This is a genomic window from Pantoea sp. BR_17 (genome assembly GCF_041955125.1).
In the GTDB taxonomy this organism is placed as follows: domain Bacteria; phylum Pseudomonadota; class Gammaproteobacteria; order Enterobacterales; family Enterobacteriaceae; genus Pantoea; species Pantoea stewartii.
The window spans coordinates 1-57,671 of sequence record NZ_JAVAXT010000017.1; the positions used below are offsets into that span (position 1 = coordinate 1).

The 57,671-nt window shown below is 51.8% G+C and carries 52 protein-coding genes, 2 pseudogenes and 1 riboswitch (1 of these 55 running past the window's edge); of the genes and pseudogenes, 26 read left to right on the top strand and 28 right to left on the bottom strand.

Annotated elements, in window-relative coordinates; all coding sequences use genetic code 11:
- Positions 1 to 244: 244 nt before the first annotated feature.
- Entirely contained in the window at positions 245 to 970 is a 726-nt protein-coding gene (locus tag RAC60_RS20685) for a YoaK family protein (protein ID WP_058702502.1), read from the bottom strand.
- A gap of 320 nt (positions 971 to 1,290) precedes the next feature.
- Between RAC60_RS20685 and RAC60_RS20690 the strand changes: the two genes are divergently transcribed.
- Positions 1,291 to 1,623, top strand: coding sequence for a hypothetical protein (locus RAC60_RS20690; RefSeq protein WP_058702500.1), 333 nt, complete (start codon positions 1,291 to 1,293; stop codon positions 1,621 to 1,623).
- Between the two features lie 22 nt (positions 1,624 to 1,645).
- Positions 1,646 to 2,017, top strand: coding sequence for a RidA family protein (locus RAC60_RS20695; RefSeq protein ID WP_054634059.1), 372 nt, complete (start codon positions 1,646 to 1,648; stop codon positions 2,015 to 2,017).
- Positions 2,018 to 4,504: 2,487 nt separating this feature from the next.
- On the opposite strand, the gene RAC60_RS20700 is transcribed toward RAC60_RS20695, so the two are convergent.
- From RAC60_RS20700 to RAC60_RS20710, 3 genes are all read right to left on the bottom strand, one after another.
- Positions 4,505 to 5,476 (bottom strand): ParB family protein, encoded by a 972-nt coding sequence (locus RAC60_RS20700; protein ID WP_058702499.1) that lies wholly within the window; start codon positions 5,474 to 5,476, stop codon positions 4,505 to 4,507.
- A 7-nt stretch (positions 5,477 to 5,483) separates the two neighbouring features.
- Complete coding sequence (locus RAC60_RS20705) at positions 5,484 to 6,683, bottom strand: AAA family ATPase (RefSeq protein ID WP_039339560.1); 1,200 nt, start codon at positions 6,681 to 6,683, stop codon at positions 5,484 to 5,486.
- Between the two features lie 1,842 nt (positions 6,684 to 8,525).
- Positions 8,526 to 9,455, bottom strand: coding sequence for a RepB family plasmid replication initiator protein (locus RAC60_RS20710; protein ID WP_375094243.1), 930 nt, complete (start codon positions 9,453 to 9,455; stop codon positions 8,526 to 8,528).
- A 459-nt stretch (positions 9,456 to 9,914) separates the two neighbouring features.
- Between RAC60_RS20710 and RAC60_RS20715 the strand changes: the two genes are divergently transcribed.
- Positions 9,915 to 11,285 carry an aldehyde dehydrogenase family protein gene (locus tag RAC60_RS20715; RefSeq protein ID WP_058708870.1) on the top strand — a complete coding sequence of 457 codons (1,371 nt, stop codon included), beginning with the start codon at positions 9,915 to 9,917 and terminating at the stop codon, positions 11,283 to 11,285.
- A gap of 125 nt (positions 11,286 to 11,410) precedes the next feature.
- Here RAC60_RS20715 and zigA read toward each other — a convergent pair whose 3' ends face one another.
- On the bottom strand, positions 11,411 to 12,643 hold the full coding sequence (gene zigA, locus RAC60_RS20720) for a zinc metallochaperone GTPase ZigA (protein WP_058702497.1): 1,233 nt from the start codon (positions 12,641 to 12,643) through the stop codon (positions 11,411 to 11,413).
- 220 nt (positions 12,644 to 12,863) lie between these two features.
- Between zigA and RAC60_RS20725 the strand changes: the two genes are divergently transcribed.
- From RAC60_RS20725 to RAC60_RS20740, 4 genes are read left to right on the top strand one after another with little or no spacing between them, the layout of a single operon-like run.
- Positions 12,864 to 14,390 carry an ABC transporter substrate-binding protein gene (locus tag RAC60_RS20725; protein ID WP_375094244.1) on the top strand — a complete coding sequence of 509 codons (1,527 nt, stop codon included), beginning with the start codon at positions 12,864 to 12,866 and terminating at the stop codon, positions 14,388 to 14,390.
- Positions 14,390 to 15,325, top strand: coding sequence for an ABC transporter permease (locus RAC60_RS20730; RefSeq protein ID WP_058708868.1), 936 nt, complete (start codon positions 14,390 to 14,392; stop codon positions 15,323 to 15,325). Before RAC60_RS20725 ends, RAC60_RS20730 begins: the two co-directional genes overlap by 1 nt.
- Positions 15,322 to 16,113 carry an ABC transporter permease gene (locus RAC60_RS20735; protein WP_058702494.1) on the top strand — a complete coding sequence of 264 codons (792 nt, stop codon included), beginning with the start codon at positions 15,322 to 15,324 and terminating at the stop codon, positions 16,111 to 16,113. Before RAC60_RS20730 ends, RAC60_RS20735 begins: the two co-directional genes overlap by 4 nt.
- Entirely contained in the window at positions 16,098 to 17,510 is a 1,413-nt protein-coding gene (locus RAC60_RS20740) for an ABC transporter ATP-binding protein (protein ID WP_058708867.1), read from the top strand. Before RAC60_RS20735 ends, RAC60_RS20740 begins: the two co-directional genes overlap by 16 nt.
- A 12-nt stretch (positions 17,511 to 17,522) precedes the next feature.
- Here RAC60_RS20740 and RAC60_RS20745 read toward each other — a convergent pair whose 3' ends face one another.
- Complete coding sequence (locus RAC60_RS20745; RefSeq protein ID WP_006122031.1) at positions 17,523 to 18,071, bottom strand: helix-turn-helix domain-containing protein; 549 nt, start codon at positions 18,069 to 18,071, stop codon at positions 17,523 to 17,525.
- 96 nt (positions 18,072 to 18,167) lie between these two features.
- On the opposite strand from RAC60_RS20745, the gene RAC60_RS20750 reads away from it, so the two are divergent.
- The 6 genes from RAC60_RS20750 (at position 18,168) to RAC60_RS20775 (ending at position 22,351) form a co-directional block, all read left to right on the top strand.
- The gene (locus RAC60_RS20750; RefSeq protein WP_193750325.1) at positions 18,168 to 18,839 is read left to right on the top strand and encodes an AzlC family ABC transporter permease; all 672 of its coding nucleotides are present in this window, start codon (positions 18,168 to 18,170) and stop codon (positions 18,837 to 18,839) included.
- A complete protein-coding gene (locus RAC60_RS20755; RefSeq protein ID WP_058702491.1) occupies positions 18,836 to 19,156 on the top strand; it encodes an AzlD domain-containing protein in 321 nt (106 codons plus the stop codon). The genes RAC60_RS20750 and RAC60_RS20755 overlap by 4 nt, the downstream gene beginning before the upstream one ends.
- 77 nt (positions 19,157 to 19,233) lie before the next feature.
- Positions 19,234 to 19,353: riboswitch (TPP riboswitch) on the top strand.
- Between the two features lie 138 nt (positions 19,354 to 19,491).
- The gene (locus RAC60_RS20760; RefSeq protein ID WP_058708866.1) at positions 19,492 to 20,436 is read left to right on the top strand and encodes an FAD-dependent oxidoreductase; all 945 of its coding nucleotides are present in this window, start codon (positions 19,492 to 19,494) and stop codon (positions 20,434 to 20,436) included.
- Positions 20,421 to 20,618, top strand: coding sequence for a sulfur carrier protein ThiS (gene thiS, locus RAC60_RS20765; protein WP_006122036.1), 198 nt, complete (start codon positions 20,421 to 20,423; stop codon positions 20,616 to 20,618). The genes RAC60_RS20760 and thiS overlap by 16 nt, the downstream gene beginning before the upstream one ends.
- A 2-nt stretch (positions 20,619 to 20,620) precedes the next feature.
- A complete protein-coding gene (locus tag RAC60_RS20770) occupies positions 20,621 to 21,379 on the top strand; it encodes a thiazole synthase (protein WP_058702488.1) in 759 nt (252 codons plus the stop codon).
- Positions 21,380 to 21,388: 9 nt separating this feature from the next.
- Positions 21,389 to 22,351, top strand: a complete 963-nt coding sequence (locus RAC60_RS20775) for a HesA/MoeB/ThiF family protein (protein WP_058702487.1) — start codon at positions 21,389 to 21,391, stop codon at positions 22,349 to 22,351.
- A gap of 22 nt (positions 22,352 to 22,373) precedes the next feature.
- Here the strand turns inward: RAC60_RS20775 and RAC60_RS20780 are convergent, their stop codons facing one another.
- The 3 genes from RAC60_RS20780 to RAC60_RS20790 are packed head-to-tail and all read right to left on the bottom strand — an operon-like array spanning position 22,374 to position 23,927.
- Positions 22,374 to 22,838: a GNAT family N-acetyltransferase gene (locus RAC60_RS20780; protein ID WP_058702486.1), complete on the bottom strand. Its 465-nt coding sequence runs from the start codon at positions 22,836 to 22,838 to the stop codon at positions 22,374 to 22,376.
- A 59-nt stretch (positions 22,839 to 22,897) separates the two neighbouring features.
- Entirely contained in the window at positions 22,898 to 23,500 is a 603-nt protein-coding gene (locus tag RAC60_RS20785; RefSeq protein ID WP_058702485.1) for a LysE family translocator, read from the bottom strand.
- Between the two features lie 52 nt (positions 23,501 to 23,552).
- Entirely contained in the window at positions 23,553 to 23,927 is a 375-nt protein-coding gene (locus RAC60_RS20790; protein WP_006122041.1) for a VOC family protein, read from the bottom strand.
- Positions 23,928 to 23,992: 65 nt separating this feature from the next.
- On the opposite strand from RAC60_RS20790, the pseudogene RAC60_RS20795 reads away from it, so the two are divergent.
- Positions 23,993 to 24,387: pseudogene (locus RAC60_RS20795) on the top strand (YybH family protein).
- A gap of 17 nt (positions 24,388 to 24,404) precedes the next feature.
- On the opposite strand, the pseudogene RAC60_RS20800 reads toward RAC60_RS20795, so the two are convergent.
- Both RAC60_RS20800 and RAC60_RS20805 read right to left on the bottom strand, forming a co-directional pair.
- Positions 24,405 to 24,823, bottom strand: a pseudogene (locus RAC60_RS20800) (ASCH domain-containing protein).
- A 59-nt stretch (positions 24,824 to 24,882) separates the two neighbouring features.
- Positions 24,883 to 25,434 carry a thioredoxin domain-containing protein gene (locus RAC60_RS20805; RefSeq protein WP_033742311.1) on the bottom strand — a complete coding sequence of 184 codons (552 nt, stop codon included), beginning with the start codon at positions 25,432 to 25,434 and terminating at the stop codon, positions 24,883 to 24,885.
- A 343-nt stretch (positions 25,435 to 25,777) separates the two neighbouring features.
- On the opposite strand from RAC60_RS20805, the gene RAC60_RS20810 reads away from it, so the two are divergent.
- The 3 genes from RAC60_RS20810 (at position 25,778) to RAC60_RS20820 (ending at position 28,031) form a co-directional block, all read left to right on the top strand.
- On the top strand, positions 25,778 to 26,362 hold the full coding sequence (locus RAC60_RS20810; protein WP_058702484.1) for a flavin reductase family protein: 585 nt from the start codon (positions 25,778 to 25,780) through the stop codon (positions 26,360 to 26,362).
- Between the two features lie 12 nt (positions 26,363 to 26,374).
- Complete coding sequence (locus RAC60_RS20815) at positions 26,375 to 27,391, top strand: NAD(P)-dependent alcohol dehydrogenase (protein ID WP_006122045.1); 1,017 nt, start codon at positions 26,375 to 26,377, stop codon at positions 27,389 to 27,391.
- A gap of 112 nt (positions 27,392 to 27,503) precedes the next feature.
- The gene (locus tag RAC60_RS20820; protein ID WP_033742309.1) at positions 27,504 to 28,031 is read left to right on the top strand and encodes a sterol desaturase family protein; all 528 of its coding nucleotides are present in this window, start codon (positions 27,504 to 27,506) and stop codon (positions 28,029 to 28,031) included.
- Here the strand turns inward: RAC60_RS20820 and crtB are convergent.
- From crtB to RAC60_RS20850, 6 genes are all read right to left on the bottom strand, one after another.
- Complete coding sequence (gene crtB / locus RAC60_RS20825; protein WP_039339600.1) at positions 27,970 to 28,899, bottom strand: 15-cis-phytoene synthase CrtB; 930 nt, start codon at positions 28,897 to 28,899, stop codon at positions 27,970 to 27,972. The genes RAC60_RS20820 and crtB overlap by 62 nt on opposite strands.
- A complete protein-coding gene (locus RAC60_RS20830; protein ID WP_375094248.1) occupies positions 28,896 to 30,374 on the bottom strand; it encodes a phytoene desaturase in 1,479 nt (492 codons plus the stop codon). The genes crtB and RAC60_RS20830 overlap by 4 nt, the downstream gene beginning before the upstream one ends.
- Before the next feature lie 11 nt (positions 30,375 to 30,385).
- Positions 30,386 to 31,534, bottom strand: a complete 1,149-nt coding sequence (gene crtY, locus RAC60_RS20835) for a lycopene beta-cyclase CrtY (protein WP_058702483.1) — start codon at positions 31,532 to 31,534, stop codon at positions 30,386 to 30,388.
- A complete protein-coding gene (locus tag RAC60_RS20840; protein ID WP_058702482.1) occupies positions 31,518 to 32,813 on the bottom strand; it encodes a glycosyltransferase in 1,296 nt (431 codons plus the stop codon). Before RAC60_RS20840 ends, crtY begins: the two co-directional genes overlap by 17 nt.
- A 9-nt stretch (positions 32,814 to 32,822) precedes the next feature.
- Complete coding sequence (locus tag RAC60_RS20845; protein ID WP_375094249.1) at positions 32,823 to 33,734, bottom strand: polyprenyl synthetase family protein; 912 nt, start codon at positions 33,732 to 33,734, stop codon at positions 32,823 to 32,825.
- Positions 33,735 to 33,979: 245 nt separating this feature from the next.
- Positions 33,980 to 34,510, bottom strand: coding sequence for a YtfJ family protein (locus RAC60_RS20850; RefSeq protein WP_058702481.1), 531 nt, complete (start codon positions 34,508 to 34,510; stop codon positions 33,980 to 33,982).
- Between the two features lie 168 nt (positions 34,511 to 34,678).
- Here RAC60_RS20850 and RAC60_RS20855 point away from each other — a divergent pair, with 168 nt between their 5' ends.
- Complete coding sequence (locus RAC60_RS20855) at positions 34,679 to 34,921, top strand: hypothetical protein (RefSeq protein ID WP_058702583.1); 243 nt, start codon at positions 34,679 to 34,681, stop codon at positions 34,919 to 34,921.
- Positions 34,922 to 34,956: 35 nt separating this feature from the next.
- Here RAC60_RS20855 and RAC60_RS20860 read toward each other — a convergent pair whose 3' ends face one another.
- Both RAC60_RS20860 and RAC60_RS20865 read right to left on the bottom strand, forming a co-directional pair.
- The gene (locus tag RAC60_RS20860; RefSeq protein WP_058702480.1) at positions 34,957 to 36,684 is read right to left on the bottom strand and encodes a DUF2534 family protein; all 1,728 of its coding nucleotides are present in this window, start codon (positions 36,682 to 36,684) and stop codon (positions 34,957 to 34,959) included.
- A 67-nt stretch (positions 36,685 to 36,751) separates the two neighbouring features.
- Positions 36,752 to 37,177, bottom strand: coding sequence for a DUF2946 domain-containing protein (locus RAC60_RS20865; RefSeq protein WP_058702582.1), 426 nt, complete (start codon positions 37,175 to 37,177; stop codon positions 36,752 to 36,754).
- Positions 37,178 to 37,383: 206 nt separating this feature from the next.
- Between RAC60_RS20865 and RAC60_RS20870 the strand changes: the two genes are divergently transcribed.
- Positions 37,384 to 38,325, top strand: a complete 942-nt coding sequence (locus tag RAC60_RS20870; protein ID WP_058702479.1) for a D-2-hydroxyacid dehydrogenase — start codon at positions 37,384 to 37,386, stop codon at positions 38,323 to 38,325.
- Between the two features lies 1 nt (position 38,326).
- Here RAC60_RS20870 and glsB read toward each other — a convergent pair whose 3' ends face one another.
- Complete coding sequence (gene glsB / locus RAC60_RS20875; RefSeq protein WP_006122057.1) at positions 38,327 to 39,247, bottom strand: glutaminase B; 921 nt, start codon at positions 39,245 to 39,247, stop codon at positions 38,327 to 38,329.
- 22 nt (positions 39,248 to 39,269) lie between these two features.
- Between glsB and RAC60_RS20880 the strand changes: the two genes are divergently transcribed.
- Together RAC60_RS20880 and clcA are read left to right on the top strand one after the other, a co-directional pair.
- On the top strand, positions 39,270 to 39,419 hold the full coding sequence (locus RAC60_RS20880) for a hypothetical protein (RefSeq protein WP_155489655.1): 150 nt from the start codon (positions 39,270 to 39,272) through the stop codon (positions 39,417 to 39,419).
- 83 nt (positions 39,420 to 39,502) lie between these two features.
- Positions 39,503 to 40,897, top strand: a complete 1,395-nt coding sequence (gene clcA, locus RAC60_RS20885) for a H(+)/Cl(-) exchange transporter ClcA (RefSeq protein ID WP_033742298.1) — start codon at positions 39,503 to 39,505, stop codon at positions 40,895 to 40,897.
- Between the two features lie 172 nt (positions 40,898 to 41,069).
- On the opposite strand, the gene RAC60_RS20890 is transcribed toward clcA, so the two are convergent.
- Positions 41,070 to 41,243: a GhoT/OrtT family toxin gene (locus RAC60_RS20890; RefSeq protein WP_006122059.1), complete on the bottom strand. Its 174-nt coding sequence runs from the start codon at positions 41,241 to 41,243 to the stop codon at positions 41,070 to 41,072.
- A 342-nt stretch (positions 41,244 to 41,585) separates the two neighbouring features.
- Here RAC60_RS20890 and RAC60_RS20895 point away from each other — a divergent pair, with 342 nt between their 5' ends.
- Positions 41,586 to 42,122 carry a YbhB/YbcL family Raf kinase inhibitor-like protein gene (locus RAC60_RS20895; RefSeq protein WP_054687876.1) on the top strand — a complete coding sequence of 179 codons (537 nt, stop codon included), beginning with the start codon at positions 41,586 to 41,588 and terminating at the stop codon, positions 42,120 to 42,122.
- A gap of 58 nt (positions 42,123 to 42,180) precedes the next feature.
- Here the strand turns inward: RAC60_RS20895 and proP are convergent, their stop codons facing one another.
- From proP to RAC60_RS20915, 4 genes are all read right to left on the bottom strand, one after another.
- The gene (gene proP / locus RAC60_RS20900) at positions 42,181 to 43,656 is read right to left on the bottom strand and encodes a glycine betaine/L-proline transporter ProP (protein WP_375094251.1); all 1,476 of its coding nucleotides are present in this window, start codon (positions 43,654 to 43,656) and stop codon (positions 42,181 to 42,183) included.
- 332 nt (positions 43,657 to 43,988) lie between these two features.
- A complete protein-coding gene (locus RAC60_RS20905) occupies positions 43,989 to 45,191 on the bottom strand; it encodes an MFS transporter (protein ID WP_039339306.1) in 1,203 nt (400 codons plus the stop codon).
- 218 nt (positions 45,192 to 45,409) lie between these two features.
- Complete coding sequence (locus RAC60_RS20910) at positions 45,410 to 46,234, bottom strand: CDP-diacylglycerol diphosphatase (RefSeq protein ID WP_058702475.1); 825 nt, start codon at positions 46,232 to 46,234, stop codon at positions 45,410 to 45,412.
- 245 nt (positions 46,235 to 46,479) lie between these two features.
- Positions 46,480 to 47,382, bottom strand: coding sequence for a LysR family transcriptional regulator (locus tag RAC60_RS20915; protein WP_006122064.1), 903 nt, complete (start codon positions 47,380 to 47,382; stop codon positions 46,480 to 46,482).
- Between the two features lie 99 nt (positions 47,383 to 47,481).
- On the opposite strand from RAC60_RS20915, the gene RAC60_RS20920 reads away from it, so the two are divergent.
- Positions 47,482 to 48,549, top strand: coding sequence for an SDR family oxidoreductase (locus RAC60_RS20920; protein ID WP_058702474.1), 1,068 nt, complete (start codon positions 47,482 to 47,484; stop codon positions 48,547 to 48,549).
- Between the two features lie 89 nt (positions 48,550 to 48,638).
- Positions 48,639 to 49,292 carry an SDR family oxidoreductase gene (locus tag RAC60_RS20925; protein WP_006122066.1) on the top strand — a complete coding sequence of 218 codons (654 nt, stop codon included), beginning with the start codon at positions 48,639 to 48,641 and terminating at the stop codon, positions 49,290 to 49,292.
- 45 nt (positions 49,293 to 49,337) lie between these two features.
- On the opposite strand, the gene fumA is transcribed toward RAC60_RS20925, so the two are convergent.
- Positions 49,338 to 50,984, bottom strand: coding sequence for a class I fumarate hydratase FumA (gene fumA, locus RAC60_RS20930; protein ID WP_058702473.1), 1,647 nt, complete (start codon positions 50,982 to 50,984; stop codon positions 49,338 to 49,340).
- 157 nt (positions 50,985 to 51,141) lie between these two features.
- Positions 51,142 to 52,653 carry a DASS family sodium-coupled anion symporter gene (locus tag RAC60_RS20935; protein WP_039339314.1) on the bottom strand — a complete coding sequence of 504 codons (1,512 nt, stop codon included), beginning with the start codon at positions 52,651 to 52,653 and terminating at the stop codon, positions 51,142 to 51,144.
- 585 nt (positions 52,654 to 53,238) lie between these two features.
- Between RAC60_RS20935 and RAC60_RS20940 the strand changes: the two genes are divergently transcribed.
- On the top strand, positions 53,239 to 56,016 hold the full coding sequence (locus RAC60_RS20940) for a flavocytochrome c (RefSeq protein WP_375094253.1): 2,778 nt from the start codon (positions 53,239 to 53,241) through the stop codon (positions 56,014 to 56,016).
- 67 nt (positions 56,017 to 56,083) lie between these two features.
- Complete coding sequence (locus tag RAC60_RS20945) at positions 56,084 to 57,139, top strand: FAD:protein FMN transferase (RefSeq protein WP_058702471.1); 1,056 nt, start codon at positions 56,084 to 56,086, stop codon at positions 57,137 to 57,139.
- On the opposite strand, the gene dcuR is transcribed toward RAC60_RS20945, so the two are convergent.
- Positions 57,045 to 57,671 carry the 3' portion of a two-component system response regulator DcuR gene (dcuR, locus tag RAC60_RS20950; RefSeq protein ID WP_006122071.1) on the bottom strand. It continues 93 nt past the right edge of the window, so the window shows 627 of its 720 coding nt (coding positions 94-720); its start codon lies beyond the right edge, outside the window; its stop codon occupies positions 57,045 to 57,047. The genes RAC60_RS20945 and dcuR overlap by 95 nt on opposite strands.

A 57,671-nucleotide genomic window follows, 5' to 3' on the forward strand; every position in this document is an offset into this window, starting at 1 on the left:
AGCGAAGCGGTAGTATTGCGTTATGATCTTGATTTCCTTCAGGGTTATATCTTTTTGAATTAATATACTTGGCAAAATTTCCTTCCCCGAATAAGTTGACAAAATACGACATTAAGTAAATTTATATTTCATGACACGGCAGAATAAGAAGAAAATTTAATGAGGCCTACGTTAGTGCTGAGGGTTAGCTTTCGGGTGATATCAAAGACAGGGCAGCTTAATCGCTGCCCAATGAAATGAGATGTTAAAACTTCCTTGCATTATTTAAGGCGATGAGGATTGCACTTGTTGCAAGGATGATCAGAAAAATACCTAATGCAATCATCGCATTGAATGCATAAGCTTTAAAAATAATTAACCCGACAATACAGCCCGACAAAAATGAAAAAACGGTAGTCAGGTGTGTGTGTAACTGCTTTTGAGCAAAACGTCTGTCGCAGGGCTCGGCACGAGAAACAAAAGATGACACGTACGTTCCGAGTGCAATACCGGCATCTGTAAGCGTCCCTGTGATATGGGTTGATCTGACACGGCCGTTCGAGAGTTGGGTTGACGTCGCATTATGCACTCCCATCAGGAATGCCAGTATCAATAAGACCTCATCATTATAGCTGGGAGAATAGAAAAGTTTTTCGAAAACCGAAGCAAGCGTGAGCGCTATCCCTTCAGCCAGAATGATCAGACAAAAAACCGTTCTGATTTTTCGCCTTTCTCCAGCTATGATAAAAAATCTTGCCGCTGTACATCCAATAACAAACGCCGCGATTAACCCGGCAAGGAATGTCAAACTGTCAAAATCTGACGTAAAAACTTCAGTAGAAATTTGAGAGGTGTTTCCGCTCATATGTGATGGGAAAAAACCAAATGCGCCAAGCGCCATCGCATTCAGTATCCCGGCGGTTGTGGCTAATGCCAGAGCAAGATAACGGTCTTCTGTATGTGAACGCAACTTCTTCTTTTTTATCAGCACCCGATTCCCCTACTGTTTTTACACCATTGATGATTTTACTTTTATACATTTTTATCATAGTAGAGTTTAAAAAACGCAGCGCTAAATACAGACAAATCTGCATGGGTAAACTGTTAATTGTATTGATATTTATGTGCTTTATGGGAATCGTGGTTACATGTAAAAAATTCAAAAGACTTTTCAGATTTTTTTACGCATCAGCAAAAATTTTCTTTGCATCCCTTTTTCTGATGTATTTAACACTGCTGCCAATTTATGGCAGGATACGCCCCCTGAATTAATCCTTCACAAGCCATATGTAAGATTTTCAAGGTCAAGTCATGAAAAGAAGTCACCGTAAATTTATTATTCCTGTGGTTATTATATTTGTTTGTCTGGCCTGGTGGCTCATCCCACATTATGATGCTGAACACGAGGCTTATTATGTTTCAGTGCTTTGCGCGGTGCCCCAGCAAAATGAACAACAGTTATACAAAGCAATGCGCACTGTCATTGAAGGCAGTAATTCTGACTATGCATTGCAAAAAATTCATTTTATTCCCGGACTGGCCAAACGCGTTATCGCTAAGTGGAAAAATCTGACGCCAGAGCAGCAGCGACAGGCCGCCAGCCACGACAGTCAGTGCCGACAGTTGATCACGACCAATAAATGATTACGCAAAAGGACACTTAATCATGCTGCAACGTAAAAATTACGCTGCGCTGGGTCAGATAACAGCGCCATATGTTCACGCCGTCAGCCATAATGGAACACTGTATGTTTCAGGCCTCACGGCACACGGCACCTCAGCAGGCCAGCATGACATAGCTGCTCAGGCGGAGGCGATATTTGATCAGCTTGAAGTTATTACCCACGCTGAGCAAACGTCGTTACAAAATTTGATCAAGGTGACCATTTTTATTACCTCGTTTGTTGATATCGATTCGCTTCGAAAGGTGCTGTTCAAACGCTATGGGAGTGATCTTCCGGCCAGCTCACTGGTTCAGGTCAGCGCCCTCTTTGCACCTGAATTGTTGATTGAAATTGAGGCGGTCATTGCACTTTAAGAACAGTTCGCCTTGCCCGTTTCATACGTTTAATGTCACCAACTGGTAAGAACATGCTTTTCGCACAGCATGTTCTTAATGTATTTCCATCTCCCATCCTTTTCTGACATCCCATCACTTCAGATAAGTGCGTTACACGTTTGCTCTGCACGTTGGCGTGATATTCCTCTTATGGCGCCGGCTTTTATACTTCCCCCCTTGGATATCTGGTTTTCAGGCATGCTCAATGCGAAAGATGCTGGCTGGCTATTAATATTGCAGCGATCGCGCTTGTATTCATACCGATGAAAGCTTTTTGACATGCCATACAGATATGCCACATTGTCGTTGCTATATAAATAACAAACCGAGTGGTTGACGTTTCGCAGCTCACTTTCAGCCTGTCGCATACCTGTCATAACCAGGATTGCGGTTTATCTGCATAAGGATTACTCATTCAGAAAAACTGGCTGAGCCTGCCAAAAGGAACCTGATTAGTTAATTTGAATTACGCGTGGGCCTGCGTAAAAGGGATTCATTCAGAAACCCATGACATGTGAATTTCAGCCTGAAATCGCCAAAGAGAAGCACTGATTACAGTGAATGTTTGAGTATTCACTGTAATCAGTTCGCGTGAGCAGATGACTGCGTTATTGGCACGCTTATTTTAGGAACAGATAAAAAGGACGGATAACAGCGATGCGGCGGCGATGTTAAGATCGAGGCAAGTGTCAGCTTTAAACCGCTTGATAATAAGGTCATTGAGCTGGCCTAAAAGACAATGCGCGCTGAACATGATTCACGGACAGCAATACGGGTACCGCAGGCTTACAATATGCGGCAGGCCGCTAAAATGTCACGGTCATCTTAGCTGAACGCGCATTCTAAAGTGCCGTGATTAACGTAGTTTAACCTTTACCCGACTTGGCTTTGCAACGTTCCAGATTATATTAATTCTGAATTTCTTCAATAACGATGCGAGTCAGTTTCAGCGTGATGAGTTGTAAAATATTGACTCAGGCGCGTAACCGCATTCACAGCTTAGCTTTTAGCGTCCGCCCGGAAAGGTTGATGACCAAATTTCAGCCTGAAATCGCCAAACTCATTTTGCTCACTGATTACAGTGAACATGTAGCAGGCGTCCACTGTAATCAGTAATCAACTGCATTTTTACACACAGCCCCTTCAGGCTAAGCGAGAGATCTCATGTCAGTGCCATACTCATCCCAGGCTGCGCATCGCGCCATCAGTAAACGACATATTCCTGACTAACAGCGGTATCAATGCGTGGCAAGTAATTCACTGTAATCTGTAGTGTGAAGCATCGGCAAGCGTTAAAGCCTGAGCAACATGCTCATGGCACCAGAATACTGATTACAGTGAATTCAATATTAAAACCTGAGCTCTCATCGCTTTGTCCTTTTGAACATGATTAGTCGGAGCAGATGTAATGAGCCTTTCTTCGTTTTCAAAAAGTGAGATTCAAGCCAATGAATGTGTCACCTGTATTCAGGTGCCTGAAACGTTTTGCGGCCGATTCAACAGCAATGATACTGACGCAACCCGCAGACTTGAGCGGTTTTTATTGATACACCCCGAATTTGCATCATAAGTCACAGCGCCTTACAGAAAAAGGGGTGATATCATTTGTCTCACCTTTCCTCACTCACTGGCGCCAGTCCTACAGTGTGCGGTCGACTACAGGCTTCACTTTTAAAGGAAGAAGGGATGAGGGCGTTAATCAGTGTGTGAGAGAGATGCGGGCAAAGTCTTGATGGTGCCATGCATTGACAACTTTGGCTTACTCATTACCAAACACTTTCCCGTTAGTACATCATCATTCAGAGTGATTTATCCATCACAGCCTTAGTTATCCACTTTTTCTGTGGATAACTAAGGGATATTTTTTGTATATCGTCATTATTGATAATTTTATTGTTTATTAGATTTTCTCGCGGCAAATAAGTTTAGTCAGGATATGGTGTCAGCTCATATCAATGAGGTTTACATTGCTGGCAGATTTAGAAAAATTTCAGGGTGAAATCGCCAAAACAAAAGCTATATAATACAAGTAGATATAAGAGAAAATCGCAAATTCATCGCCGTCATGGTGTAACATTAAAGCATTCCATCATTCCTTCAAACTTTCCTTTTAGTACGAACAGTCGAGAGAAAGCTTGTAGAGCTGATAAATGCGGAAGCGGTTGAACAAATATCACCCATAAGATGGGTTTGAGACCTGATTTATAAGCGTCAGGCTTTCATTACAGTCTTACAGATCGTGCACAATTTCGACCAGCACAGCCAAGACCCGAAACAGAATTTCGGGCGAAATTTTACGGCACTGAGATAAAAAAGAACTTATTTTTCAATATATTAATATCGACAAGGAAGATTATTAGATGGCGATTTCAGCCTGAAATTGCGAGTGTAAATAGCAGCATAAACAAGGCAGGAAGGGAGGAAAGAAACCAGGCAAAGGCTATTTGCCTGGTCAGGGTTAGACGCTCATCGTGTCATGAATTTTTTCAGGGTTTCTGATATCACTTTATCCAGCTCATCCTGCAGCTCTTTAGACTGGCGATTAAATTCATAACTGAACATCCTTCCTCGCGTTTTTTTACGCGCAAAACGATCTTTATCTGCGAAAGACCACAACGCAATGGCAGTGGTTTTGTCTTTTTCGGGCTCTTTAATCAACGTCTGGCTGCCCTGACGGATTAAGCGAAGAATATTATTCTTTAGCTCATCTTCAGCTAAATTTTCACGCGCTCTGACCACATCGATTTCAGCAGAAATCGCATTAATCAATGCGTCAACTGATTGCCCTGTTTCACTGAGCTTATCTGAAGCCTGGAGCAGAGCTTTATAATCAGGATAAGTCAGTTCAGATTGATTGGGGAAAAGCGAAATCAGATCGGCAGGCACACTCGCCGCCTGCAATGCACGGGTCACTTTAGCCTGAGACAGACCCTGATTTTCAGCAATTTCCTTTTGTGAAAGTCCGCCTTCTTTAAGCGCAAGCAAACGCATGCCGACTTCACGTAAATTATGTTCGCGCGCCGTCTGTATATCCTGTGCAAGCTTGCGTGCCTCATCGGGCGTGATTGCAGCATCGGTAACCAACACATCAAGACCGGTTTTACAGTGCAACGCTGCGGCCCGTCGCCTTGAACCATCCAGTATCTCGATACGTTCGTCATGCATGATGCCAATGGCAGGAAAAAACTGCTGGAGTTTGATGGTACGAATAATGTCGCGTAATGAATCGGGTGTGAGACCAGACTGGTCGCGACCATTGGTTTCCATATTTACGAAGGTTTTAGCAGCCACTTCGCTGGCAGGTATATGATTAAACCTGAATACGGCGCGTTTCCCCGTCGAAAGCACAAAGGTTTGTGAGGGGAGTTCAGAGGATTTTTCGGTAGTTAACGGCGTCTGGCTGAAGGTTCGACCAATCGTTATTCTTTTTGCACTCATAAAAACCTCAGTTCAGGCGAATAAATTCGATGCGGTCAAAAACCGCTTTTGCAAAATCTTCAGCGGCAGAACGCGCATTTTTTAACGCTTCGCTGCTGCCCACATAGGTGGATGGATTGGCAGATATAACGGTGTCAAATGACTCTCCACAGCGTTCAAAACCATCCAGTCGCGGAAGCGTTGCATCTAACATATCGCCGCCAAAAATTTCTTTAGCAAGACTGTGACACAGCTTATGGTCAGCTTTATTCGATAGTTTCGACATAAAGCCGATATTTCCCTGAAGGCGACACTCTGCCCCCGATTCTTCAATGATGCCAATCAACTCAGGTAAACGCGTCAGATATTTGAGAGTGGAATGAAAATCCACCTGTGCAGGCGGCACCGGCGTCATCAGAAGATCAGAAGCAGCAATCGCGTTCTTTAAAAAGGCATCCAGATGGGGACCACTGTCGATGAAGATAAAGTCGTAATCTTTTTTGAGTTTTGAGACAACATTGTCATAAAGCACTGAATGAACATTCTGTCCAGGAAGATGCGTGGCACAGAGCTCATCCCAGCTAGATGCAATAAACGCATCATCGATGGAGGCGGGCAGCACATCCACGCCTGGTATGATGGACGATACGATAAACTCATTCACCAGCTCGTCACGACTTACGTTCTGTAGCATGGCCTGCGCGGCCGTAGCCTCAACTAAACCGACTGAGCGTTCATGATTTAAAAACATGGTTGCTGAGGATTGTGGGTCAAGATCGATAACCAGAATGCGCAGGTCTTCATAGAGCAGGTGAGGGTGAGCGCGAAGCGCATGCGCGAGAGAAACTGTCGAAACGGTTTTAGATACGCCGCCTTTTAAATTTCCGACAAACAAAGTAAAGGCTTCAGGATGGCGATCACGGTATTTCGGTACGCCGCGATGGTGATAAATATCAATGATATTCTGTATGGACATGGCGTATTTGACCGAACTTCCCGCAGCGCGCTTATCAAACTGGTAGCCACTTTCTTCCATCTCATTGACAGCATAATCCACACTGGCGCGGGTTAATTTTGGCAGTTTAGCCAGCGCAGCCTTCGCATAAATCTGGTAATAACTGTTTTCCTGTAACTCAAGCTTTTGCGCCTGAATTTGTTCAGTAAGGCTCAATAGCATCCGTTCAGAACGCTGAGCAACTTTCATGACCTGACTGTCATCGTTAGCCATACTTACTCCAGATATGTAGGATTTACGACTTTATACCTAAATCCTGCACATCGGGCAAGAATTTATCTTATAAACGCTATCCTGTGTTTAATGCTGAACTTATGATTTATGTGACGCTATACACATAATTTACTGTAATAAGCATCTGCGATGCGTTCAGGAGTGGACTATACAGGAGGATGAACTTAATCCGTCTTGCCCATACAACTGGACAAAGATACCGTGAGGCTATCTTCGCTCGGTTTCTAAAATAAAAGTAGAACGTCAGTACGTACAACGAGAAGCGAACATTCACTGTAATCAGTAAAGCCCGCCGATCACATGAGCGCAAAACTGCGTAGCAGAGGGTCAGCAGCTACCGCGCTTGTGGCGTCACTGCTGGCAGATGTATTTAACTGGCATCTGACCAGCAGGTGCCTTTTAACCTGCATTCGTTCACTGTAATCAGTAAAAGATTCACTGTATTCAGTAGAGGATGAGCACCGATCGTGTGGCCAGAATCAGGATGACAGACAGCTAAAACAGCACAGCAGGTGATTCAGCATCAATATCTGTTACTCAGACTCAGCGGGGGCGTTCTGGACCCATCCTGTGTTCACTGAAGCAAGCTGTGTCTCAATGCTAACTCTCTAAAAATCTGACAGAGCGAACATATACATCCGCAATGTTCACTATAATCAGTATCCCTTCCAGTTGCCTGCAGATGAAAAGCCTGACCACAGAGATGCCGCTATTTGCCACACGACTTGCTTCTGTCGCAACAGATGTGGAAAGGCATCGACTAAAACATTCACTGTAATCAGTAAGCGATGCCGGGCCAGCTTCAAGGCCGGGCCTGGCGATAAAGACGTAGCGATACAGACCGTGACGAGCCTTTAGCGAAAAATAAACAGGGAAGGGGAATGACGTAAACATTCACTGTAATCAGTAGCAGAAAACCCATACCAGCGTGGCAGTCTTTGTTGTCGGGTAGAGAAGTCCGGAAGAGGCTTCATCAGCCCGGTCCCCTGAATATTCACTGTAATCAGTAACACTTGCAGCCTTCAGAAGGAGAAAATGCTCATGGCATCAGGCTGGAAAGGCTATAAGAATGATACGCTTTCCAATAACATTCACTGTAATCAGTAAACGCCCTGATCTGAATCAGCCGCTGCCTGACATTGTGGTCCATCCATGACACGTCGATAGCGTTCACTGTAATCAGTAAACGTAGCTGCCACCGTCAGTAATCTGGATCTAACTTCGTAACGTTCACTGTAATCAGCAGGAACCTCGTGACGAACAGAGGACAGATTCACTGGAATCAGTAAATGCATTTTGTCGGCTTAACCCGTCATAACATTCACTGTAATCAGCGTTCCACTAACCCTGTCACTTTTTTAGTGTGATTGTTCATTAATGCCAACGTGTTCAACCCTGCGTTGTCTAACCCAAAAAAAATACAAATAAAATCAATTAATTAATAACAATATTCACTATAATCAGTTATATCATTCTCCACAAACGTTCACTGTAATCAGTGAAAGGCAGGGCGCGAATAAACGCAGCCAGTATTCACTGTAATCAGCAAGGCGAGGCAAAAAAGGATAAGCAGAAAATTAATAAAATAATAGTAAGCGCACGCTTACTTATAAGTCATTGAAATATTATTAAAATAAAATCAGATGGCAGACGTTCCAACAGCATAACTTCAGCGGCGTTACTGACTATAGTGAATGCCGCTGATTACAGTGAATGATTGTAGGTAAGGAGTGAAAGAAGTATATGAACTGGCGTGCAGTGTCACTTTTTAGTTAAAAGTGACACTGCAACGCAAAACTTACTGATTACAGTAAATGCGCGCTATTCTTCAAATTCAATGTCTTCAAGGGTATCAATACCTTCAAGATTGCCGATACCATCCAGTTTAGGCGTCCTGCTGTGGATAATGAAAAACATAGAGCGTCCGCGTTTGACTTCAGAATAGTCGAGATAGCCAATCTCTTTAAGCTGCTCCATTGCGCGTCGCACAACGTGGTTCTGCGTCGTAATTTTAGATCCTAAATTCAGGCGCATACGCAGGCGTGCCAGTGATATAGGCGCAGGGTTGGTGGGAAGGCTCTCAAGGAACGTATAGAGCGCCTGAGCCGATTCTTTACGTTTCAGACGGGAGATGGCGCGTAGCTGAAGTAAAACCTTGTGATCGAAGTTATAGAGCTCAAAAAGCTTGGGATCAGCTTGTATGCGAACAATATCTTTTTCACGATCATAGTAGGCAGACTGAACAAGGTGCGTGTGATAGGCCTTACCGTTTCCTTCAAAGGACAGCGTATTGGTCGCAATTCGCCGTAGGGATGCATCAAGCCGCTTACGTAAGGCAGCAGAAGAGTTTGCTGAAGGTATTCCACACATTTTAACGAAATCGATAAAGGGCAGCGTGACCGTATCGCCCTGAGTAGGATAACGCGAAAAAGACTGGATGATGCCTGCCCATGTCTTGAAATCATTATCCATATCCAGCCTGGCACCGGTGATGGTAATCTTTTCATACCCTTCCGCTTTCACCAGCGAGAGGTTTTTAAGTTCTTTCGTCGCATCCGTGGACGCCATCGCGCCTGAAATCCCGCGCGCGGTGGATTTAAGCGTTGGTACAAACAGTCCCAGTCGCATCAAGGCAACAGGCTGAACAGTGTTATTCTTATTGGGATGAAGCTGAATAACTTCACCGCTGTTTTTAGTCACAGACAGAAAAGGCTCTAGTAACGCTTTGTTTTCACTATCTTTATCTGCCATGGGATAAGATCTTCATTCTGTGGATGAAAAGGATCGTTTTCTGATTACAGTGAACATTAGCACTGATTATAGTGAACTTTCTACAGTGTGTAGTGAATAAAGTACTGATTACAGTGAATAGTTTGCTGATTACAGTGAACACCAACCCCCTCTCAGCCCTTGTGTGGCGCGGCCTGCAGCGATCGGGGATCTCTTTGGATCTATTATGGATCTCTCTATGATCGTTATATAGGAACTATTCACTGTATAAGTGGATAACTCAGCGATAACAGATCATAGTGATGTTTCTCTGAATAGCGTTTTTTTTAAAAAAGATAAGGTAACTGCCACCCGTCCCGGACAAACGCACTCACTTGTACCTTCATTTTTCAGAAACAAGTTCATCACTATTATTCATTTTTCATCAGCATTACGACGGCGTATGGTGACAGAATTTCGTCATTAATAAGGATCACGATCATGACTGACTTTGCCATTTCCCGTAATCCCACAACGGGTGAAATTCTTGCAAAATATCCAATGCAAACCGCTTCTGAACTGGAGCAGACGTTAGACTCAAGTGCCAAGGCCAGTAAAGCGTGGCGGCAAAGCAGCATGGACATGCGTGTCAACGTACTTCGTCAACTGAGCGAACAACTTCGCCAGCGTGAGCCAGAACTGACGCGAATGATAACCCTGGAAATGGGTAAACCTGTTGCACAGGCAAGAGCAGAGATCCTGAAATGTGCCAGTTTGTGTGACTGGTACGCTGAATTTGGCCCTGCCATGCTGCAAGACCAACCCTCACAGATTCCCGATGCGTGGCAGTCATTCCGGCCAATCGGGACTATTCTGGCGGTAATGCCCTGGAATTTCCCCTTCTGGCAGGTTCTGCGCGGTGCTGTAGGGATGCTGCTGGCGGGTAACACTTATCTGCTGAAACACGCCCCTAATGTCATGGGAAGCGCAATGCTGATGGCAGAGCTGTTCGATGCTACAGATCTGCCTGAAGGCGGTTTTAACCTGATAAACGTTGATAACGAAGGCGTTTCAACCGCAATCCGGGATGATCGCATCGCAGCGGTTGCAGTAACAGGCAGCGTCCGGGCGGGTGCCGCTATAGCTGCCCAGGCGGGTGCGGCGCTGAAAAAAACCGTGCTGGAGTTAGGTGGTTCAGATCCTTTCATCGTGCTGGCCGATGCTGATCTTGATGAAGCCGTTAAATCCGCAGTCACAGGCCGTTTCCAGAACACCGGGCAGGTTTGTATGGCAGCGAAACGCTTTATCGTTGAAGCGCCGATTGCGGAAGCGTTTGAAATGCGTTTTGTTGAAGCCGTTAAGGCGCTTAAAATCGGCGATCCGCTGGATGAACAAACGTACATTGGCCCAATGGCCCGTTACGATCTCCGCGATGAACTGGATGACCAGGTCAAAGCGAGTCTGCGTGAAGGTGCACGTCTGGTGTTAGGTGGCGAAAAAATAGCAGGGCAGGGCAATTATTATGCACCGACGATCCTGTCTGATGTAACAAGTGACATGACAGCCTTCAGGCAAGAGCTTTTTGGGCCTGTCGCCGCTATCGCAGTCGCCCGTGATGCGGATCATGCGCTGGAAATCGCTAATAACAGCGAATTCGGACTTAGTGCAACGGTATGGACGAACAACACCGATCGTGCTGAGCAGATGACGGCAAACCTCGAAGTGGGTGCTGTATTTATCAATGGCAATGGTGCATCCGATCCACGCGTGACTATCGGTGGCGTGAAGAAGAGTGGCTATGGTCGTGAGTTATCGCACTTTGGCGTCCATGAGTTCTGTAATATTCAGACAGTCTGGAAAAACCGGCGCTAACCACTATTTTATTATCCCCTGAGTCTACCGGCGCAGCAGTGCGCCGGCTTACTGTCTTTTCCCATCGGATAACAACATTGATTTCTGCCTGACACAAAACAGGATCCTTTGCAGAAAAAGATCCGTTACGATTCTGCGTCATCGAACCAGCCGGGCAGGGGATCGGAAAGCGTCACCCAGTATCCCGGCCCCGCCGCCATTTCCTGAGGGGTTAACAATGCGTGATCAAGCGCAGCACGCACTGCCGTTTCATCCATATCGATGCCGATAAAAACCAGTTCCTGTCGTGCATCGCCCGTCCCGTCTATCCAGTTGTCGGCAATAAACGCGAGGGATTCACTGTCCTGTGGCCATTTATCACGCGGGATACTGGCCCACCAGCTGCCTGCATAGCCATGCCGGGCTATCGCACCCGCCTGAGACCACGACGCTGCATATTCAGGACGGCTGGCCAGCCAGAAATAACCTTTCGAACGGATCACCCCCTCAAGCTGATGATTAACCGCATGCCAGAATCGTTCAGGATGAAACGGACGCCTTGCGCGATAGACAAAGCTACGAATACCGTACTCTTCTGTTTCTGGCTGATGCTCGCCGCGAAGTTCTTTTAGCCAGCCTGGTGCCTGAGCGGCCTGGTCAAAGTCAAACAGGCCGGTATCCAGTACCTGATCGAGCGGAACATTACCAAAATGGCTGGTGATAATGCGCGCCCGTGGATTCAACCTGTGCAGCATCGCTTTGAGCGTGCGTTGATCCTCATGGCTGATAAGATCGGTTTTGTTCACGATCAAAACATCGCAAAATTCAATCTGATCGATCAGCAAATCCACAACCGAGCGCTCATCCTCTTCGCCCAGTGATTCGCCACGCGCCTGTAAGGAGTCCAGGGAACGGTAGTCACGAAGAAAGTTATAACCATCCACAACAGTGATCATGGTATCCAGCCTTGCCACCGTCGACAGGCTTTCACCTTCTTCATCGGCAAAGGTAAACGTCTCGGCAACGGGCAGCGGTTCAGAAATGCCGGTTGATTCAATGACCAGATGGTCGAAACGGCCTTTCGACGCCAGCCGTTTCACCTCCAGCAAAAGATCCTCACGTAGCGTGCAGCAGATGCAGCCGTTACTCATTTCCACCAGCTTTTCATCCGTACGAGACAATGCCGCACCGCCATTACGTACTAAAGCCGCATCGATGTTGACTTCCGACATGTCATTGACAATCACGGCGATGCGCCTGCCTTCACGGTTATTGAGGATATGGTTGAGAAGGGTGGTTTTGCCTGCCCCGAGAAAGCCGGACAGCACGCAAACGGGCAAACGTTTGTCTGTGGGCGATGAAAGAGAGTGGCCTGACATGAAGTGATCCTTAAATGGCGAATACATTATGTTATAACATAACAAATTAGCGGCCATTTTCAATATGCTTTGTTGGATTCAGGGTTTCCATTTCTTTGCTGTTAAGACTGAAAGCGAGCAGGCTGATGCGACTAGCTGAGCGTTAAACGGGTTCATATTTTAATTGTTATGTTATAACATAATTATTTCTGGGAAACATTATGTGGTAAACAGACATATCATGACACAATTCAAATACTGGTTTTTCGGTACGCTTACTGGCCTGCTTTTTGCGTCATTAAGTGCTTACGCCGATCGCAATCCGACCGTTCGCATCGCCGCGCCTTTCGAGATTAAAGGTCCCGATCCCGCCCTTTCAGGCGACATTCTGCTTCGTATGGATGTGGTGGAAACGCTGGTGGAAACGGATGAGAAAGGTAAGGCGGTACCCGCGTTAGCCGAAAGCTGGGACATTTCGCCCGATGGGCTGCAATGGCATTTTACGCTGCGGAGCAACGCCCATTTTCATGATGGATCACCTGTTACTGCTGAGAGCGTCGTAAAATCGCTGAATACCGCCCGCAGCAAGCCGGGTTTACTCGACAAAGCACCCATTACGTCGGTCAGCGGAGAAGATCGGCGGGTGACGGTCACGCTGAGCGAGCCTTTCACGCCGCTGCTGGCGGTGCTGGCTGAAAGCCGTTCGCAAATCCTCGCGCTGAATTCCTGGGACGATACCAATACCATTTCACGCGTCATCGGCAGTGGCCCTTTCCAGCTCGTCAGTTTCCAGCCCCCTCAGTCACTGAGTGTAAAACGGTTTGAAGGATACTGGGGAGAGAAACCCAGCATTGAACGTGCCCGTTATTTGTCCGCAGGTCGGGCTGAAACGCGCGCATTACTTGCAGAAAGTGGTGATGCGGATTACGTCTTTAATCTGGACGCCGCCAGCCGTCAGCGCTTGTCACACAAAAGTTCACTACAGGTGCTTACCGTTTCCGTACCCCGTACGGTGATGCTGAAGCTGAACGTCGCTCATCCGTTCCTGAAGGAGCAAACCACGCGCGAAGCGCTCAGCCTGGCGATCAATCGGAATGCGCTGGCTGCGGCCATATTACGCTATCCCGGTGCGGCAACACAGATGTTCCCGCCCTCTATGGCCGGATGGCACAACGCATCTTTACAGCCTCTGGATTATGCTCCTCAGCGTGCCGCCGCCTTACTGGCACAGTCCGGATGGATATCCGGCCGGGACGGCATGTTAACCCGCGCTGGCCAGCGCTTTACCCTCACGCTGCTGACATATCCCGATCGCCCCGAGCTGCCCTTAATCGCCATGGTCATTCAGCAACAACTGCGAGAGGTCGGGATCGAGGTCATCATCAATTCAACCAATTCCAGTGAGATACCCGCGCGTCATCATGATGGCAGCCTGCAAATGGCGCTCTATGCCCGTAATTTCGCCCTGACGCCGGATCCTGGCGGCACGCTACTTCAGGATTACGGTTCGCAGGGAGGTGACTGGGGCGCAATGAACTGGCACGACAACACTTTTGATAAGGCGCTCAGCACGCTTTCACGTAGCAACGATCCCGATCAACGACAGCAGGCAAGAGCGGTCATCACCGCCGCATTACAGCGTGATTTACCGGTTATTCCGGTTGCCTGGTACCAGCAGTCAGCAGCAGTAAACGCGAAGCTTGCCGCCGTAAAACTGGATCCCTTTGAACGCCATTTTGGCCTGCGTGAGATGAAATGGGCGGAATAATGTTTAAACAACTCGTCTGGCGCCTGGGTCAGGCTGCCTTTGTGATTTTTGCCGTCGGTATTTTAACGTTCGTTTTAGTACAGGCGTTACCGGGCGATATGGCCTGGCGCATTGCGTCGGGACGATATGGTTATGACCGGGTCGACCTGGCGGCGGTTATCCGCGTGCAGCAACAGCTGACGGACTTTTCCGCTCAGGGAAATGCACTATGGCACTGGATGTGGGATCTGCTGCGCTTCGATTTCGGGCGATCTCTCGTCTCAGGGGAACCGGTCAGCAGTGAGCTGGGCTGGCAGTTAACACAAACCCTTGCTCTGGCCGGGGTAGCACTGCTGATGATGTTGATTCTCGTTATTCCCGCGGGGGTCTGGGCAGGATGTCGGCCGGGCAGTGTTGTTGATCGGCTCATTAACGTGCTGGCACCCACGTTTAAATCGATTCCACATTTTGCCCTGGGTTTACTTCTGATTATGTTGTTTTCGCTGCGCCTGAACTGGCTACCCAGTGCGGGGCATGGGGAAGGGCAACATTTCATCCTCCCGGCGCTGACGCTGGCATTAACGCTGAGCGCGGTAGGGGCGCGTGTTGTCCGCGAGGCAACCTGTCAGGCTGTGAAAGCAGGCTGGTATCGCTGGGGAGCGCAAAAGGGCCTTTCCGCGCCGCACCTGTTCTGGCGACATGGTTTGCGCAATCTCAGTGTCCCTGTCGTCACCTGGATCGGCATGCAATTCGTCTGGTTAGTGGAAGGTGTGGTGGTGATCGAAACTCTTTTTGCCTGGCCAGGTGTCGGACACGCGCTGGTACATGCGATTTTTGCCCGGGATGTTCCGGTGATTCAGGCCAGTGCGGTGGTACTGGGATTGACCTTTGTCACCTTAAATATGCTTGTCGATGCTGTGTGTTATGTCCTGGATCCCCGAGGTAAACGCGTATGACGTACCGCCAAAAAACGGGGTTGGTGATAATTTTAACCTTGCTGGCCTTTGCGTGGCTGATGCCGTTGTTGAATCAGAACGATCCCCTGCAGCAGGATTTGTTGCAGATGTTAACGCCGCCCTCGGGTAACGCGTGGCTGGGTTATGACCATTTAGGGCGCTCGATGCTGGCGCGCCTGAGTGCGGCGCTGCGATTGTCGCTGGGGCTGGCGGCCCTGTGTGTGATTACAGCAATGCTCATGGGGCTGCTGGCGGGAATAGCCAGCGCCTGGTACGGCGGATGGGTCGATCGACTTTTCGGTATGCTGGCCGACATGTGTCTGGCGCTGCCGGGCCTGCTGTTAGTCCTGCTGCTCGCCGCAATCGCACCTGACGCACCACTCATGTTATGGCTGGGACTTTCACTGGTACTGTGGGTGGAGTTTTTCCGTGTGACGCGCGCCACGCTGCGGCCTGTGGTCATGTCGCCAGCCGTTCAGTCATCTTCACTGCTTGGCTTCTCCATTGTTTATCTGTTTCGCCGACATCTTTGGCCGGCCCTGTCTCCGTTATTACTGACATTGACCGTCTATGCATTCAGCAATGCCATTATGGCCGTATCGGCGCTGGGATTTATCAGTGTTGGCGTTCGTCCACCCACACCTGAGCTGGGCCTGATGATGACGGAGCTGTTCCCCTATGCCTGGGAAGCGCCCTGGCTATTACTACAGCCTGTGGTTGTGCTGTTTATCCTGCTGGTGGGGCTGAATTTGTTGGTCAACAAGGAGCGCAAATGGCAAGCATCGTAATCAAACAGGTCGCCGTCTTCGCGGATACCTGCATTGTTGAGCCTATAAGTCTGATCATCCATTCCGGCAGGCCCGTCACCTTCATTGGTGAGACAGGATCGGGAAAAAGTTTGTTTGCGCAGGCGATTTTCGGCGCCTTACCCGACGGACTGCGCGCTGAAGGAACGGTAGTCATTGACGGGCAGCAATATAATCTGCAAACCGATCTGACAGCACTCCGTGCGCTGTGGGGACACCGTATTACCGCTTTACCTCAGGAGCCCTTGCTGGCGCTTGATCCGACGATGCGTGTGAAAGGCCAGACAGAAGAGGGTTATCGGTACATACGGGGGTTCACGCGTCAGGGCGCGCAGCAGGCGGCAGGTTTGGCGCTGGACTCGCTGGGGCTGGCCCACGCGGCAGAGCGTTTCCCCTGGCAGCTTTCCGGTGGAATGGCCCAACGGGTGTGCTTTGCCGCTGCGCGGGCGGGTGGTGCCACTCTGCTTATCGCGGATGAACCGACGAAAGGACTGGATGTGGCGCGACGGGACGAAATTGGTGACATGCTCAACCTGGCTGTAGCCCGCGGCGAAGCCTTGCTGACCATCACCCATGATATCGCGCTGGCCAGACAGTTAGGCGGTGACATTGTCGTGATGCATAAGGGAAAGGTGATTGAGCAGGGGGATGCCACGCAAGTCCTGAATGCGCCGCAGAAGGCTTATACGAAACAGTTGCTGGCCGCTGAACCCCATGCCTGGCCACCGGCCACGTTGTTGCCCTGTGATGACACCCTCGTATTACGGGCCGAAGGGCTTACTCTGAAACGCGCCGGGAAAACGTTGTTCCGCAATGTAAATTTATGCTTTCGCGCCGGTGAAATCGTTGGGCTTTATGGTGAGAGCGGCAGTGGCAAAAGCAGCCTGGGAGATACGCTGTCGGGCTTGATTAAGCCCGATAAGGGAACGATAACCCGACCGGGTAGGTTTCATCCGTTGCGTTATCAAAAACTATACCAGGATCCTTCTGCGGTTTTTCCACCGGATATCACTATGGCCCAGATCATCGACGATCTGCTGCAGCGCCACACAATCCCGGTGAGGCGACGTGATGAGCGGATGCGGCAATTGGGGCTCGGACAGGCGTTGTTACACCGTCCGGCTTCAGGATTGTCAGGCGGTGAGCTTCAGCGGTTTTCGCTGCTTCGGGCGATGTTGCTGAATCCCGTGTTCCTGTTTGCCGATGAACCCACGTCGCGTCTCGATCCTGTGGTTCAGCAACAGACGCTGGCCTTACTGACTGACCTGGCCATGCAGCAACGCTGCGCCATTCTGCTGGTCAGTCATGATCTCACGCTACTTGAAAGGAGTGCACATCGGGTCATTTCCCTTGATGCGATTAGCCTGCCTGATGACTGAGGCAGAGCACCCTCAGATGTGCTCCATGACCAGCACGGCCAGCGTATCCGGCTCCAGCGCTCGAAAAATATGTTCAGTGTCGCCGGGATAGCTGATGTAGTCGCCCGGTGCCAGTTCGACGGGCGAGTCTGTGGGCCCGACCAGCGCGCGTCCCTGAGTCAAGATGAGATGCTCAATGGTATTCGGCGAATGCGGTTGCGAGCGGCGCTCGCTGCCGGGCTGGATGTGCAGCAGATAGATATCCCGTCGCGCGCCGGGCGGACAGGTTGCCAGCAGGACGGCTTTATAATCCGCCTGCTCGGCGGCAACGGCAGGGCCTTCACCGCGACGAATAACCTGCAGGCGGTTCGCTTCCGGCTCCATCAGGCGGGCAAACGGAATATTCAGGGCAACGCAAAGTGACCACAACGTCTCAATGCCAGGATTACCGTTCCCCGCCTCAAGTTGAGAAAGGGTCGACTTTGCTATGCCAGCCCGACGCGCGACTTCTGCGAGAGTCAGTCCTGCCCGCTGGCGCTCTCTGACTAAACTGCTGGCGATAATATCAATGGGTGTACTCATCCTGCATCCTGTTCGTTATGGCGAACGTATCGTTCATCTTGTAATACTGCTGCGGTCCGTTCATTATAATGGGTATATCGTTCGTTATGGGAGCTAATCGTGGTGCTGGATAAAAAAGAGACTCTGGACAAGGGCGTGATAAAAGCCATTTTCCTTGTCTGTCTTGCCGATGGCATTGTAGGCCTGTCATATGGTTCGCTCGCTCTTGCAGAGGGTTTTCCGTTTTGGGTGCCGCTGGCGTTATCGACGCTGGTGCTGGCGGGGGCGTCTGAATTCCTGTTTATCGGTATCGTGGCGGGCGGTGGCAGTCCTCTCACGGCGGCAGCGGCGGGGCTGTTGGTCAATGCGCGTCATCTTCCTTTTGGTATCACTGTCAAGGATTTGGTCGGTCAGGGCAGACGGGGTCTGCTAGGATGCCACATCATGAATGATGAAAGTGTCGTGTTTGGCATTTCCCAGCCTACGCTGGCGCAACGTCGCCAGGCATTCTGGATATGCGGCATCAGTATTGGCGTAATCTGGCCTGTGACCGTAATGGCTGGCGCGGCGATAGGGCAGTTTATTCCGAATGTGTCTACTATCGGCCTGGATGCGGTCTTTCCCGCGATCCTTATTGCGCTAATCTTTCCTGCCTTACGCAAAGCGCGCACCCGCATTCCTGCTATGACTGGTGCGTTTTTGTCGCTGGTGGTCACGCCTTTCGTACCTGCCGGTATGCCCGTATTGTTTTCCTTGCTGGGCCTCTTTACATGGAGATCGCGCAAATGAATCACGCCATGATTATTGCAGGTATTGCGTTGCTGGCTGCTGGCACCTACGCCATCCGTTTCGCGGGTGTTAAACTCGGCAATCGTCTGCCCGTCAGTGAACGAACCCAAAACATGTTATCCGATGCTGCCACTGTACTGCTGCTTGCGGTTGCGGCAACCACCACGCTGTTTGAAGGCCAGCATTTTGCAGGGATGGCCAGAGTGATGGGCGTCGGGTTTGCCCTGTTCCTTGCCTGGCGTAGAGCTCCGCTGATTTTCATTATTCTGGGCGCGGCCTGCATGACGGCGTTGTTGCGCTACATGGGTGTACCCTGAATGCGCAATTTATCTTGCCGGACCCGGCGATAAATTGCGTGTCAGCCTTGACGAACAGCGTCGCTTAAAATACAACTAGAACCCGTCAGGGGAGTCTCGCCAGAGAGACTGAGAGGCTAATAGCGCCATGCGCGGCTTAGCGACCCTTAGAACCTGACCCAGTTGATACTGGCGTAGGAAGACGGGCATCTGCGCATCGCGTAGATGCTTGCCGCAGAGCCTGTTTCTGTCAGGCTTGTGCTTTTTCCCTTCTTGTATCGCGGGTCTCTGAGAGCTAACAGAGAGGCCAATGTGACTATCCTTATTCCGTTTTTACCCCATCAGGATGGCGGACAATGAGCCGCTGGTCAGTGCTGGGCAGCGGTGTATCCGGACTCTGTATCGCGACGTTACTGGCCGAACACGGCGAGAAGGTTGAAGTCATTACACAACCGAATTGTCAGGCGGCGTCCTACTGGGCTGGCGGCATGCTGGCACCCTGGTGTGAGGCAGAAAGTGCGCCTCAGCAGGTCGTTGAATGGGGACAGCACGCTGCAGCGTGGTGGGCGGCCCGCATAAGTGGCGTTGAACAGCAGGGCACACTCGTGCTCGCGCCACCGCGTGACAGCGCTGAACTTACCCGGTTTGCCAGCATGACCACAGCGCATCAGTGGGTTGCGCCAGGTGACATCGAACCCGCGCTGGAAAACCGCTTCGCCCGGGGATTATTTTTCCCGGCTGAAGCGCATCTCGATCCGCGTCAGGCAATGCAACAGTTACGTGCACGTCTGGTCAGCGCGGGCGTCATTATTCACGCTGGCAAGCCCAGCGGACGCATTATTGATTGCCGCGGTATTCATGCGCGTGAGGCACAGCCAGCCTTGCGTGCGGTGCGGGGCGAAATGCTAATCCTGCAAACGGATGAGATCACGTTTTCCCGGCCTTTACGCCTGCTGCATCCCCGTTTTCCTTGCTATCTGGTTCCCCGGGCGCAGGGGCACTTTATGCTCGGGGCCACCATGGTTGAGAGTCAGGATACCAGCCCCATCAGCGCGCGCGCCATGATGGAGCTGCTGAGCGCTGCTTACAGCATTCATCCTGCGCTTGCCGAAGCGCGCATTATCGAAAGCGGGACGGGGTTACGTCCTGCTTATCACGACAACCTGCCCGACGTGCGTTATGAAAACGGTGTCTTTTCCATTAACGGCATGTATCGCCATGGCTTTTTGCTGGCACCGGTTATGGCCGAAAAGCTCATGCATCAACTTGCAACAGAGAGACTACTATGCGAATCGAACTAAATGGTCGTGCTATCGAGACGAAAGCCGGGACGCTTGCGGAGTTGTTAGAAGAGCAGGGCATTGACGCTGGCTGTGTGGCCAGTGCCCTCGATGGAACCTTTGTTCCCAGAGAGCGCTATGCTTCACAGTTGCTTGAGGCCAACTGCCGTCTGGAAGTGCTGTCGCCGATGCAGGGAGGTTGATCATGTTTTACGACTACACGGGCGACTCCCGTTTTTTACTGGGCACGGCCGGTTATCCCTCACCGGATATTCTTCAGCAGGCTGTTGTGGCCTCCGGTGCGGATATCATCACGGTCAGTCTGCGTCGGGAAGGAAATCAGGGTGGGGCCTTTCGAGATTTACTGAAAACGCTGAATAAGCGCGTGTTACCCAATACGGCGGGTTGCCACACCGTCAGGGAAGCCGTCACGACGGCGCATATGGCGCGCGAACTGTTTGCCACGCCATGGATCAAACTGGAAGTGATCGGGCATGCGGATACCCTGCAACCGGATCCTTTCGCCCTGGTCGAGGCCGCCCGTATTTTATGTGCCGAAGGTTTTCATGTTTTTCCTTACACCACAGAAGATCTGATTGTGGGCGAAAAACTGCTGGAAGCGGGCTGTCAGGTGCTGATGCCCTGGGGCGCGCCCATTGGCTCGGGGCAGGGGCTACGCAATATTGACGGTTTACGCACCATGCGTGCCTGGTTTAAAGACGTTCCGCTGATTATTGACGCGGGGATCGGTGCTCCCAGCCAGGCGGCGCAGGCGATGGAGCTGGGCTTTGATGCCGTGTTGCTGAATACCGCCGTCGCGAAATCCCACGATCCGGTACGCATGGCGGGAGCGTTTGCCAGTGCCATTCAGTCAGGACATCAGGCGCGGTTGGCCGGCATGATGGAACGTCGGGATATGGCGGTCGCCTCCACACCCGTTTTTGGTCTGGCGCAGTTCAGTTAAGGAGCGAAAATGTCGCGATATCAACGACAGACTATGTTGCCTGAAGTCGGGGATGAGGGGCAGCAGGCGCTGGCTGCAGCCCGCGTTCTGGTCGTGGGCGCAGGTGGACTCGCGTCAACCCTGTTGCCCCTGCTCGCAGGGGCCGGCGTGGGCTATATCCGGCTGTATGATCATGATGTCGTGACGCTGCATAATTTGCATCGCCAGACATTGTTTACCGTTGCCGACATTGGCGAGCCCAAGGTCTTCTGCGCGCAGCGTGCGCTGGCGCAACGCAATCCTGACATAGTCATTGAGCCGCATGCTGATGCTCTGCGTGCCAGCATTATCGATACGGCAATGACAGGAATTGATTTGGTCATTGACGCCGCAGACAATTTTGCTGTGACCTATCTGCTCTCCGACAACTGCTATGCCCGACGAATTCCCCTGGTGAGTGCCTCTGTGCTGGGAAGACAGGGCTATGTTGGCGGATTTAGCGGCGGAGCGCCCAGCTATCGCGCGCTGTTTCCCCGTTTACCCAAAGCATCAGGCAACTGCAACACCGCGGGGGTTTTAGGCCCGGCGGTTGCCACCTTAGGCGCCATGCAGGCTCAGATGGCGCTCAGCATACTGCTAACGCTGTCGCCGTCACCGTTAGGGTGCATGATCAACTGTGATTTTGTGTCATGGCAACTGCGTCAGTTCCGCTTTGACGCGGCACCGGAACCGGAAAAACCCGGGATTCCGTTTATTGATCCTGCCTTGTTGACGCCAGATGACTGCGTGGTGGAGTTACGTGGGATGGATGAAGCCCCCGTGAGCGTCAGCACGAATGCTGAGAGGCTACTGCCACAGGATATTGCCCGCTGGCAGCCGCCTGCGGATAAGCGCATTGTTCTGGTCTGCGCCAGCGGCATGCGTGCCGCTCAGGCCGCGCAGGCACTGGAGGCGCGTGGCTGTGAGCGGCTGGCCATCATCGCCGACCGCTAAATCTGACGGAAAAGCAGGCTTATCAGGCCCGGTCTGAACGACGGGCCTGATAGATATCGGGTCGGGTAATCGTCCAGGCGTAATCGGGCCGGTTGACGGGCTCATAACCGAACTTTTTATATAGCCATGGCGCGGTTGAGGTGAACAGTAGCATCCTGCGAAGTTTATCCACGATGGGATGGGACTGACAGCAGGTAATCAGCCAACCTCCCAGACCTGCGCCCTGATACTCTTCCAGCACGTAGACATCACATAAATAGGCAAAGGTGGCGTAATCAGTAACAAAGCGTGCAAATCCGAGCTGCTGTTGATGATGAAAAAGGCCAAAATTTAAGCTGTTCTCTATCGACAGAGCCACCGTTTCCACATCAATACCGGCTGCCCATGTTGAGCGGGTAAGATAGCGATGAATCGCCTCAATATCCATCCTTGCGCGATCTGTCGTGATCAGATAATCGTCTTTACACCATTGCTGAACGGCCACCATCTGTTTCCCCCTGCCTTCCGATATGAATGAAAGTTATGATGACCGCGTTGAACGCACGATCAGGATACCAGGTTGTGTACGGCAATCACTATCAGCAAAAGGCCCCCTGCCATGTTTACATAGCGTTTCAGAACAACGGGATTCACACTTTGCGCTGAAAAAACCAGTAGCTGGCTGATAAGCGTGAGCCAGAGACACATCACCACAATGTGCACGGTGGCCAGGCTCAGGAAGGCAGCCAGATCGGTTCTGTCGCCTGTAAACTGGGAAACCACCGTCAGGTAGAACAGGATAGCTTTAGGGTTAATGACGTTGGCCAGCCAGGCGCCTTTTATCGTCACCGCGCTGTCCATGGCGTTCAGCGTAAAGGTTTTTGTCTTTATCCCGGTAATAAACAGCAGTCCGCCAAGCCACAGTAAATAAACGCCCCCCACGATTTTCAACCAGGTGAACACTGTGGATGACGCCACCAGCGCCGTTGACAGTCCCAGTCCAATCAGTAGCGCGTGCGTGTAAATACCCAGCGCAGTGCCGAACAGTGTTTTAAACAAGCCTCTGTAGCCTGATGTAAGTGCACTGTTCATCGCCAGAGTGAAACTCGCCCCAGGTGACAGCGCAATCGGCAACAGTGCAGGCAGAAAGCCAGCGAGATTAATATCCAACGGCTCTCCGTTTACAAGGCTTTTTCGCTGCGTGTACAGAACCGATCATACACTATGACGGATTGTAGAAAGCACACAGCTTGTTACCGGTGGGATCTCTGAGATAAGCGACACAACGACCATCGGTTTCTCTGATATGCGGTGGGGATTCAGCCGAGGTTCCGCCGTTTTCGAGACCCTGCTGATGCCAGCGGAAGACGGCGTCAGATGAGGGCATCGCAAAGCCAATGGTTCCGCCATTGGCAAAGGTGGCCGGTTGACCATTAATGGGCTTAGTGACAATAAAACGCTGGTTATTTTTCGAATAAAAAGGGCGGCCTATGGCATCAATTCCCTGCTCTTCACACGCTATTACGGCAAAAATGGCGTCATAGAATTTTTTAGCCTGTTCAATATCGTCTGTACCAACAACCATATGACTAAACATGATTAACTCCTTTTAACATCGGTAAGCATATACTTAACATACCCGCAATGCGTGCGGAAGAGCTGATGAATGAGCTACCTGTTTTACAGGTTGTCAGACGATGCGACAGGGCGATGACTTCCCGTGATTACGATGCATTGATGCAGCACTATGTAGAGGATGCCAGCCTGATGATAAAGCCGGGAATGACAGTAACGGGCAAGGCCGCCATGCGTCGTGCTTTTAAGGCCATTGTTCAGGATAAGCGGATGGTTGAGCTGGGCCGAATGGCGGTCACTGAGAGGGGAAAACGGCGCTGGTGATCATGGAAACCGTGCTGCGTTATCCCTGTCAGCAGGAAAACCATGTTGAAATGACCCGGCGCGCCACCTATGTGTTTCGCCGGGACAGTGATGGTCAATGGCGCTGCACCGTTGATTCGGCCTGCTGCCCCGGAATGAAACCGCCCGTTCGGATGTAATACGAACGGGCGGTTAGTCAGATGACTTCCACCAGCTGGAAGGTTTCAAAGATCAGCTCCATTTCGGGACTGAATCCGCCGTTGCGCTGGAAGAAGCGTTGATGTTCATGCTGCCAGTACTCAAGACTCAGGTCGCCTTCTCCTTCCATCATGGCCAGGCCATTTCCGGCGTGACGCGATCAAAGCGCGTCAGAAAAAGCCCGGTCGTTCTGACGACGCACAGCGGTTTTTTCTCGCCATCTAAAATAATGTTGTAACCGCCAGGCAGCGGCCTGACGTCGTCATCGTACCAGCCCTGCAGTGAGCTGCAGGTGGCAATTTTCTTCCCGGTCAGGACCAGGGTCGCCAGTTCATTCGCCAGCTCAGGTGAATCGCCAAATGACCACGACAGTGCGCCAGGATATTTAGCCTTTATTTGTTCCACATTCATTGTCATGGGAATATTACGTCCGTTTATGGGTTATCCACTCAGTTTGTGTGCATCGCAGGGGAATATCAGGCCAGAAGGCGTTCTGCCCACTGTTCAACCGAATCGCCGCTGCCGATATCGGGCTGTACCAGACCATTAATCATGAAGGTTGGCGAAACATGAATCCCGTTCTGACGGGCATACTTACAGTGCCATTTCACCAGATTTTGTAAGTCAGGGCGATCGAAAGCCGCATAAGCATCAATGCCGCTGTAATCCCTGAGCCGTGCCAGGAGTTGGTTAGGCGTGGTGTCCATGTTAGGACCACGGCAGTGGTCAGTGAACTCAAACGCTTCGCGGTGATCGGCCACCGCCTGGAGGACGGCTTTAGCCGCCGCTTTACCTTGTACTGAGGCGGCAAGAATATAGCGCACAATAACCCCGGAATACATATGCCAGGGCTGGGACTGAAGATGGACTTTAAGCGTCATCTTATCTTCTCCGACCAGGCTCAGGAGCGCATCCAGCTTATTGAAAGCCCGAACGGAGAAAGGGCAGGTGGGCTCGATAAAAACTTCAAAAAGATGAGGCCCATGACCCCAGGTCAGTGGTTCTGCCCGTAGTGTTTCAGTGTTCATAGCGGCTCCTGTTGTAAAGCATGAAAGTTGGCTTCAATGACTGTGACAAACTTAGCCAGGTTCTGCCAGTGCAGACCTTATTTTTAACCGATAAGGATTAATCTCATTTCTCTCACATCAAACCAAACCAAACTAGAATTAGCTATCCGGCGGTTTCGCTTTAAAGGCCAGCACTATCAGATTTCATCAATGTTAAATCATGATATTAAACATTATTTTTAACGTTAAGGCACAAAGCGGCAAACTGAAGCGAAATAAAAGCCGCTAAGGTAACGCGCTTTATTCCCTGATATTGGGGTTCAGTCGCGTCATTTATGCCTGGTTCAGGTCTGAGGAACACTGCATGTCGCATTTTCGTCCGGTAGCGCTGGAACACGCAAGCCGTCTGCTTAATCACGGTCCCACGGTGTTAATTACCAGTCGCGACAGTCAGTCAAAGCGCCGCAACATCATGGCCGCAGCCTGGTCGGTACCCGTTGAGTTCACACCAGCAAGAATGGCTATCGTTGTGGATAAATCCACATTGTCACGTGAGATCATTGAAGCCAGCGGGGCATTTGGCATTTGTGTACCGGCGGCGGGTTTTGTGGATATGGCTTATGCGGTGGGCAGCACGTCCGGGCGCGATCAGGACAAGTTTGCCGACTTCGCTATTCAGGCACACGAAAGTCCGCACTATGGCGTGCCGTTGCTGGAAGAGAGCTGTGTCGCGTGGATGGAGTGCCGTCTGCTGCCTGAAACGGAAGCGCAACAGGCCTATGACACGCTGTTTGGTGAGGTGATCACTGCGGCGGCTGACAGCCGGGTATTTTATGACGGCCGCTGGCATTTCGAGGCCGTGGATCCCGCGCTCCATACATTACATCATCTTGGCGGTGGTCAGTTCGTGACCGTTGCGAATACGCTGACTGCCAAATCAACGCGTTAAAAGAGGTACAGAATGACAATTAAGAGTTACGCAGCCATGCAGGCGGGACAAGCGCTGGAGCGTTACGACTATGATCCCGGCCCGTTGGACGCTGAAGATGTTGAAGTCGAGGTTGAGTATTGTGGTGTCTGTCACTCCGACCTGTCGATGATCGATAACGAGTGGGGAATTTCGGCTTATCCCGTGGTTGCTGGTCATGAGGTCATCGGACGCGTAGCCGCACTGGGCGACAGTGCAAAAAATAAAGGGCTGAAAGTTGGTCAGCGTGTGGGCATTGGCTGGACGGCCAAAAGCTGCCAGCACTGCGATCCCTGCATCAGTGGCGATCACGTTAACTGTGCACAGGGTACGACGACGACCATCGGCAACCACGGCGGTTTCGCTGAGAAGCTGCGTGCTAACTGGCAATGGGTCATTCCGCTGCCGGAAAAACTGGATCCTGCCACGGCAGGCCCACTGCTCTGCGGCGGTATCACGGTATTTAAGCCTCTGCTGATGCACAACATCACGGCGATGAGCCGGGTTGGTGTGATCGGGATTGGTGGACTGGGTCATATCGCCATTAAAATCCTGCATGCCATGGGGGCGGAAGTAACGGCGTTCAGTTCATCTGAAAGCAAAAAGCAGGCTATCCTCGACATGGGGGCAGACCATGTGGTGAACAGTCGCGATCCCGAGGCGCTGAAAGCGCTGGCCGGTCAGTTCGATCTGATTATCAGCACTGTCGCGGTCGATCTCGACTGGCAGCCGTACTTTGCGGCACTGGCTCCTCGCGGCAAGTTCCATACGGTCGGCGCGGTGCTGAAACCTTTCGATGTCCCGGCTTTTAGTCTGATTCTGGGTGACCGTGCCGTTACTGGCTCGTCAACAGGCTCTCCGGCTCAGTTACGTTCACTGCTGAAGCTGGCTGGTCGTGCAGATATCGCCCCGACGGTAGAGTACTTCCCAATGTCCAAAATTAACGATGCGCTGGCGCACGTACGCGCGGGTAAAGCCAATTACCGCGTGGTTCTGAAGGCGGATTTCTGATGCCAGGCGCGCCTTTCTGGCGCGCCTTTTCTCTTTCCCGTAAGTAGACGGGCTAATCTCTGTTAAAATTAACTCCTCACGCTTGATGCCGGACGTCTGTACTGGAGAGATTATGTTGTGGATTTGGAATGCCCTGATCGTGTTTATCACCGTGGTCGGCATGGAAGTGGTTGCTGCACTGGCACATAAATACATCATGCACGGCTGGGGTTGGGGCTGGCATCTTTCACATCATGAACCGCGTAAAGGCGCATTTGAAGTTAACGATCTCTATGCCGTGGTATTCGCCATTGTGTCGATTGCCCTGATTTACTTCGGCAGTACAGGAATCTGGCCGCTCCAGTGGATTGGTGCAGGCATGACCGCTTATGGTTTACTGTATTTTATGGTCCACGACGGACTGGTACACCAGCGCTGGCCGTTCCGCTACATACCGCGCAAAGGCTACCTGAAACGGTTATACATGGCCCACCGTATGCATCATGCTGTAAGGGGAAAAGAGGGCTGCGTGTCCTTTGGTTTTCTGTACGCGCCACCGTTATCTAAACTTCAGGCGACGCTGAGAGAAAGGCATGCGGCTAGATCGGGCGCTGCCAGAGATGAGCAGGACGGGGTGGATACGTCTTCATCCGGGAAGTAACTGCCTGACCGGATGCCGTCAGCAAAAGCGTTAATTTTTCGGCGGTGGACGTGGACTGGCGATGATCCCAGGCCTGCTTACCGGCCTGTTCAACTTTCACGCCAATTTTACGGTACACCTGCTTCGCTGTCGCGATGGCCCAGGCCGAGCGTAAGGGTAATTGTGCCAGACCGGCCATTGATGATACGTAATAGGGTTCCGCTTCCCGTACCAGTCGCCCGGCGATACGGCTTAAGGCCTGCCGGTTTTCTGGCGCAGCATAATTCGCTTTCGTCAGTCCTTCCTGTTCCAGCCAGCTTTCAGGCAGGTAACAGCGGCCCACCTGAGCATCGTCGACAATATCACGCGCAATGTTGGTCAACTGGAAAGCCAGCCCGAGATCGCAGGCGCGATCGAGTGTGGCGTTATCACGAACGCCCATAATTTGCGCCATCATCAGGCCCACAACACCGGCGACGTGATAGCAATAACGCAGCGTATCGTCCAGTGTCAGATAGCGCGTTTCGCGCACATCCATGGCAAAACCTTCCAGATGATCGAACGCGTAGGCGGGAGCGATATCATGCGCCATCGCGACCTCCTGAAACGCAGCAAAAGCGGGCTCGTGCATTTGCGAACCGGCGTAGGCCTGACGCGTTTTCATTTCAAGCTGCTGCAGGCGCTGCTCAGGCATCTGCGAAGAGGGCTGGTCGGCATGAAAGCCCAGTGTTTGATCGTCAATGACGTCGTCGCAGTGGCGGCACCATGCGTAAAGCATCAGCACGCTGCGACGGGTTTTGGCGTCGAAAAGCGTCGATGCAGTCGCAAAGCTTTTCGAGCCAACCGCCATGGTTTCGACGGCATGATTCAGTAATGACGTATTCGTCAAATCAGGTCCTCCAGCATTAAGCCTGCCGTCGCCTTCGCCGAGCCGATTACGCCGGGAATGCCCGCGCCGGGATGGGTGCCTGCGCCAACCAGATAAAGATTATCAATGTGCTTATCGCGGTTATGTGGTCGGAACCAGGCGCTCTGGGTCAGAATAGGTTCAACCGAGAAGGCCGAACCTTGCCAGGCATTGAGCTCGTCGCGGAAATCGAACGGCGTAAACATACGGTGCGTCACCAACTGGCTTCGCAAGCCAGGCATGTAATGTTGCTCAAGGTAGTCAAAAATACGATCGCGCAGTCGGGGTCCTTCTACCGCCCAGTCGAGGTTCGCCGTGCCTAAGTGTGGAACAGGCGCCAGCACATAATAGCTGCCGCAACCTTCCGGTGCCAGTGACGGATCCGTGACACAAGGTGCGTGTAAATAAAGCGAAAAATCCTCAGCCAGACCATCATGGTTAAAAATTTCGTGAATCAGTTCACGGTAGCGTGGCCCAAAACAGACGGTATGATGGGCGAGTTGATCGTGATGATGGTTGAGACCAAAATAGAGTACAAACAGTGAGTTACTCATACGCTTGGATTGCAGTTTTTTCGCCTGCTTAGCGGCTGCGGGATGCTGAGACAGCAGATCGCGATAGGTATGTACAACATCAGCGTTCGACGCCACCGCGCAGGTTTCAAACCGTCTGCCGTCTTCCAACTGCACGGCCTGAATCTTGTCCCCAATGGTTTCCATATGACTGACCCGGGCGTTAAGCACGACTTCGCCGCCCAGATCCTGAAACAGCTTGATCATGCCATTGACCAGCGCACCGGTTCCACCGCGTGGAAACCAGACGCCCCATTCCCGTTCTAACGCGTGAATCAGCGTATAAATGGACGAGGTTGCAAACGGATTCCCCCCCACTAAGAGCGAGTGAAAAGAAAACGCCTGCCGAAGATGCTCATCCTCAATGTAGCCGGCAACTTTACTGTAAACGCTGCGCCAGGCCTGCAGCTTTGCCAACTGGGGCGCGGCCCGAAGCATGTCTTTGAACGATAAAAAAGGCACAGTGCCGAGCTTCAGATAGCCCTCATTGAATACGGCACGCGAATAGTCAAGGAACGCTCGATAACCCGCAACATCGCGCGGATTAAACTGCTGTATCTGCGCTTCTAACTGGGCCTGGTCGTTATCGTAATTGAAGACCTTGCCGGACTCCCAGCACAGGCGATAAAACGGCGTGACCGGCAACAGCTCGACGTAATCCTTAAGCTGTTTACCGGCCAGAGCAAACAGTTCTTCAATCGCGCTGGGATCGGTGATAACGGTAGGGCCTGCATCAAAAGTAAAGCCCTGCTCCTGATAAACATAAGCCCGGCCACCCGGCTTGTCGCGCTGCTCAAGCAGCAAAACAGGAATACCTGCGGCCTGTAAACGAATTGCCAGTGCCAGGCCACCAAAGCCCGCACCAATTACCGTAGTTGGTTTCATGTAGTCGCTCTTCAACGATGAGTCGTCATAATTGCCTGCAATGCCGCGAAAACGGGAACGGGCGGCTTGCCGCTCAGAATGCGTAGCCGATCGATCACGGTGAGTTTTCCCGCATAAAAGCGGGAAATCAAATCCTCGGGTAAGCCATAGAAACGCTGCATCACACGCCAGCGTGACTCGGCCGGTCCGGCTAAAAACAACATGCGATTCAGCATGCGGAAAAACCCCTGTTGCTGCCAACGTTGCTGGGCAAAGTGAGCAATCGTCTGGTGAACAGAGGAAGAGGTAAACACATTCAGCGCGCTGAGACGATCGGCCAGCGCCACCGCGAGCGGTAGGGAGTAGCCGGTTGTCGGATGAAACAGCCCGGCGCGTAATCCGCTACAGGCTTGTGGTTGCTGTTGCCAAAACTGACGATTATCGCCCGTTAACGTAATGGGCAATGCACCCTGTTCTTCCCGCAGCAACGTCTGTAACGGCCAACCCTGTCGCGCAGCATAATCGCGAATGTTCTGACGCGCCCGTTCGGCCTGAAGATTAGCCTTGTCAATGTAATGTGTGTCTTCGATCAGCAGTGCGGTTGCGGAAAGCGGCAGGGTATAAACAAAGCGGTAGCCATTTTGCTGATCGACCGTCGCATCCATGATAATCGGTGACGATAAACCATGCGGCGCGCTCAGTTGCCACTCCTGACCGATAAATGCCTGGAATCCTACGCGTAGTGCAGAATCAGGCGTGTAACCCCGTCCGTCGATCACTGTACTGGCATGAATAATCCGGCCATCCGCTAACTGGACCGATTCAGCATGGACGGCTGAAACCGCGGTATGCAGCCATAAATGTTGTCCAAACTGTTGCCGGAGTATCCCGGCGAAATGCCGGGAGGTCACGCAGTAGTAGCCACTGTTCACATGGCGACGGCGCTGAGGGAAACGAACCTGGTAGTCGGGCCAGTGATGGACCACAAGCGGCGCTATCCAGCGATGCTGATTCAGCGTTAAATCCTCTTCGTGAAAGGACCAGGTATGGTTCCCTCCCGCCTCAGGACCCGCCTCAATAAGCAAGATCCGCATATCCGGATGCTGTTGCTGAAGCCGGAGCGCGATAAGGCCATTAGCCAGACCGGCACCGACCAGAATGAGATCATAGTGCGGTTGCATAATCCTGCCCACTGAGTACTGGCTGACAGGTCCGCATCGCCTGTTCAACAATATCGGCGGCGGCTGGTGTGCCGCCTGCCAGACGCAATGCGGCCTGAATTTTTGTCATACGCTGCGGGTAATCGGTGTTAGTCAGCAGCGATCGAATCTGCCGCGCCAGCGCATGGCTGGTGGTAAACCGAGACGCACGCTTGCCGATGCCATGATAAACAATTCGTGATGCCACGCCAGGTTGATCAAATGCCAGCGGCAGCGCCAGTAGCGGTGTGCGGGAAGCAATAGCGTCCAGTACCGTATTCATCCCACCATGTGTGATTGTCAACTGTGCCTGTGAAAGTGCTGCGGATTGATCGGCAAAATCCACAACCTGAATGTCCCCGCCCCGGGCCAGTTCACCTGCCTGCGTGGCTGAGAGGCCGCCACAGTGTGCCAACAGTAACTGCGCATCCACCTCTTCGCAGGCTTTGGCGATGGTCCTGAACAGGCCATAACGATGCCCCTGCAGGGTGCCCAGCGAGGCAAAAATACGGGGTTTGTCCGGGGACGGAAAATAAGAAGTTGCTGACCCCGGCGTCCCCTGGGGTTGCCGTAACGGTCCAACCGCATGAAAGCAGTCTGGCAGTGCTTTGCGGGGAAAATCCAGTTCGGGGATCAACTGGCTGATTTGTGCCAGTGGAGAAAAACAATGATGCAGTTTTTCACGCGGGGCTAAACCCATTCTGCAGGCATGATGCGCGATCACACAATCGTGACGTCGCATCAGCCAGTCATAAATTTTTTCGCTGGTGGTATAGCGTTCCCGAGCCGCATCGCTGGTGCCGTACTCGAAAGGCATCACCGCCAGAGGCAAACCCGGTTCGCGGTTGAGCGGCAGCGCGCAGGCCACCGAAACAAACGGCAGACCTGACGCTTCTGCGACTACTGCACCTGCCGGCTCCATTTGATCAACGATCACGCCCTCTATCTGCAACGCATGAAAAGCGGCGGGCAGTTCCCGGCAAAGCATATCGCTGGTACGTGCCATTTCATTGATCAGTCGTAACATCGAGGGTCCGAGTGGGTGCGCGGCCAGGTGCAGCAGGTGCGATAAGGAACCGGGAGGATGCGTTTGCAGTCCGACGGTCTGGAATCCGATATCGCTGCCCGTTACCAGCGCTTTGCAGTCATGTTGCTGAAAAAACGTAACACGATGACCGCGGGCCACTAATTCCTGAGCAAGGTTTTGCAGAGCGCGAACATGGCTGAAAAAGGGCGGTGCAATCACCGCAAAATGGCTCATGCAGCATCCTTAACTGACGGCAGCGAGTTTTTTGTCAAACCAGGCCTGAATAAAAAGTTGGGTGGTGGAATGGCCGTTTTGGCATGCCGCGGAAAGGTGTTCACTGGCCAGGCGCAAATGCTGTCGCAGGCGTTCTTCGACCGCGCCTGAGCCTAATAAATTGACCAGCGTTGATTTACCTGCATCCTGATTGATGTCTTTGCCGGTATCGGTCATGCCATCGGTAAGATCGTCAAGCAACTGAAAGGCCTGACCGAGATCGAGCGAGAAACGATGCAGGTTCTCACGCGCTTCGCAGGACGCGTTGGCTGCAATGGACGCCATTTGCGTTGACGCGCAAAACAGCGTGCTGGTTTTAAACTGATTGGTTAGCAGTATGGCATCGGCGCTACGGGGTTTATCGCCCTCCGAGAGGTCCTTAAACTGGCCCTGAACCAGACCCTGCATGCCAATCGCAGTGGACAGCTCCGACACCGCGTGAGTTTTGGCTATCGGCGTCAGACCTTCAGCCTCGGCAATCACCCCAAACGCTTTGCTGAGTAAAGCAACCGCCGCCAGAATCGCCACATGTTCACCGTACTGCGTGTGAATGGTGGGACGCCCCCGACGCATCTGCGCATCGTCCATGCAGGGCATATCATCCAGAATCAGCGAGGCAGCATGCACCATTTCAACCGCGCAGGCTAAATCCAGTAATCCCCCGTGACTGATCGCACAGCCAAGATCGCGCGCTGTTAATAACAGCAGCATCGGACGAATACGTTTGCCCGGTGCCAGCGTGCCTTCACGCATCGCGGCACCCACACAATCCCGCTCACCCTGAACCGGCAGTAACTGATCAAGGCGGCTATCGATATCAGCCAGCAACTGCTCAGCCGAAATGCCAGTAAGGTGAACGTGTTTTTTTGCGCAGACCGTCATTCGGGCTGTCCTTATTAACGAATACATTTACGACAACGCTAAAACGTGCGATGCCATTTTAAAAGATACTTTAACTGCCAGAGCATCGTTGGCAGGGCTACCCGTTTTTTACCGTTCGGGTTTTCAGTTTTTTTGGGGCTAAACCCATATAATTAATACTAGTTGAGCTTTAAGAAAAGAGGGGAAATTCATCAACCTCCGTCACTGCCCTCTGCCGGACAGCTCTTAATCACCTGGATCGTTCTTCAGCGCGTCAGCGCCCGTAATAGCGAAATAATCTGTGAAATGTCATCCGCGCTCAGGGGAGTGTCTTTGGCAAATTGCACATTGCCTTGTGCGTCAAGAACAATTGCCGCCGCCCCGCCCGGTTTAAGCTGCCAGCGATGGCGGGCAAGGCCACTGCTGTCAATGATGAACTGCTGCCACGGCGACGCTTTTTTACTGGCGCGAATGCTGTTAACCACAAAAATACTGCTGCCCGGCAGCGCATCGTCGGTATTAACGATGGTAGTTGTCTGAAAGGTCTTTTCCGGCAGACTGGCCTGCTGAATGGCGCTGATGAGGCCTGCGGACTGCTCTTTAGCCGATAACCGGCCAGCCACATGAATAAGTAAACGGGCTTTTCCTGTAAGTGACTGACTGTTCCAGGTTTGGTAGTGAATTTGACCGTTGCGTAACTGCATTTCACCTTTATCTGCGACAGAAACGGCCGGAACAGGTTTGCCCATCGTAAATGTGTGAGCATGAGACCAACAGGAAACAAGAAAAAGCACCATCAATCCATAACGTTGCACGTGGTCTTCTCATGTTGTCTTAAGCAGAACTTCCAGCTTAGCAACTTTCTCCCTCTTTCGTCTGTTTAATGCGTGTATATGACGCAGATCAATAAGAATCGCCCTGAATTGAACAAAAATGCAGCATTAACGACAGGTTGGGAGGTGAACATGCATGCAGAGTTTATGACATTACCCGAAATGGCGACCTATCTGGGTATTTCGCAAACAAGCCTGGTCAGAGCGCTTTGCAATCGTGGGGCGTTATATGGGGTACCGTTGCCTGAGGGGCTGGAGCATCTGCCTTTAACGCAGCGTCACTGGTTACGCGAGGATGTACGGCAGTTTAAACATGCGCTACAACGTGCCCATGTTGTCCATCATCACAGAACGGGCAAAAGTTATTATGCCTGACAGCACTGTCGCCCGCTTTTAGCGGGCGACATTGTTTATTTACCTTGCTCGTCGCTTTCACCCAGGAAGAAGTACCAGAGCGGAATGGACATTAAGCCTGTAAACACTGTTGTATAAAGCAAAATCATCAAGGCCTGCGTGATATACATCATCGCGGTCCAGTCGCTGAACGGAATATTGTATTGCTCAATTACACCACTCACCATGGCGCGAGCCATCACCGTTCCGACAATAATGGCGAGAATGGCGACACTGCGCAGGAAATAGCGCATCTCTTTACGCTTTACTGCAAAACGGGACTGCACAATCGCCAGCGGCGATTGTTGATCTTCCGGCGTAGCGACCACCTGGCGTACCGCACGCTGCGCTTTACGCCAGCGTTGCAGATCCAGAAGCACAAAGACCACTAAACTGACGCCCATCAGCGGCAACGCATAACCCAGAGCCAGGGCGAGAATCAGGCTTGAGCCCTGAAGATAGCGGGGTAACGCCAGCCAGGCCGCGAGCAGCGTTTGCACTGGATTGGCCTGCGGCAGTGCCGGGCGTCGAATCCACCACATGCGGTAGCCGAGCACGATCATGGCGCACAAACCAAAACCAAAGAACGCGAGAAGCAACTGATTGGGTAAGCCAAACAGCACGCCCATATGTGCATCCACGCCCCAGCGCGTAAGTTTTGCGACCAGCGGGAAACGGGCAAACTCAACGTGATCAACAATGCTGAAGTCATGCGGATTTACGGATACCGAGTCGACCTGCGTCGGCCAGCGACGATCTATCTCACTGACCGTCCAGGCCTGGTCAGGGTTTTTGGGCTGGCGCAGCTCAATTTTGGCAGCGTGTAAACCGGCCAGGCGCGCGGCGTGTTCAACGCTGTCCCAGTCCGCGTCCGGCTGATTGAATACGGCGGGCATACTGGCATGATGACCCGGCATTGAAGTCTCCATCACCATGCCGTCCATGTCGGGATGATGATCGGCGTGGGGATCGGCAGGCGCAGAGGGTGCAGCCCCATTTAATGCCGTTCTGACCTGCGGTGTCAGCCAGCCAAGATCGCTACGCATTTTATCAATATTGCTCCCGGCCCACTGCGACCAGGTCAATCCCGTAACGGAGAAAAAGATCAACCCCAGAGATAACACCAGGCCCAGCGTAATATGCCAGTATCGTGTCAGTGCAAAACCCGTCTTGCGCGTTTTTACCTGACGCCGGGGCCGGGTACCAGACCACAACACGATCCCGCCCAGCGCCGCTACCCACAACCACGACGCCGCGAGTTCACTGTAGTTGCGGCCAACATCCCCCAGCAGCAGTCCACGATGCATCTGGTCAAGCCACATCCGCAGAGGTAACACGCCGCTGGTGCCGTATACGGTCATATCACCTTTGACGCGAAGCGTATAAGGATCGATGAAAACAGAGCGTGACTCTGATGGGCCTGACTGTGCATCCGTAAATTGCACGCGAGTGGTGTCATGAGCGCCGGGCGCAGGCCGTACCGCATAAATCCGCGCATCACCAACATATCGCCGCGCCGCAGCAATCTGAGCGGACAGCGGCTGAGCGGCACCCACAGGTTCCGCGGTTAACGCATCTTTATAAATTACGTTTTCTATCTGTGGCGTCAGGACATAAAGCGTGCCGGTTAATGCCGCAATAAAAATAAACGGCGCAATAAACAGGCCAATGTAAAAATGCAAACGGCGCAAAACATTCAGTACCGTGCCGCGCGGCGGCGATGTTATTTCTTGTGAAACACTCATAGCGATTCCATATTTCGAGAATACCGGGCTTTTCTTCTTCGTGGATGACGAAGAAGAAAAGATCACATTAAATTGAGACGCGCATTTGCAATGGTGGGGCGCGCTGCCGGTAAACCCGCTTGTGGCGCGGTAACAGGGGGCAAAACGTATCGGGAGTCGGTGGGGCCCGGCTAATTAAACACATTAACCAGATGAACGGAATAAACACCCACAGCATAAAGGGGATATGGACCAGCAGATCGCAATAACCACAGGCACTCATCATCATGCTGTGATCGCCCATGGCCATATCGCTATGGTGATCCCCCATCGGCATGTCGGCCATGATCATATCGTTATGCTGGTCCATCATCGACATGTCGGACATCGCCATCGCGTCACGATTTTCAGCCAGATTTTTGGATACCATCGGTGCAATGAACAACAGCAGTACCGCCAGTATCGCAAGACAGGCGGTAAAACGTTGTCGATTATAATGGGTGGCGTTAATCATCTGAACGGCGGTAGTCGGGTACACGATAGAGGCGGCAGTGTAACGCGTCAGAGAGTTTAGGGTTAAAAGAAATGCCTTTTTGCCCCAAAAAATTAGCACCTTTTGAACACCTTCACTTAATTAGATATTAAGAATAACTTATCTGTTACTGCTGCCATACATTTGAGCAACATTATTCATCCGCAAAACGTGATAAAGGATACGTCATGAAAATCGTAACGCTTGATGGCGGCACGCTGCCCGTCCCTCCTCCTCAACCTGACTGGTGCAGCGACTGGTGTTTTCGTGAAGAAACGCACGACAATGAGATTATTGAGGCGTTAAAGGGCGCAACCATTGCCATCACCAATAAAGTCCCGCTGCGTGCGGCGACGCTGGCGCAGCTTCCTGACCTGCGCTACATCTGCGTCACCGCCACGGGCTTTGATTGCATTGATATTCCGGCGTGTCGGGAACGTGGAATCGTCGTGAGTAATATCCCCGGCTATTCAACGCAAAGCGTTTCAGAATGCGTGATCGCCTTTATTTTTGCGTTGCGTCGCCAGATAGTGGAATACGCGACGCTCACGCGTGAAGTATGGCCTGCGTCTTCTCATTTTTGTTTTCACCGTTCACCGATTCAGGATATTGCGGGGGCAACATTAGGCATTGTGGGAAAAGGAGACATTGGTATCGCCGTGGGCAGGCTGGCACAGGCGCTCGGCATGAAGGTGTGCTTTGCCGAACGCAGGGGCAGCACCAGGGTGCGTGAGGGCTATGTAAGTTTTGACGAGATGCTGGCCGCAAGCGATGTGATTTCGCTGCATTGTCCCCTGAGCGAACAAACCCGGCATCTGATTAACAGTGAAACCCTGAATAAGATGCAACCCCATGCGCTGTTGATCAACACAGCGCGTGGCGGTCTGATTCATGAAGCTGATTTGGCGAAGGCATTGCAACAGGGCACGATAGCCGGAGCGGCACTGGATGTGCTGAGCAGTGAGCCGCCGCCAGCCGATCATCCTCTGCTTCAGGCCGATGTGCCGAATCTGCTTGTCACGCCGCATATTGCCTGGGCAAGCAAAAGTGGTATGCACAATTTGTTGCAAGGCATCATGGTCAATCTGGCTGGCTTTGAGCAAAACCGGCCTGTAAATGTTGTCAGCTGAGTCAGAATATTGAGCGGCCCAGCCTGTCAGTCAGGCACTCCAGCGCGGCAGTACCTGCCAGCGAGTTGCCTGCACTGTCCAGCCCGGGTGACCATACCGCTATACTCATTTCGCCCGGGACCACGGCAATAATACCGCCACCTACGCCCGATTTTGCGGGCATGCCGACACGCCAGGCAAATTCACCCGCCCCATCGTACATGCCACTGGTGATCATCAAGGCATTGATTTGCCGGGCCTGACGGGAGGTGATGAGCGCCGAGCCGTCAAGCGTTTTTCCCTGGTTTGCCAGGTAAATAAAACTGCGGGCCAGTTCAATACAGTTCATGGACAATGAGCAGTAGTGAAAGTAGGTCTGCATCACGTTGGTCACGTCATTGTCAAAATTGCCAAATGACTTCATTAACCAGGCGATAGCCGCGTTGCGGGCTGAGTGTTCAAACTCTGAACGCGCGACATGACGATCGTACTGAATATCAGGTTGCTGGCTCAGTTGACGGATAATCTCAAGCATACGCTGGCGCGGTGCTGTAAGACGCGTTTCAAGCAAATCACAGATCACCAGCGCGCCGGCGTTAATAAAAGGATTACGCGGTTTTCCCTGCTCAAGTTCAAGCTGAACCAGTGAATTGAACGGCTGACCTGAGGGCTCTTTACCCACGCGTTGCCAGATCTCCGCATCCTCATAGCGCGTCAGTGCAACAGTTAAGGAGAGGACTTTAGAAATCGACTGGATGGAAAAGCGCGTTTCAGCATCACCCGCCTGAAAGACTGTGCCGTCACGCAAACAGACGGCAATTCCTAAATGATCGGCAGCCACGTCGGCCAGTGCCGGAATATAATCGGCTACCTTACCGCGATGAATTAAGGGACGAACCTGTTCAAGAACCTCTTCCAGCAAGGCATTACTCAGCGTGGTCACACGTTTCACTCCAGAATAAGCGATGATGGCGCAGGATGATGAGCGCCCTTCAGGCGCAAATCAATGGTTTATGGATAAAATTGCCGTGCACATCCTGAAATCATGTTCTTCGCGTGTAGCGAGCGGCAGAACAGCAGGCGTTGCTGGCGTAGTAAAATCCAGAGATAAATAAAAGCGAGGAATAATGCTGCAAATACGCTAACCTCTCGATTTAATTTGGGTCGTCAGTTTTCAGCAGGATATTTGAGGTCAGGCATGCGCGCTTCTGTTTCAAACCGACACGGGATTTTTCGGCCTCGTCGGCTTCGTCTGTTGCAATATATTATACGTCGAGACAAAACACCGGCCGCGTTGCTGCTGATGGCCGCGCTGGTGGGTGTGCTGACTGGCCTGACCGCGGTGGCGTTTGATAAAGCCGTTGGCTGGGTGATTCATTCGCGGGTCAACTGGCTGAGCCAGCATGAAAATAATGTCTTTCTTCTTGGCTGCTATGCTTTTATTTTTTCCGCCGTGCTGGCCGCGACAGGCTATTTTCTTGTCAGGCGCTTTGCGCCGGAAGCAGGCGGTTCGGGCATTCCTGAAATCGAAGGTGCGCTGGAAGAACTGAGGCCGGTGCGCTGGTGGCGCGTGTTGCCGGTTAAATTCTTTGGCGGACTTGGCGCAATTGGTTCTGGCATGGTGCTGGGTCGTGAAGGCCCGACGGTTCAGATTGGTGGTAACATCGGGCGTATGTGCCTCGATATCTTTCGCATGCGCTCCTCTGAATCCCGCCACACTATTTTGGCTACCGGGGCCGCATCAGGTCTGGCCGCAGCCTTTAATGCACCGCTGGCGGGCATTCTGTTTATCATTGAAGAAATGCGCCTGCAGTTCCGCTTTAGCCTTATCTCCATTAAAGCCGTGTTTGTGGGCGTCAGTACGTCAAGCATCGTTTTTCTTGCGCTGAACGGTAATCAGCCCATTATCAATATTGGTCAGTTAAAAGACGCTCCGATCCAGACGCTCTGGTTATATTTACTGCTGGGGATTTTATTTGGCGGTTGTGGCGTCGCTTTTAATCGCCTGATATTTACCCTTCAGGATCTGTTTCAAAGGCTGCATCAGGGACGGACATCACGCTGGGTCCTGGGTGGGGCGTTATTGGGCGGCTTATGTGGCTTACTGGGGCTGATATTGCCCCAGGGCGTAACCGGCGGGATTACGCTCATCCCCGACTTTACCGCAGGAAACTATACGTCGATTGCCTTACTGTCCTTATTTTTATTGCGGGCGGTCGTCACGCTACTGTGTTTTGCCTCTGGCGCCCCAGGGGGCATTTTCGCCCCCATGCTGACGCTGGGCACCTTACTGGGTACCTGCGTGGGGCAACTGTGCGTTAACCTGTTCCCAGCCTATCATCTTGAAGCCGCGACGTTTGCCGTAGCAGGCATGGGCGCCTTGTTTGCCGCTTCTGTTCGGGCACCGCTCACCGGAATTATTCTGGTACTGGAGATGACCAACAATTATCAGTTGATCCTGCCGATGATTATTACCTGTCTCGGTGCGACACTCTCTGCACAGTATTTCGGCGGTACACCGCTGTATTCAACGATACTGGCACGTACGCTGGCAAAACAACAACCTCAGGAGGAGGGGGCAACGGCGCGGTAAAAGCATCCCGATTACGGCAGGCAGGGCGCGCGCCATCTGTAAAAGGATGGCGTCCGTATGTAAAGCAGACTGCGCGGAACAGGTGCGATATCACGCAGGCTTGTGCAGGGAAACGTCTGGCAGAGAGAAAAGCGATCAGGAAAAGCCAGCCGGCACGGGCAGGAGAAAGGCCTTAAAACAACGCGAACATAAGGGCGACGGGGAAACTCATCGGCCAGGTTGCACCCACCAGAAAGGCACTCAGTAATTTAATGCTGAGTTTGTCGCGGGCGATAAAAAACGTAATGAGCGCGGCAACAAAAGCAACCACGCCGTAGAAAACCAACATGTGTTGATAAAGTGTCATTTGAGCCCTTATCCCTGATTCATGATTTGTTACGATCATGCGGTTTTTTGTGACTTAGATCAAGTATCAGACCTTTTGTGTAAATAAAAAAACAATGCCTTTCTAAGAAGGTAAACCGTAGAGCAGACAAGGTGAGCTGGCGATTTCATGCTGAAATCGTCGAAAGTTCAGGCGATTATGTAACAGCATGCTCGCGCTTACCGTAAGCCTTCAGGCTAATGACAGCCCTCGCTTTCATAGCGCCTCATGCTTCTGCACAGCCAGGCTTTGCGACATATACTGTTTACGGCAACGTGCCTCACGCTTACCTCCTCTCAATACGGTTTCGCACAGGAGTACCCGGTGAATAAACTGATTTCTCTGCTATTAATTTGTTTGAGTCCTGCGGCATTGGCTTTGACGCTGCAGTCAAAAGATTTTAGTGATAATGGCGTGCTGGATAAGAAGTTCGCGGGCGCAGATAAAAGTAAGCCAGCCTGTACCGGGCAGAATGTTTCTCCTGAACTCAACTGGTCCGAAACACCGGCGGGAACAAAAAGCTTTGCCTTGCTGATGACCGATCCTGTTGGCGCAAAAGGGCTCGGGGTTACGCATATGGTGGCATACAACATTGCCGCTGAACGCAGCGCATTTGCTCAGGGCGAACTGACGCAGGGGAAAGGCTATACCGGCGGTAAGAATTCACCGGGTACGGCGCACTATTATGGTCCTTGTCCCCCTGTGGGATCTGGGCTTCATCACTACAACTTTGTGCTTATTGCCACAGACCTGCCGCCGTCTGCGCTCAAAGCCGGTTTAACGCATGATCAACTGCTGAGTAAACTTAAAGGGCATGCGCTGGCTGCTGCAAGCACCGTCGCCCGTTTCGGCAATGACTAACGTGCTATGCGATCAAAAAAACACCCTGCATGTGCAGGGTGTTTTTCGTTAGTTTGCTTTATTTCGCGTCGGCTGGTGAGGGTGGCACTGGTTCTGCGCTTTTATCCAGTTTTCTAATCAGGCTATGCGCTTCAGCTTCGGTTGCCACAGCGGGGGATGAACCGCTTAACGGCTTACGGGCGGTTTCCCTGACCGTCAGAATCGTCAGTAATCCAATCACACCCGCCACCATCATATAGTACGCTGGCATCATGGTATTCTGCGTGGTATCGACCAGCCATGCTGTCAGTAACGGGGTTGTCCCGCCAAACAACGATACAGACAGATTAAAGCCGATGGCGAGCGCACTGTAACGAATATCCGTGGTAAACAGTGCCGGTAATGTCGAGGGCATTGTGCCGCTGAAGCAGGTATGGAGCACGCCCAGAATCAACAGTCCCGCAAAGACGGCCCACATATTATGTGTCCCGATCAACATAAAGCAGGGGATGGAGAGCAAAATCAGCCCTACCGCACCGAAACCAATCACCGGGCGGCGCCCAATGCGATCGGTCCAGCGGCCCCACATCAGCGTGAGCGGCATCATCACAAACATGACAACCATGACCAGTAACAGACCGCTCAGTTCAGGTAAACCCAGCACGCCGGTCAGATAGCTGGGCATATACGACGTCAGCATATAGTTCGACACGTTAAATAACAGGACCAGGCCGATACATTTCATCATCGGGACACGATGCTTACTTAGCATCTTAAACAGGCTCAGGCGCGGTTTGCTTTGCTCCAGTTCCTCCTGCTTTTGCATATGCTGTTTGAAGGCCGGCGTTTCTTCCAGTTTCAGACGCACATACAGGCCGAACAAGCCCAACGGTGCGGCGATAAAAAAGGGCACGCGCCAGCCCCACGACATCATCGCCTCGGACGAGATTACCGAAGTCATGACCGTCACCAGACACGCGCCCAGCAGGTAACCGCCAAGCGTTCCAAACTCCAGGAAGCTGCCCATGAAACCGCGACGTTTGTCTGTGGAATATTCTGCGATGAAGGTGGCTGCACCGCCATATTCACCGCCCGTTGAGAACCCCTGCACCAGGCGGGCGACCAACAAGAGGATGGGGGCCATTATCCCGATAGAGGCATAAGAAGGGATAATGCCGATACAAAACGTGCCAATCGACATCATGATCATCGTTATCGCCAACACCTTCTGGCGTCCAATCCGATCGCCAAGTGGACCAAAGACCATCCCACCCAGTGGACGCACTAAAAAGGCGGCCGCAAAAGTACCAAAGGTGGCGATAAGCTGAATCGCGTTATTGGCATCGGGAAAGAAAACCTTACCGATGATCACCGCCAGATAGCTGTAAACCCCGAAGTCGAACCACTCCATGGCATTGCCTAATGCCGCGGCCCCTACTGCCCGCTTCAGCATCTCATTATCAATAACGGTAATATCATCAACAGTGAGTTTTTTTGGCCTTTTATTCCAGAAATGCTTTTTTGGCCTGGTTGACGATGAATGGTTAGTATCCATATTTTCCTCATACGACTTAAATGGGACGAACTATAGCTTTCGCAGCCAGTCAGCGAGGTTAACGGAAGAGAAGGAAGTGAAAGCTATAAGAGGCCAGTAACTTTAATGATAGAGCGTTCTTAACCGCAGCGTAGAAACATAGTCGATGAATGTCATTTTTTGCAAGTCTCTGGGAAAAAAGACTGTCTTATAAGTGAGATAGCAGAAAATGAGTTTTTACTTTTATTTACATTTTGCTATGTTTTCCAAAAGGCACTGAGAGTGACCCGGGAGCCCGTTAAAAGTGGTGCGCGAAGACTCTCTGCCAGCCAGGGCTGGCAGAGAAGGGCACATCAGGCAGGCTTCGCCTCGGGTGTCCGGCCCGAGAACCACCACAACATCAAGGCTACCAGGGCAATGCAGCCTAATGCGCTAAAGGCAATACTGTAAGAGTAACGGGCCACAATCAGGCCTGTCATGGCCGGGCTCATGGACGCCCCAACGCCCTGCATTAGCATTACCACACTCTGGCCAGCGTTCACGTGCCCACTGCCGCGCAACAGCGACACGATATAGCCCGGCACGGCGACGCCCAGTATCCCGGCCGCAATACCGTCCAGGATTTGTACGGGAACCACGAAAAAGGTCTCCGGAAATTCTGCTGCAATAACCGCGCGCAGTGGCATCATTAACAGTGCGGTCATGATTAAACGGCGATAGCCAATGTGATCGACACGTTTAGAGACAAAGATCGCGACAGGGATCATCACTAACTGGGAAATTACGACCGTTGCGGCAGCATACAGGCCGGGATCCACCGTATCAGGTCCGGTTGAGGAGGCCACACGCATGCTCAGCATGGGCAACAGCGCAGCGTTAGCCAGATGGAACAGCAGCAGCGTCAATCCGGCCACCAGCAACGCCGGTTTGCGCGCCAGTATCCACAGGCTGAGCGTAGGTTTATCCGACGATTTATCGTCCAGGCCGCGCGCCACATCATGGTCAATATCGTCTGCACGAATAGCCAGGGTGGCGATAGCCGCAAATACCGCCATGACCATCATCAGGATGAACACCGCACCCAGCCCCCATTTCCAGGCGGCAAAACCTGCAAGGACAGCCGCCAGCGTATTACCCGCATGGTTATAGGCTTCGTTTCGTCCCATCTGACGGTTGAACCCTTTTTGCCCGGTCAGGCCCAGCGTTATACCTGCCACCGTCGGACCGATGAAGGCGGCAGCGATGCCCGCGACGATTTGCGAAATAATCGCCGTCCATGACTGATTGCTGTACCAGAGCAGTAAGGTAGCGACCGTAATCACGACACAACCCGCCAGGATAATAAAGCGTTTGTAACGTGTGGCGTCGGCAACCACACCCGCCGGTAACGTTGAGAGCAGTCCGGCGATACCGCCTGAGGTCATCACCAGGCCTATTTCATCCGGGCTCCAGTGGCGTTCTGTCAAAAAAATGCCTAAAAAGGGCCCAAGGCCGTCTCTGACGTCGGCCAGAAAAAAACTCATCAGGCACAGCGCCTGAAGTGACCGTTGTGACATGTGCTTTTCCCTGTAGCTGATAAGAAGGTGTGGGTAACGACCACATTTCAATGCGTAACGCAATGCATCATGGCAGTAAAAATACTCAGTAACATAACGTTAAAGTTACAAAATGAAAAAATTCACGTTTTGTGTAATTTAGTCTAATGACTGGCTGACTGTGTGAGGGGCTCTGAGGCTGCCAGCGGTCAGGCTTTATGCCATAGCGTGCCATCCCCTTATTGATGCGGCACTGTCTTCATCGTTGCCACTGGGGAGGCCTGCGGAGGGAGCAGTGTTGGGTCGTGCAGAATTTCACAATTTTTATCCAGAAGCGATTCGACGGATGCCCGGTTCCCTTTATCCCAGCCTCGTCGCGTCACCAGCAGGATAAAGCCGTTTTTTCCTGAAAACGTGGCAGGAACAACGGCAATCCCGTATTCCGCCAACTGAGTCGGAGACAGATGAAAATCGCGGGCAACGGATGCAACAGGATAAATGCCCATCACACTGGGCTGCAGGACGCGTCGCGCATAATAAGTGTGCGTTAACAATTTGTCTGGCAGGGGATGCCAGTCATCCAGAATATAAGGGCGTTCAGCCTGTAACTGGCGATAGACATCTTCCCGCAGGCAGGTGAGATGAATATGCAGTTGATTCTGGCTGCGCCCCCAGGCGGAATTGACAGCCATGCCCAGCCTGTCTTCCGGCACAGTTCCGCCATACGCCGCCATTACGCGATAACGCATCAGCCACGCATAACCGAAATAGTCTGTGCGGGTCGTATACGACAATAAGGGGCTTTCGATACCAGATAACAAAAGTGTGGGCACCAGAATAAAATGATACGGATAACGTGGATTTTGAATAACGCTGAAGCCCTGCTGTTCCCCTTTTGCAAGATAGACTTGCTGGCAGGGGGCAGGATAGCCAGTGTACGCGTAGTTCACCCTGCAAACGTCGTTCGTCACCATCCACAACACATCCTGGCGCGCACAGCCTGACAGCGCAAAAGCTATCCCTGCCAGAATACACAGACGGCACAGAAGGGGCAGGAGAGCCATCAGACTGCCGCCGGTGTTAACGTGCCGCGTGGCGCCGTGCTATGTGCATAATCCGAAGTGTTCGCGTTCTGAAATGCCATACCTTATTTGTCCTTACAGGCTTATCCGTTCCACCGGCTACACAATAAATTAGCGCCACGCCACAATAAAGGCCACAGCGTGTGTGACAGAAGATCATCCCGCGCGTGTTTCTGCGCTGGCCGTGCCGAACGCCCATCGGCCGCAGAGGTGAGATCTTTGATCACTTAGCGAATCACCAGCTGTGTCAGTGCGGATAACAAGGCATCTACCTTCGGCAGCAGTTGCTTACGGCGTGGCCAGATGACGCTCAGGGCCAGACCATCAGGCTGTAATTGTGGCAGGATAATCTCCAGTTCGCCTTTAGCTACGGCACTGTTTACCAGCCAGGAGGGCATTTGCGCTATGCCAAGTCCGGCTATGACCGCCTGGAGTTGCGCATCTACATCACCCAATGCCATCCGAAACGGCATATCTCGCCACTGGACATGTCCTTCTTCACGGGGGAATAACCAGGGTTTGGGCGTGTTATCCGCGCGTTCGTAAAGAATGGCCCGATGTTGCATCAGCGCCTGTTCGTCCTGTGGCCGGCCTTCGCGATCCAGCCAGGCTGGCGATGCACAAAACACCATTCTCTCTCGTCCCAGGTAGCGACTACCCATTGAGGCTGGTAAATCGGCGGATCCGCCAATCCTGACCGCGACATCAATACCTTCGTCGAAGAGATCAATAAAACGATCTGAAAAGCTCACTCTGAGCTCAAGCTCGGGATGCTGCTGGCAAAACGGAATCAGCAACGGCATCACATTCAGGCGACCATACGTATGCGGCACAGCGAGTCGCAGGCGTCCTGACGGAATAATACGTTGTGCTGCCAGAACTGACTCAGCTTCAGCAAGCTCCTCCATGATGCGTATGCAGGTTTGGTAATAGGCGTTACCGGCATCGGTGAGCTGCAGCCTGCGTGTTGTGCGCTCCAGCAGGCGCGAGCCCAGCCGCGCTTCCAGCCGACTGACGCTTTTACTGACGGCGGAGCCGGTGACATGCAGACGTGCTGCCGCAGCAGTAAAACTGCCGCTTTCAACACTGGCAACAAAGGGAACAATATCCTTAAGACGTTGATCGTGCATGATTGATGAACTCAGGTTGAGAATGCTGTGAATAATTACCAATAATAGGAATTAAATTCTCTATTATGCTTAGCATTACGCAAAACGAGGAGAATTAACATGCAAAAACAGGCTTTGATTGTCGGAATCAGCGGGGTTATCGGACGAGCGCTGGCTGAAAGGTTAATGAAAGACGGATGGCAGGTCAGCGGATTATCCCGCGGTCGCGGCGCTGTTCCGCAAGGCTGCCACAGTCTGACGGCCGATTTGACCGATCCCGATGCGGTGCGCGCTACCCTGAAAGATACGAAACCCGATGCGGTATTCTTCAGCGTGTGGGCGCGTCAGGACACCGAAAAAGAGAATATCCGCGTCAATGGCGGGATGATCCGTAATGTCATTGAGGCACTCGGCGAGCGCTTACAGGGGGCGCATGTTGCCCTTGTCACCGGACTGAAGCACTATCTGGGGCCGTTCGAGGCTTACGGTAAAGGTGCGGTGCCGGTTACGCCTTTCCGTGAAGAACAAGGTCGTCAGCCCGTTGATAACTTTTATTACGCGCAGGAAGATGAGGTTTTTGCAGGCGCTGACAAGTACGACTACCGCTGGAGTGTCCATCGTCCCCATACCATTATTGGCTATGCGCTCGGCAATGCCATGAACATGGGGCAGACGCTGGCCGTTTACGCGACCTTGTGTAAAGAAAAAGGCTGGCCGTTTATCTTCCCGGGCTCACCTGAACAGTGGAACGGCGTTGTGGATATGACCGATGCGGACCTCCTGGCTGAACAACTTGAGTGGGCGGCAACCAGTCCAGACGCGGCCAATCAGGATTTTAACGCTGTCAATGGTGATGTGTTCCGCTGGAACTGGATGTGGCCGAAACTGGCTGAATATTTTGGTATTGAAGCCGCTGCTTATCCGGCAAAAATGATGCCGCTCGATGGCCGTATGCAGGACGCTGCCAGCGTATGGCAGGCCATTGCCGGGCGCGAAAACCTGCGCGAGAGCGACGTCACCCGACTGGCGTCATGGTGGCACACTGACGCCGATCTGGGCCGTCCAATGGAAGCCTTTACCGATATGAGTAAAAGCCGTAAAGCGGGGTTTACCGGCTACCGCAGCACGCTGGATTCATTCATCCAGCTGTTCGATAAGCTGAAGCAGGAAAAAATCATCCCGCAGTAACGGGATTCGGCCCTGTCAGCGGAAGGCCATCGTCGCTGCGCTAAGGGTTATACTTGTAGTCTGACTGACGTGAAATAAGGACCAGGACGATGGCAACGTGTTTTATCATTGGCGCGGCGGGAAAAGTAGGTACCCACCTGACGAAACAGCTTTGCGCCAGACAGCATGCGGTCTCGGCGCTGCACCGTAAACCGGAGCAGGCCGAAGCCATCACCGTTGTGGGCGCGACACCGATCATGGGCGATCTTCAGAAACTCAGCGTTGAGACGCTGGCGCAGAAAATGACCGGTCATGAGGTGGTGATTTTCAGCGCAGGGGCGGGTGGTGCTGGCATTGAACTCACCAATGCTATTGATGGTCAGGGTCTGGCGCTGGCGGTTGCTGCAGCAGAGAAGGCGGGGGTTAACCGTTTTTTGCTGGTGTCGGTTTTTCCGGATGCGGCGCGGGGCGAAAAAACGTCTGAAGGCTTCGAGAACTACATGCATGTGAAGCGGCTGGCGGATGTTCGCCTGGTGGAAAGTCAGCTTGACTGGGTAATCCTGCGTCCCGGGACGTTAACGGATACGGCGGGCAGTGGCACCGTACGAGCCGGTTACGCCATCCCCTACGGAGCGGTTCCACGTGAAGACGTTGCCGCCACGCTGGTGGCGCTCGTTGAAACACCGCAACTGAATCACAAAATCATTGAACTGACCGCAGGTGATGAAAGCATCAGTCACGCTCTGCAACGTTTGCAGCGCTAAAAAAAAACGGCCCCTGTCAGGGGGCCGTTTTCTGTTACTGCCAGCTTATTTTACACAGCGCGAGCAGTGTTCACGTTCGATATGCTGGAAAAAGTCATTTCCTTTGTCATCGACCAGAATGAAGGCCGGGAAATTTTCTACTTCGATTTTCCAGATTGCTTCCATTCCTAACTCAGCGTATTCCACACACTCCAGGCTCTTGATGCTCTGTTGCGCCAGAACTGCCGCGGGTCCGCCAATACTGCCCAGGTAAAACCCGCCGTGTTTATGACAGGCATCAGTAACCTGCTGGCTGCGGTTGCCTTTTGCCAGCATCACTTTGCTGCCGCCATTTGCCTGCAGAAGGTCAACATAGGAATCCATGCGGCCTGCTGTTGTCGGGCCCAGTGAACCCGATGCATAGCCTTCAGGCGTTTTTGCCGGTCCGGCATAGTATACCGGGTGATCCTTGATGTACTGCGGCAGGCCTTCGCCGTTATCAATACGTTCTTTCAATTTCGCATGCGCAATATCGCGGGCCACGATAATGGTGCCGGTCAGGGACAGACGGGTGGACACCGGATACTCAGAAAGCTGTGCAAGAATCTCATTCATTGGGCGATTCAGGTCAATATGCACCACCTCGCCCTCACCCTGTTTGCGCAGCGCTTCAGGAATATAGCGTCCAGGATTGGCTTCCAGCTTCTCAATCCAGATACCGTCGCGGTTGATTTTGGCTTTGATATTGCGGTCAGCGGAGCAGGAGACGCCCATACCGACGGGGCAGGATGCGCCGTGGCGTGGCAGACGGATAACGCGGATATCGTGGGCGAAATATTTTCCGCCAAACTGTGCGCCCAGCCCTAACTGCTGTGCGGCTTCCAGTAATTCCTGTTCCAGCTGAACATCGCGGAATGCCTGGCCATGCTCGTTGCCTTCTGTTGGCAAGCCATCGTAGTAGTGCGTTGACGCCAGCTTCACGGTTTTCAGCGTGCTTTCAGCAGAGGTACCGCCAATGACAAAGGCGATATGGTAAGGCGGACAGGCGGCGGTGCCCAGGGTGCGCATTTTATCGACAAGATAATTCTTCAGCTTACCCGGGCTGAGCAGGGCTTTGGTTTCCTGGTACAGATAGGTTTTGTTGGCTGAACCGCCCCCTTTGGCGATGCAGAGAAATTTGTATTCGTCACCATCCACGCTGTAGAGATCGATCTGGGCGGGCAGGTTAGTCCCGGTGTTGACCTCTTTATACATGTCCAGCGCCGCGTTCTGTGAGTAACGCAGATTGTCTTCGATATAGGTATTGTAAATCCCCTTTGACAGGGCGGCCTCATCACCTCCACCTGTCCACACGCGCTGACCTTTTTTCCCCATAATGATGGCTGTACCGGTGTCCTGGCAGGTTGGCAGCACACCTTTGGCCGCGATTTCTGAATTGCGCAGGAACTGGAGTGCCACATACTTGTCGTTATCGCTGGCTTCAGGATCGTCAAGAATAGAGGCCACCTGCTGCTGGTGGGCCGGGCGCAACATAAAGGAAGCATCATGAAAAGCCTGTTGCGCGAGTAAGGTTAACGCCTGAGGTTCTACTTTCAGCACCTCCTGCCCGTCAAATTCAGCAACGGAAACATAGTCAGGGGTGAGCAGGTAGTATTCGGTATCCTCGTGGGTAAGAGGGAAGGGGTTCTGATAATAAAAAGGTTTGTTCGACATGGTATCTCACTTAATGACGTGCTGGCTCCTTTTGAGACAGGCTGACAGGAGCAACATCACAGGCGAATTCGTTGTTTATTATGCTTGCCAGCCGTAAGCGCAGGCTGGCAAGTAATGGCATGTTATCGTATGACGCGCTGGATTGCACAGGGCGCGGTCAGAACATCCACACCATCCAGGGATAAGCAATCAGCATCATTGCAATCAGGAAGATAGCGCCGAAGATAGTTCCCAGTCGCCAGTAATCCTTAGTGGGTAAGTAGCCGCTGCCGTAATAAATAGGGCTTGGACCTGTACCGTAAGGTGTGATGATGCCCATCACGCCCAGAGAGGTACACAGCATCAGACAGAACACGGGCATATTGATGCCAGGAATCGAGGCGGCAATCGTCAACATGGCAGGCAGTAACGCCGTTGTGTGCGCGGTGGTACTGGCGAACAGGTAATGCAGCAGGAAAAAGGCAATTAACAACACGACCGCCGAGATCTGTGGATCATAGCCTTGCAGTAATATTCCTCCTTCTTTACCCAGCCAGGCGATAAAGCCCACTCTGGCCAGACCGTCAGCCAGGGCTACCAGCGTGGCAAACCAGGCAAAAGTATTCCAGGCCGCTTTGTTGCTGGTGATATCATTCCAGTTAAGCACACCAGTCCACAGCATCAGGATGATGACTAACAGTGCCGCCATGGCCGGTTCGATCCAGGCAGTAGCAAAAATCCACATCAACAGCGCACAGACCACAAACACCAGTAACAGGATTTCATTGCGGGTCAGTTTACCCAGTTTTTCAAGCTCTGCCATCGCCCAGCGTGGCACCTCATCATTCACTTTGACTTCAGGTGGATAGAACCAGTAAGCCAGCAGCGGCATGGTCAGAATCAGCAGCAGACCTAAAGGAATAAAGGCAAGAAACCACATTCCCCAGGAAATATCGAAGCCAATGACGCTTTTGACTAAAGCAAGAGCTAACAGATTCGGCGCCAGTGCAGACAGGAACATGGAGCTGGTAATACAGGCCGCCGTGATGGCAACCCACATTAAGTAGGATCCGATTTTGCGTGCGCTGGGATCGTTGGGTTTAGAGCCATACAGCGGTGGCAGGTTGGCGATAATCGGGTAGATGGTACCGCCACTGCGCGCGGTGTTAGACGGAGTAAAGGGTGCTAACAGCAGGTCAGCAAAAGTGATGGCATAACCTAATGTTAAGCTGCGGCGGCCCAGATATTTCACCAGAATCAGGGCCAGACGACGACCAAACTGCGTTTTATCGTAGCCAGCAGCAAACATGAATGCGCCAAAGATCAGCCACACGGTTGAATTACCAAAGCCGCTGACGGCCCATTTAAAGGACTCCGTTGCCAGTTTAAATGTCGGATTGGCCAGTTCTGTCGGACTAAACAGCAAAAACTGACTGAAGAGGGCGATGACTACGACGCCTGTCAGACCAATTACGGCACCGGGCAGCGGCTCAAAAATCAAGCCTACAATCACCCCAACAAAGATGGCGAAGAAATGCCATGCATAAGGTTCAAGACCGGACGGTACGGGGACGAGTAATAAAAGCACTGCGACGATGACAGGCAGGGCTAGCATCAGTGCTTTATTTTTTTTGCCCGCAGCTGCAGGGGCTGCTTTAGGGGGCTCTTTCATGTTTGAGAGTGTTTTCATAGTGTTTTTCTACGAGTTAAGGATAATACGATTAACGCCCCGGCGAATTCTTCAAGGCATTTTATTTATTCTACATTATAAGAATAACCCGTGGTGTTTTATATTCTTTTAACGTTTCTACTCGTGCGATGCAGAAAATTTAAGAAACCATGTGAATATGATGCGACTTCTGGAAAATAAAATTTTGATCTGGATCAAAAAAGTTAAATTGTATTTTTTATGTTTTAACAAATTAAACAATAATCAATGAGGAACAGGTGAGTAAGATAGCATTGAATACTTTTTGCAACCACATCAGGAAGAAAAAACACAGAACGTTAATTTTAAATTATTGTTTTTAGTGGGTTTATTTTACTGCTGTTTCACTATTGCTTTTTGGTAACTATTGATTAACAATAACCATACATCACGAAATCACTCCAATCAAACAAAAAGTCTAAAGATATTTAAAAGTTAAATAATTAAAATTATATCTTATGAAACTAAATTAACTGATATATTGGAAGCATGACATCGGACCACTTAAATTAAATTAAAAACGTCCAGAAAGAATTCCCGGTTTTTGATATTTTGGAGTTAATCGCAATGAATACACTCACCCCAATTCTTAATCCCCTCACTTTGCCGCGTGGTGCAGTTTTAAAAAATCGTCTGATCATGGCACCAATGACAACCTGTACCGGATTTTATGATGGTACGGTGACCAGCGAGTTGGTTGAATATTACCGTGCACGTGCGGGCAGTATCGGAACAGTGATTGTTGAGTGCTGCTTTATCGATCCAAAAGGTCCGGCTTTTCCGGGTGCGATCGCCATCGACAGCGACAACAAAATACCCGGCTTAAAACGCATCGCTGACGCCATCAAGGAAAAAGGATCCACCGCGATTCTTCAAATCTATCACGGCGGACGCATGGTTGAGCCTGAACTGATTGGCGGTAAAACCCCTGTCGCGCCCAGCGCAATTGCGGCACCCCGTGAAGGGGCAACGACGCCCCGCGCCTTAACGGCAGAAGAAGTGGATACCATGATCACCAAATTTGGTGATGCCGTTAACCGCGCCATCAAAGCGGGTTTCGATGGCGTAGAAATCCATGGCGCTAACACCTATCTTATTCAGCAATTCTACTCACCTAACTCAAATCAGCGTGAAGACAAATGGGGCGGCAGTCGTGATAACCGCGCCCGCTTCCCGCTGGAAGTGCTGGATATCACGCATAAGATGGCCGAGCGCTTTGCGCATAACTCGTTCATCATCGGTTATCGTTTTTCGCCTGAAGAACTCGAAGTGCCCGGCATCCGCTTTGACGACACAATGTACTTACTGGAGAAACTTGCAGCACGGGGCCTGGATTATGTGCACTTCTCTGTCGGGCAGTTGATGCGCCCATCCATCGTGGATACCACCGATCCTACACCGCTTATTGAGAAGTTTATTGCCATGCGGTCAGAAACCCTGGCGAAGGTCCCGGTAATAGGTGTCGGCGGCGTGGTTAACAAAGAGGATGCAGAAAAGGCACTGGAAAAAGGCTATGACCTGGTCGCCGTCGGTAAAGCCTGCATCGCTTATCCAGACTGGACTGACCGCATCATCAATAACGAGCACCTTGAACTCTATATCGACAGCAACAAACGTGAAGCTTTACTCATCCCCGAGCCTCTGTGGCGTTTCTCACTGGTTGACGCCATGATTCGTGACATGAGCGAAACCGGTCGTAAATACAAAGCGGGCGTTTATCAGGAGAAAGTTGAGGCTGAAGCACTGAAGCTGAAAATCAACGTTACGCTGGATACCGATCGTATTACCGATATTTCCCTGGTTCCTGATGACACGCTGGATGTGGACTTCACCACCACGTTTGAAAGTCTGCGTAATCGTATTCTGGTGGCAAACAGCCCACATGTTGACGCGATTACCGGTGCGACGACACAGAGTGAAGCGCTGAAAAAAGCGGTCTCACGCGCAATGACCACATCGAACAAAGCACACGTCATTGAAGAGGGCGGCAATCCCAACGCGCCACAGCAGTATGACGTTGTGGTTGTTGGCAGTGGTGGTGCAGGGCTGGCCGCCGCCATTCAGGCCCACGATGAAGGCGCTAAAGTGGTGGTCATTGAGAAGATGCCGACCATTGGCGGCAACACCATTAAAGCCTCTGTCGGGATGAACGCCGCAGAAACGTGTTTTCAGAAGCTGAAAGGGATTCAGGACAGCAAGGAGCTGTTTTATGAAGAAACCCTCAAAGGCGGTAAATTTAAAAATAATCCCGCGCTGTTGCGTGAGTTTGTTGACTTAGCGCCGGAAGCCATCGACTGGCTGGCAGATCACGGTATTGAGCTTAACGATATCACTATCACAGGCGGTATGAGTATCGACCGTACGCATCGCCCTGCAGACCGCTCCGCTGTCGGCGGCTTCCTGATTAGTGGTCTGGTGAAAAATATCAACAGCCGTAATATCGACGTGCTGCTTGAAACCGCAGTTGAAGAGATCCTGTTTGAAAATGGCGCGGTCAGCGGCGTGAAGGTGGTGGATGAATACAATGACAGCCGTATTCTGAACGCAAAAAGCGTGATTGTGGCGACAGGCGGTTTCAGTGCTAACCGGGAAATGGTGGTGAAATATCGCCCGGAACTGGATGGTTTTGTCACCACCAACCATAAAGGCGCTACCGGTGCAGGCATCGCAATGCTGCAAAAAATTGGGGCGGATACAGTCGATATGGGCGAGATTCAGATTCACCCGACCGTCGAGCAGACGACATCTTACCTGGTCTCAGAATCAATTCGCGGTGGCGGGGCGATCCTGGTCAGCCAGGCAGGCCAGCGCTTCTACAACGAAATGGAAACTCGCGATAAAGTTTCGGCACAGATTATTGCGCTGCCAGAAAAAAGTGCCTGGATTATCTTTGACGAGCAGGTCCGTATGAACAACAAGGCCGCTGATGAATATATTGCGAAAGGCTTTGTGATCAGCGCCCCGAGCGTAGCGGAGCTGGCGGTTAAGCTGAATATGGAACACCGTACGCTGGAAGAGACACTGCAACGCTACAACGGTTTTGTGATTAAACAGAAAGACGAGGATTTTGGCCGTCAAACCGCGCTGCGTCATCCGTTAAGCGAAGGGCCTTTCTATGCCATTCGCATCGCGCCCGGCGTCCATCACACAATGGGCGGCGTGACTATCAACACGGCGACTGCAGTACTGGACACCAATAAGCAGGTTATTAACGGTGCCTGGGCTTGTGGTGAGGTCGTCGGTGGTATCCACGGCGCAAACCGTATCGGTGGAAACGCGGTTGCCGATATCATCATCTTTGGTATTCTTGCTGGCGCAAACGCAGCGGCTTTTGCCAAACGCTAAGCCGTGATATCCGGCATCCGTATAACATCGGATGCCGGTTCTTCTTTCTCCCCGAGTCCTGTCGCTTATGCAAACTGATTCGCACGTGTACGCCTATTCCGCCGTCCTGATGGGCTCGCCCATTCTGCTTAAGCTGTATGAGCATAATGAGGCGCTGGCAGGTCAGGTTTTTCGCTTGATCAAACAGTATGAGAATGTGCTTACCGTCAATCGCGAGCACTCCGAAGTGATGGCGATTAATCATGCGGCCGGTCAGCATCCCGTCAGCGTCAGCCAGCCCGTGTTTAGGTTAATTGAGCGTGCACTTGCGGTCAGCCTGCTGCCTGAAAGTAGTTTTAATCTGGCCATCGGACCGCTGGTCAAATGCTGGAAGATCGGCTTTCAGGGGAAAAGCGTGCCGGCGCGGGCAGAGATACAGGCAAAACTCGCCTTAACCCATCCTGAGTATATTGAACTTGATGCGACGAACCGTTCGGTCTTTCTGAAGCAAGCGGGCATGGAGATTGATCTGGGTGCGATTGCCAAGGGCTATATTGCCGATCGGGTGCAGGCATTTTTACATGAGCAGGGTGTGGACAGCGCGCTCATCAATCTTGGCGGCAATGTGCAAACGCTCGGCGCGCCGCCTGATGCACCGCAGGAAGGCTGGGCAATTGGTTTAAAAAAACCCTTTGCCGCTTCGGACGCGCTGCTTGGGGTGATTAACGTAACGAATAAATCCGTAGTGACTTCCGGGATTTACGAACGTTACTTTGAACAGGAAGGGGTCTGCTACCACCATATCCTGGACAGGCATACCGGCTATCCGCTGGATAACGCGCTACTCAGCGTAACCATTGTGTCAGATCACTCAATTGATGGGGATATTTTTACCACGCTGATCTATGGCATGGGCATTGAAAAGGGGAGCGACTATCTGAAAGCCTATCCCGGCATAGAGGCTATCTTCGTGACGCGCGACAAACGCATCATCTGCTCGTCACAACGTCACTTTGATTTTACATTGCTGGATCACAGCTTCCGCTACATCACTGGCAGTACTGACGTAAAAGTGCGTGATACTCAGGCTGGAGACGGTAACGATAAACCGGACGACCTGTCACACCGTAATGAATGCTCGTAAATAAAATATTGCTTTGTGCCAGCCAAATCAGGTATTTGCGGCAAGATACACGAGAAATATTGACCTCCGTTGCCAGCTCATCGGTGGAAAATTCCGTTCCGGGATGCGCATCAATCCACAGGCAAAGCGTACGCAGTGTTTGCGGTGTCAGTCCTTTAGGCAGACGTTTTGTCTCGTTGGCGTTCGCCGGGTTGCCGTGCAGCAACTGGTCGACATCAGATTGTTGATAAAACTGATGATTATCCATGAGCCGTTTTTTTTGTCGCCAGCCGGTCAATGCTTCTTCAAAGCGCGAAAACTGAAACGGTTTAATCAGGTAATCCACAACACCATAATTCAGCGAGGTTTTGATGGTTGCCGCATCCGCTGCTGACGAGATGATAATCACGTCAATCGGACGACCGGCGCTGCGCAGCTCCGGCAGCAAATCCAGTCCGTTTTCCTGCTGCATATAGATATCCAGCAAAATAAGATCAACGGCCGGATCGGTCTGCAACAGGCGTTCTTTGGCTTGCAGTAACGTGGACGCAGT

Coding starts and splice junctions, on each gene's coding strand:
- RAC60_RS20890 (WP_006122059.1), bottom strand. CDS start 41,243: ATGACACTTTATCAACACATGTTGGTTTTCTACGGCGTGGTTGCTTTT.
- RAC60_RS20820 (WP_033742309.1), top strand. CDS start 27,504: ATGTTGTGGATTTGGAATGCCCTGATCGTGTTTATCACCGTGGTCGGC.
- RAC60_RS20775 (WP_058702487.1), top strand. CDS start 21,389: ATGTCGCGATATCAACGACAGACTATGTTGCCTGAAGTCGGGGATGAG.
- RAC60_RS20845 (WP_375094249.1), bottom strand. CDS start 33,734: ATGACGGTCTGCGCAAAAAAACACGTTCACCTTACTGGCATTTCGGCT.
- crtY (WP_058702483.1), bottom strand. CDS start 31,534: ATGCAACCGCACTATGATCTCATTCTGGTCGGTGCCGGTCTGGCTAAT.
- RAC60_RS20715 (WP_058708870.1), top strand. CDS start 9,915: ATGACTGACTTTGCCATTTCCCGTAATCCCACAACGGGTGAAATTCTT.
- RAC60_RS20850 (WP_058702481.1), bottom strand. CDS start 34,510: ATGGTGCTTTTTCTTGTTTCCTGTTGGTCTCATGCTCACACATTTACG.
- RAC60_RS20855 (WP_058702583.1), top strand. CDS start 34,679: ATGCATGCAGAGTTTATGACATTACCCGAAATGGCGACCTATCTGGGT.
- RAC60_RS20760 (WP_058708866.1), top strand. CDS start 19,492: ATGAGCCGCTGGTCAGTGCTGGGCAGCGGTGTATCCGGACTCTGTATC.
- RAC60_RS20705 (WP_039339560.1), bottom strand. CDS start 6,683: ATGGCTAACGATGACAGTCAGGTCATGAAAGTTGCTCAGCGTTCTGAA.
- RAC60_RS20745 (WP_006122031.1), bottom strand. CDS start 18,071: ATGAGTACACCCATTGATATTATCGCCAGCAGTTTAGTCAGAGAGCGC.
- RAC60_RS20755 (WP_058702491.1), top strand. CDS start 18,836: ATGAATCACGCCATGATTATTGCAGGTATTGCGTTGCTGGCTGCTGGC.
- RAC60_RS20940 (WP_375094253.1), top strand. CDS start 53,239: ATGAATACACTCACCCCAATTCTTAATCCCCTCACTTTGCCGCGTGGT.
- RAC60_RS20915 (WP_006122064.1), bottom strand. CDS start 47,382: ATGCACGATCAACGTCTTAAGGATATTGTTCCCTTTGTTGCCAGTGTT.
- proP (WP_375094251.1), bottom strand. CDS start 43,656: ATGGATACTAACCATTCATCGTCAACCAGGCCAAAAAAGCATTTCTGG.
- RAC60_RS20690 (WP_058702500.1), top strand. CDS start 1,291: ATGAAAAGAAGTCACCGTAAATTTATTATTCCTGTGGTTATTATATTT.
- RAC60_RS20865 (WP_058702582.1), bottom strand. CDS start 37,177: ATGATTAACGCCACCCATTATAATCGACAACGTTTTACCGCCTGTCTT.
- RAC60_RS20815 (WP_006122045.1), top strand. CDS start 26,375: ATGACAATTAAGAGTTACGCAGCCATGCAGGCGGGACAAGCGCTGGAG.
- RAC60_RS20770 (WP_058702488.1), top strand. CDS start 20,621: ATGTTTTACGACTACACGGGCGACTCCCGTTTTTTACTGGGCACGGCC.
- RAC60_RS20880 (WP_155489655.1), top strand. CDS start 39,270: ATGATGGCGCAGGATGATGAGCGCCCTTCAGGCGCAAATCAATGGTTT.
- RAC60_RS20920 (WP_058702474.1), top strand. CDS start 47,482: ATGCAAAAACAGGCTTTGATTGTCGGAATCAGCGGGGTTATCGGACGA.
- zigA (WP_058702497.1), bottom strand. CDS start 12,643: ATGTCAGGCCACTCTCTTTCATCGCCCACAGACAAACGTTTGCCCGTT.
- thiS (WP_006122036.1), top strand. CDS start 20,421: ATGCGAATCGAACTAAATGGTCGTGCTATCGAGACGAAAGCCGGGACG.
- RAC60_RS20700 (WP_058702499.1), bottom strand. CDS start 5,476: ATGAGTGCAAAAAGAATAACGATTGGTCGAACCTTCAGCCAGACGCCG.
- RAC60_RS20810 (WP_058702484.1), top strand. CDS start 25,778: ATGTCGCATTTTCGTCCGGTAGCGCTGGAACACGCAAGCCGTCTGCTT.
- RAC60_RS20935 (WP_039339314.1), bottom strand. CDS start 52,653: ATGAAAACACTCTCAAACATGAAAGAGCCCCCTAAAGCAGCCCCTGCA.
- RAC60_RS20730 (WP_058708868.1), top strand. CDS start 14,390: ATGTTTAAACAACTCGTCTGGCGCCTGGGTCAGGCTGCCTTTGTGATT.
- RAC60_RS20740 (WP_058708867.1), top strand. CDS start 16,098: ATGGCAAGCATCGTAATCAAACAGGTCGCCGTCTTCGCGGATACCTGC.
- RAC60_RS20840 (WP_058702482.1), bottom strand. CDS start 32,813: ATGAGCCATTTTGCGGTGATTGCACCGCCCTTTTTCAGCCATGTTCGC.
- RAC60_RS20870 (WP_058702479.1), top strand. CDS start 37,384: ATGAAAATCGTAACGCTTGATGGCGGCACGCTGCCCGTCCCTCCTCCT.
- RAC60_RS20910 (WP_058702475.1), bottom strand. CDS start 46,234: ATGGCTCTCCTGCCCCTTCTGTGCCGTCTGTGTATTCTGGCAGGGATA.
- RAC60_RS20735 (WP_058702494.1), top strand. CDS start 15,322: ATGACGTACCGCCAAAAAACGGGGTTGGTGATAATTTTAACCTTGCTG.
- RAC60_RS20830 (WP_375094248.1), bottom strand. CDS start 30,374: ATGAAACCAACTACGGTAATTGGTGCGGGCTTTGGTGGCCTGGCACTG.
- RAC60_RS20860 (WP_058702480.1), bottom strand. CDS start 36,684: ATGAGTGTTTCACAAGAAATAACATCGCCGCCGCGCGGCACGGTACTG.
- RAC60_RS20695 (WP_054634059.1), top strand. CDS start 1,646: ATGCTGCAACGTAAAAATTACGCTGCGCTGGGTCAGATAACAGCGCCA.
- RAC60_RS20780 (WP_058702486.1), bottom strand. CDS start 22,838: ATGGTGGCCGTTCAGCAATGGTGTAAAGACGATTATCTGATCACGACA.
- fumA (WP_058702473.1), bottom strand. CDS start 50,984: ATGTCGAACAAACCTTTTTATTATCAGAACCCCTTCCCTCTTACCCAC.
- RAC60_RS20710 (WP_375094243.1), bottom strand. CDS start 9,455: ATGGCAGATAAAGATAGTGAAAACAAAGCGTTACTAGAGCCTTTTCTG.
- RAC60_RS20905 (WP_039339306.1), bottom strand. CDS start 45,191: ATGTCACAACGGTCACTTCAGGCGCTGTGCCTGATGAGTTTTTTTCTG.
- RAC60_RS20805 (WP_033742311.1), bottom strand. CDS start 25,434: ATGAACACTGAAACACTACGGGCAGAACCACTGACCTGGGGTCATGGG.
- RAC60_RS20725 (WP_375094244.1), top strand. CDS start 12,864: ATGACACAATTCAAATACTGGTTTTTCGGTACGCTTACTGGCCTGCTT.
- RAC60_RS20945 (WP_058702471.1), top strand. CDS start 56,084: ATGCAAACTGATTCGCACGTGTACGCCTATTCCGCCGTCCTGATGGGC.
- RAC60_RS20790 (WP_006122041.1), bottom strand. CDS start 23,927: ATGTTTAGTCATATGGTTGTTGGTACAGACGATATTGAACAGGCTAAA.
- clcA (WP_033742298.1), top strand. CDS start 39,503: ATGCGCGCTTCTGTTTCAAACCGACACGGGATTTTTCGGCCTCGTCGG.
- RAC60_RS20925 (WP_006122066.1), top strand. CDS start 48,639: ATGGCAACGTGTTTTATCATTGGCGCGGCGGGAAAAGTAGGTACCCAC.